At 63.9% G+C, this 52,499-nt stretch carries 51 protein-coding genes and 3 tRNA genes; 19 read left to right on the top strand and 35 right to left on the bottom strand.

The annotated features are described in order from the left end of the window. The 11 genes from nuoH to AS156_RS28740 all read right to left on the bottom strand — a co-directional run. Nucleotides 1–990, bottom strand: a 990-nt coding sequence (gene nuoH, locus AS156_RS28790) for an NADH-quinone oxidoreductase subunit NuoH (RefSeq protein ID WP_245313109.1), incomplete at its 3' end; no start/stop codon positions are given. Between the two features lie 10 nt (nt 991–1,000). Beyond that, complete coding sequence (gene nuoG / locus AS156_RS28785; protein WP_066511810.1) at nt 1,001–3,076, bottom strand: NADH-quinone oxidoreductase subunit NuoG; 2,076 nt, start codon at nt 3,074–3,076, stop codon at nt 1,001–1,003. 30 nt (nt 3,077–3,106) lie between these two features. Then, complete coding sequence (gene nuoF, locus AS156_RS28780; RefSeq protein WP_066511809.1) at nt 3,107–4,432, bottom strand: NADH-quinone oxidoreductase subunit NuoF; 1,326 nt, start codon at nt 4,430–4,432, stop codon at nt 3,107–3,109. Between the two features lie 19 nt (nt 4,433–4,451). Then, complete coding sequence (locus AS156_RS28775; protein WP_066511808.1) at nt 4,452–4,664, bottom strand: hypothetical protein; 213 nt, start codon at nt 4,662–4,664, stop codon at nt 4,452–4,454. Continuing rightward, nucleotides 4,664–5,275, bottom strand: coding sequence for an NADH-quinone oxidoreductase subunit NuoE (nuoE, locus tag AS156_RS28770; protein ID WP_066511806.1), 612 nt, complete (start codon nt 5,273–5,275; stop codon nt 4,664–4,666). Before nuoE ends, AS156_RS28775 begins: the two co-directional genes overlap by 1 nt. An 11-nt stretch (nt 5,276–5,286) precedes the next feature. Beyond that, a complete protein-coding gene (locus AS156_RS28765; RefSeq protein WP_066511804.1) occupies nt 5,287–6,246 on the bottom strand; it encodes an FkbM family methyltransferase in 960 nt (319 codons plus the stop codon). Next, the gene (locus AS156_RS28760) at nt 6,246–7,442 is read right to left on the bottom strand and encodes an NADH-quinone oxidoreductase subunit D (RefSeq protein WP_066511802.1); all 1,197 of its coding nucleotides are present in this window, start codon (nt 7,440–7,442) and stop codon (nt 6,246–6,248) included. Before AS156_RS28760 ends, AS156_RS28765 begins: the two co-directional genes overlap by 1 nt. Next, entirely contained in the window at nt 7,439–8,056 is a 618-nt protein-coding gene (locus AS156_RS28755; RefSeq protein WP_066511800.1) for an NADH-quinone oxidoreductase subunit C, read from the bottom strand. Before AS156_RS28755 ends, AS156_RS28760 begins: the two co-directional genes overlap by 4 nt. A gap of 10 nt (nt 8,057–8,066) precedes the next feature. Continuing rightward, on the bottom strand, nt 8,067–8,657 hold the full coding sequence (locus AS156_RS28750) for a NuoB/complex I 20 kDa subunit family protein (protein ID WP_050423879.1): 591 nt from the start codon (nt 8,655–8,657) through the stop codon (nt 8,067–8,069). Further along, complete coding sequence (locus AS156_RS28745; RefSeq protein ID WP_018271860.1) at nt 8,648–9,013, bottom strand: NADH-quinone oxidoreductase subunit A; 366 nt, start codon at nt 9,011–9,013, stop codon at nt 8,648–8,650. The genes AS156_RS28750 and AS156_RS28745 overlap by 10 nt, the downstream gene beginning before the upstream one ends. Nucleotides 9,014–9,228: 215 nt before the next feature. Beyond that, the gene (locus AS156_RS28740; RefSeq protein WP_066511792.1) at nt 9,229–9,744 is read right to left on the bottom strand and encodes a MarR family winged helix-turn-helix transcriptional regulator; all 516 of its coding nucleotides are present in this window, start codon (nt 9,742–9,744) and stop codon (nt 9,229–9,231) included. Nucleotides 9,745–9,874: 130 nt separating this feature from the next. Between AS156_RS28740 and AS156_RS28735 the strand changes: the two genes are divergently transcribed. Together AS156_RS28735 and AS156_RS28730 are read left to right on the top strand one after the other, a co-directional pair. Continuing rightward, nucleotides 9,875–11,065 (top strand): aromatic ring-hydroxylating dioxygenase subunit alpha, encoded by a 1,191-nt coding sequence (locus tag AS156_RS28735; RefSeq protein ID WP_066511789.1) that lies wholly within the window; start codon nt 9,875–9,877, stop codon nt 11,063–11,065. A gap of 44 nt (nt 11,066–11,109) precedes the next feature. After that, on the top strand, nt 11,110–12,402 hold the full coding sequence (locus AS156_RS28730; RefSeq protein ID WP_066511787.1) for a spinster family MFS transporter: 1,293 nt from the start codon (nt 11,110–11,112) through the stop codon (nt 12,400–12,402). Between the two features lie 5 nt (nt 12,403–12,407). Here AS156_RS28730 and AS156_RS28725 read toward each other — a convergent pair whose 3' ends face one another. Together AS156_RS28725 and AS156_RS28720 are read right to left on the bottom strand one after the other, a co-directional pair. Further along, nucleotides 12,408–13,313 carry an alpha/beta fold hydrolase gene (locus tag AS156_RS28725; protein WP_245313108.1) on the bottom strand — a complete coding sequence of 302 codons (906 nt, stop codon included), beginning with the start codon at nt 13,311–13,313 and terminating at the stop codon, nt 12,408–12,410. A 135-nt stretch (nt 13,314–13,448) separates the two neighbouring features. Next, nucleotides 13,449–14,462, bottom strand: a complete 1,014-nt coding sequence (locus tag AS156_RS28720) for a TRAP transporter substrate-binding protein (protein ID WP_066511785.1) — start codon at nt 14,460–14,462, stop codon at nt 13,449–13,451. Between the two features lie 199 nt (nt 14,463–14,661). On the opposite strand from AS156_RS28720, the gene AS156_RS28715 reads away from it, so the two are divergent. From AS156_RS28715 to AS156_RS28695, 5 genes are all read left to right on the top strand, one after another. After that, the gene (locus tag AS156_RS28715; protein WP_066511784.1) at nt 14,662–14,865 is read left to right on the top strand and encodes a hypothetical protein; all 204 of its coding nucleotides are present in this window, start codon (nt 14,662–14,664) and stop codon (nt 14,863–14,865) included. Between the two features lie 186 nt (nt 14,866–15,051). Further along, nucleotides 15,052–15,252, top strand: coding sequence for a hypothetical protein (locus tag AS156_RS28710; protein ID WP_066511779.1), 201 nt, complete (start codon nt 15,052–15,054; stop codon nt 15,250–15,252). Between the two features lie 14 nt (nt 15,253–15,266). Then, entirely contained in the window at nt 15,267–15,458 is a 192-nt protein-coding gene (locus tag AS156_RS28705; RefSeq protein WP_066511776.1) for a hypothetical protein, read from the top strand. A gap of 343 nt (nt 15,459–15,801) precedes the next feature. After that, the gene (locus tag AS156_RS28700) at nt 15,802–16,479 is read left to right on the top strand and encodes a hypothetical protein (protein WP_066511774.1); all 678 of its coding nucleotides are present in this window, start codon (nt 15,802–15,804) and stop codon (nt 16,477–16,479) included. Continuing rightward, complete coding sequence (locus AS156_RS28695; protein ID WP_066511771.1) at nt 16,392–17,108, top strand: hypothetical protein; 717 nt, start codon at nt 16,392–16,394, stop codon at nt 17,106–17,108. Before AS156_RS28700 ends, AS156_RS28695 begins: the two co-directional genes overlap by 88 nt. Nucleotides 17,109–17,280: 172 nt before the next feature. On the opposite strand, the gene AS156_RS28690 is transcribed toward AS156_RS28695, so the two are convergent. Further along, a tRNA-Asp gene (locus AS156_RS28690) sits at nt 17,281–17,357 on the bottom strand. Nucleotides 17,358–17,647: 290 nt separating this feature from the next. Between AS156_RS28690 and AS156_RS28685 the strand changes: the two genes are divergently transcribed. Both AS156_RS28685 and pepT read left to right on the top strand, forming a co-directional pair. Continuing rightward, nucleotides 17,648–17,971, top strand: a complete 324-nt coding sequence (locus tag AS156_RS28685; protein WP_283807948.1) for an HU family DNA-binding protein — start codon at nt 17,648–17,650, stop codon at nt 17,969–17,971. A gap of 154 nt (nt 17,972–18,125) precedes the next feature. Continuing rightward, the gene (gene pepT, locus AS156_RS28680; RefSeq protein WP_066511765.1) at nt 18,126–19,382 is read left to right on the top strand and encodes a peptidase T; all 1,257 of its coding nucleotides are present in this window, start codon (nt 18,126–18,128) and stop codon (nt 19,380–19,382) included. 4 nt (nt 19,383–19,386) lie between these two features. Here the strand turns inward: pepT and AS156_RS28675 are convergent, their stop codons facing one another. From AS156_RS28675 to AS156_RS28655, 5 genes are all read right to left on the bottom strand, one after another. Continuing rightward, nucleotides 19,387–20,244: a class I SAM-dependent methyltransferase gene (locus tag AS156_RS28675; protein ID WP_066511762.1), complete on the bottom strand. Its 858-nt coding sequence runs from the start codon at nt 20,242–20,244 to the stop codon at nt 19,387–19,389. Beyond that, on the bottom strand, nt 20,244–20,549 hold the full coding sequence (locus AS156_RS28670; protein ID WP_066511759.1) for a YciI family protein: 306 nt from the start codon (nt 20,547–20,549) through the stop codon (nt 20,244–20,246). Before AS156_RS28670 ends, AS156_RS28675 begins: the two co-directional genes overlap by 1 nt. A 21-nt stretch (nt 20,550–20,570) precedes the next feature. Next, complete coding sequence (locus AS156_RS28665; RefSeq protein WP_066511839.1) at nt 20,571–20,894, bottom strand: hypothetical protein; 324 nt, start codon at nt 20,892–20,894, stop codon at nt 20,571–20,573. A 173-nt stretch (nt 20,895–21,067) separates the two neighbouring features. After that, a tRNA-Val gene (locus AS156_RS28660) sits at nt 21,068–21,142 on the bottom strand. 54 nt (nt 21,143–21,196) lie between these two features. Next, complete coding sequence (locus AS156_RS28655) at nt 21,197–21,601, bottom strand: GFA family protein (protein WP_066511757.1); 405 nt, start codon at nt 21,599–21,601, stop codon at nt 21,197–21,199. Nucleotides 21,602–21,785: 184 nt separating this feature from the next. Between AS156_RS28655 and AS156_RS28650 the strand changes: the two genes are divergently transcribed. Beyond that, nucleotides 21,786–22,454: a GntR family transcriptional regulator gene (locus tag AS156_RS28650; protein WP_066511837.1), complete on the top strand. Its 669-nt coding sequence runs from the start codon at nt 21,786–21,788 to the stop codon at nt 22,452–22,454. Between the two features lies 1 nt (nt 22,455). Then, nucleotides 22,456–23,667, top strand: coding sequence for an MFS transporter (locus AS156_RS28645; RefSeq protein ID WP_066511750.1), 1,212 nt, complete (start codon nt 22,456–22,458; stop codon nt 23,665–23,667). Between the two features lie 109 nt (nt 23,668–23,776). Here the strand turns inward: AS156_RS28645 and lon are convergent, their stop codons facing one another. The 5 genes from lon to AS156_RS28620 form a co-directional block, all read right to left on the bottom strand. Continuing rightward, on the bottom strand, nt 23,777–26,203 hold the full coding sequence (gene lon, locus AS156_RS28640; RefSeq protein WP_066511747.1) for an endopeptidase La: 2,427 nt from the start codon (nt 26,201–26,203) through the stop codon (nt 23,777–23,779). Between the two features lie 323 nt (nt 26,204–26,526). Continuing rightward, nucleotides 26,527–27,801, bottom strand: coding sequence for an ATP-dependent Clp protease ATP-binding subunit ClpX (clpX, locus tag AS156_RS28635; RefSeq protein WP_028345767.1), 1,275 nt, complete (start codon nt 27,799–27,801; stop codon nt 26,527–26,529). Nucleotides 27,802–28,244: 443 nt separating this feature from the next. Beyond that, entirely contained in the window at nt 28,245–28,880 is a 636-nt protein-coding gene (locus AS156_RS28630) for an ATP-dependent Clp protease proteolytic subunit (protein ID WP_066511745.1), read from the bottom strand. 217 nt (nt 28,881–29,097) lie between these two features. After that, nucleotides 29,098–30,459: a trigger factor gene (tig, locus tag AS156_RS28625; RefSeq protein ID WP_066511743.1), complete on the bottom strand. Its 1,362-nt coding sequence runs from the start codon at nt 30,457–30,459 to the stop codon at nt 29,098–29,100. 167 nt (nt 30,460–30,626) lie between these two features. After that, nucleotides 30,627–30,711, bottom strand: a tRNA-Leu gene (locus AS156_RS28620). Between the two features lie 25 nt (nt 30,712–30,736). Here AS156_RS28620 and AS156_RS28615 point away from each other — a divergent pair. The 3 genes from AS156_RS28615 to AS156_RS28605 all read left to right on the top strand — a co-directional run bounded on the left by AS156_RS28615 (nt 30,737) and on the right by AS156_RS28605 (nt 34,320). Then, the gene (locus tag AS156_RS28615) at nt 30,737–32,173 is read left to right on the top strand and encodes a multicopper oxidase family protein (protein WP_245313107.1); all 1,437 of its coding nucleotides are present in this window, start codon (nt 30,737–30,739) and stop codon (nt 32,171–32,173) included. 18 nt (nt 32,174–32,191) lie between these two features. Beyond that, the gene (locus tag AS156_RS28610) at nt 32,192–33,277 is read left to right on the top strand and encodes an enolase C-terminal domain-like protein (RefSeq protein WP_066511735.1); all 1,086 of its coding nucleotides are present in this window, start codon (nt 32,192–32,194) and stop codon (nt 33,275–33,277) included. Between the two features lie 107 nt (nt 33,278–33,384). Beyond that, nucleotides 33,385–34,320 carry a hypothetical protein gene (locus AS156_RS28605; RefSeq protein ID WP_347336654.1) on the top strand — a complete coding sequence of 312 codons (936 nt, stop codon included), beginning with the start codon at nt 33,385–33,387 and terminating at the stop codon, nt 34,318–34,320. A 265-nt stretch (nt 34,321–34,585) separates the two neighbouring features. Here the strand turns inward: AS156_RS28605 and AS156_RS28600 are convergent, their stop codons facing one another. The 4 genes from AS156_RS28600 to AS156_RS28585 all read right to left on the bottom strand — a co-directional run bounded on the left by AS156_RS28600 (nt 34,586) and on the right by AS156_RS28585 (nt 39,673). Then, on the bottom strand, nt 34,586–36,004 hold the full coding sequence (locus AS156_RS28600) for an MFS transporter (RefSeq protein ID WP_066511731.1): 1,419 nt from the start codon (nt 36,002–36,004) through the stop codon (nt 34,586–34,588). Between the two features lie 65 nt (nt 36,005–36,069). After that, the gene (locus tag AS156_RS28595; RefSeq protein WP_066511729.1) at nt 36,070–37,443 is read right to left on the bottom strand and encodes an LLM class flavin-dependent oxidoreductase; all 1,374 of its coding nucleotides are present in this window, start codon (nt 37,441–37,443) and stop codon (nt 36,070–36,072) included. A 39-nt stretch (nt 37,444–37,482) separates the two neighbouring features. Then, the gene (locus tag AS156_RS28590) at nt 37,483–38,682 is read right to left on the bottom strand and encodes a CaiB/BaiF CoA transferase family protein (RefSeq protein WP_066511727.1); all 1,200 of its coding nucleotides are present in this window, start codon (nt 38,680–38,682) and stop codon (nt 37,483–37,485) included. Beyond that, entirely contained in the window at nt 38,672–39,673 is a 1,002-nt protein-coding gene (locus AS156_RS28585; protein WP_066511725.1) for an HpcH/HpaI aldolase/citrate lyase family protein, read from the bottom strand. The genes AS156_RS28590 and AS156_RS28585 overlap by 11 nt, the downstream gene beginning before the upstream one ends. Nucleotides 39,674–39,829: 156 nt before the next feature. On the opposite strand from AS156_RS28585, the gene AS156_RS28580 reads away from it, so the two are divergent. Further along, entirely contained in the window at nt 39,830–40,729 is a 900-nt protein-coding gene (locus AS156_RS28580) for a LysR family transcriptional regulator (RefSeq protein WP_066511722.1), read from the top strand. A gap of 20 nt (nt 40,730–40,749) precedes the next feature. On the opposite strand, the gene AS156_RS28575 is transcribed toward AS156_RS28580, so the two are convergent. From AS156_RS28575 to AS156_RS28565, 3 genes are all read right to left on the bottom strand, one after another. Beyond that, nucleotides 40,750–41,307 (bottom strand): flavin reductase family protein, encoded by a 558-nt coding sequence (locus AS156_RS28575; RefSeq protein ID WP_066511719.1) that lies wholly within the window; start codon nt 41,305–41,307, stop codon nt 40,750–40,752. 106 nt (nt 41,308–41,413) lie between these two features. Then, complete coding sequence (locus AS156_RS28570; RefSeq protein WP_066511716.1) at nt 41,414–41,713, bottom strand: DUF1330 domain-containing protein; 300 nt, start codon at nt 41,711–41,713, stop codon at nt 41,414–41,416. A 53-nt stretch (nt 41,714–41,766) separates the two neighbouring features. Beyond that, entirely contained in the window at nt 41,767–42,726 is a 960-nt protein-coding gene (locus AS156_RS28565) for a LysR family transcriptional regulator (protein WP_066511713.1), read from the bottom strand. Nucleotides 42,727–42,827: 101 nt separating this feature from the next. Here AS156_RS28565 and AS156_RS28560 point away from each other — a divergent pair, with 101 nt between their 5' ends. After that, nucleotides 42,828–43,655 (top strand): oxidoreductase, encoded by an 828-nt coding sequence (locus AS156_RS28560; protein WP_066511835.1) that lies wholly within the window; start codon nt 42,828–42,830, stop codon nt 43,653–43,655. A gap of 109 nt (nt 43,656–43,764) precedes the next feature. Here the strand turns inward: AS156_RS28560 and AS156_RS28555 are convergent, their stop codons facing one another. Genes AS156_RS28555 through AS156_RS28545 form a run of 3 tightly spaced genes read right to left on the bottom strand, consistent with a single transcriptional unit; the run spans nt 43,765 to nt 47,527 of the window. After that, entirely contained in the window at nt 43,765–45,378 is a 1,614-nt protein-coding gene (locus AS156_RS28555) for a B12-binding domain-containing radical SAM protein (protein WP_066511710.1), read from the bottom strand. A gap of 33 nt (nt 45,379–45,411) precedes the next feature. Next, nucleotides 45,412–46,002: a GNAT family N-acetyltransferase gene (locus tag AS156_RS28550; RefSeq protein WP_347336653.1), complete on the bottom strand. Its 591-nt coding sequence runs from the start codon at nt 46,000–46,002 to the stop codon at nt 45,412–45,414. Nucleotides 46,003–46,021: 19 nt separating this feature from the next. Then, nucleotides 46,022–47,527 carry a bifunctional ADP-dependent NAD(P)H-hydrate dehydratase/NAD(P)H-hydrate epimerase gene (locus tag AS156_RS28545; RefSeq protein WP_066511708.1) on the bottom strand — a complete coding sequence of 502 codons (1,506 nt, stop codon included), beginning with the start codon at nt 47,525–47,527 and terminating at the stop codon, nt 46,022–46,024. Nucleotides 47,528–47,881: 354 nt separating this feature from the next. Here AS156_RS28545 and AS156_RS28540 point away from each other — a divergent pair, with 354 nt between their 5' ends. Further along, the gene (locus AS156_RS28540) at nt 47,882–48,220 is read left to right on the top strand and encodes a P-II family nitrogen regulator (RefSeq protein WP_011441447.1); all 339 of its coding nucleotides are present in this window, start codon (nt 47,882–47,884) and stop codon (nt 48,218–48,220) included. A gap of 151 nt (nt 48,221–48,371) precedes the next feature. Beyond that, the gene (gene glnA, locus AS156_RS28535) at nt 48,372–49,781 is read left to right on the top strand and encodes a type I glutamate--ammonia ligase (RefSeq protein WP_066511706.1); all 1,410 of its coding nucleotides are present in this window, start codon (nt 48,372–48,374) and stop codon (nt 49,779–49,781) included. A 113-nt stretch (nt 49,782–49,894) separates the two neighbouring features. On the opposite strand, the gene AS156_RS28530 is transcribed toward glnA, so the two are convergent. Next, on the bottom strand, nt 49,895–50,962 hold the full coding sequence (locus tag AS156_RS28530) for an extracellular solute-binding protein (protein ID WP_066511703.1): 1,068 nt from the start codon (nt 50,960–50,962) through the stop codon (nt 49,895–49,897). 434 nt (nt 50,963–51,396) lie between these two features. Here AS156_RS28530 and AS156_RS28525 point away from each other — a divergent pair. Then, a partial coding sequence (locus tag AS156_RS28525) for an IS701 family transposase (RefSeq protein ID WP_066500704.1) occupies nt 51,397–52,499 on the top strand: 1,103 nt, incomplete at its 3' end.

Below are 52,499 nucleotides of genomic sequence, written 5' to 3'. Positions count from 1 at the left end.
CCAGCCGAGCCGCATCAGTTGATCGTAGCGGTAGCGCGGCACGATCGCCTTCGCCATCGCGAACATGAAGAACATGAAGAACACCTTCAGGGCGAACCAGACGATGCCCGGAATCCAGGTGAACGGCGGCAGGTCGACCGGCGGCAGCCAGCCACCCAGGAACAGGATCGTTGCCAGCGCGCACATCGTGGTGATCGCGACATACTCGCCGAGCATGAACAGCAGATACGGCGTCGAGCCGTATTCGGTCATGAAGCCCGCGACCAACTCGGATTCGGCTTCCACCAGATCGAACGGCGGGCGGTTGGTTTCCGCGAGCGACGAGACGTAGAACACCACGAACATCGGGAACAACGGCCACACATACCAGTTCAGGATGGTGAGCTGCGGCAGGCCGATCAGGCTGGCGAGCCCGCGGGTGTTCTGCGCCTCGACCACCGCCGACAGGTTCAGAGAGCCGGCGCAGAGCAGCACCGTGATGATCACGAATCCGATCGAAACCTCGTAGGACACCATCTGCGCCGCCGAGCGCAGCGCGGCCAGGAACGGGTACTTCGAGTTCGACGACCAGCCGGCCATGATGACGCCGTAGATCGACAGTGACGAGATCGCGAAGATGTAGAGGATGCCGACATTGATGTCGGAGATCACCCAGCCGAGATTCATCGGAATCACGGCCCAAGCGGCTAGCGCCAGCACGCACGAGACCAGCGGCGCCAAAAGGAACACGCCCTTGTTGGAGCTGGACGGAATGACCGGCTCCTTCAGCACGAACTTCAGGAGGTCGGCGAAGGATTGCAGCAACCCGAACGGGCCGACCACGTTGGGGCCGCGACGGATCTGCACCGCCGCCCAGATCTTGCGGTCGGCGAGCAGGATGTAAGCGATCGCGATCAGCAGCACGACGAGCAGCAACAGGCTTTCCGCGACCATGATGATCAACGGCCAGAGGAAGCCGGTCCAGAACGAGCTTGCGAAGAATTCAGCCATCAGATCACGCTCACTCCGCTGCCGCCAGCATTCGGCCCGATGCCAGGCGCGAACATTCCGCCATCACGGCCGAAGCGCGCGCGATCGGGTTGGTCAGATAGAAGTCCTCGACGGTCGGCTTGAATGCCGCCTTGTCGACGCTGCCGCCCTTGCTTGCCAGCGCCTTGACGTCGTCAGCCTTGCCGGCCTCGACCTGATCGAGCCGCATCAGATGCGGATAAGCCTTGAACATCGCCTGGCGCAACGCCTGCATGGAGTCGAAGGGCAGCTTCTTGCCCAGAACGTCCGACAGCGCACGGATGATCGCCCAATCCTCGCGGGCCTCGCCCGGCGGGAACGCGGCGCGACCGGCCATCTGCGCCCGGCCTTCCGTGTTGACGTAGATGCCGGACTTCTCGGTATAGGCCGCACCAGGCAGGATGACGTCGGCGCGGTGCGCGCCGCGATCGCCGTGGGTACCGATATAGACGACGAAGGTGCCGTCCGGCACGGTGATCTCGTCCGCGCCGAGCAGGAACAGCACGTCGAGTGTGCCGAAGGTCGTCATCTGCGCCGCGGTCAGGCCGCCCGCAGCCGGCGAGAAGCCGACATCGAGCGCACCGGCGCGCGAGGCGGTATCCTGCAGCACGGCAAAGCCATTCCAGCCGTCCTTGAGCGCGCCGACATCGACGGCGAGCTTCGCCGCCTGCGCCAGCACCGCCGCGCCGTCATGCCTGGTATAGGCGCCGGCGCCGACCAGGATGATCGGGTTCTTGGCGTTCTTCAGCACTTCGGCAAAGGAATGCTTGCCGGCGACGAGATCGGTCAGCGTCTCGGTGCCCGCGCCAAGATATTCGTGGTCATAGGTGAAATCGGCCTTGGCGCCGATCATGCCGACCTTGAGCCCGCCGTGACGCCAACGCTTGCGGATCCGCGCATTCAGCACGGCCGCTTCCTTGCGCGGGTGCGAGCCAATGATCAGGAGTGCGTCGGCCTGATCGATTCCGGCAATCGTCGGATTGAAGATATACGAGCCGCGACCGGCGTTGGCGTCGAACGCGTCGCCACCCTGCACCGAGAGATTGACCGAGCCGAACTTCGCGAGCAGCTCCTTCAGCGCGTACATCTCCTCGACCGCGGCGAGGTCGCCCGCGATGGCGCCGATCCGCTTGCCGTCGCTGCGGCCGGCCTTGGCCGCAATCGCCGCAAAAGCTTCCTGCCATGTTGCCGGCTTGAGCTGGCCGTTCTCGCGCACATAGGGACGATCAAGGCGCTGCGTGCGCAGGCCGTCGACGACGTGGCGGGTCTTGTCGGAGATCCACTCCTCGTTCACGGCCTCGTTGATGCGCGGCAGGATGCGCATCACCTCACGGCCGCGGGTGTCGACGCGGATCGACGAGCCGACGCCGTCCATGACGTCGATCGACTGCGTCTTGCCAAGCTCCCAGGGCCGCGCCGCGAACGCATAGGGCTTCGAGGTCAGCGCGCCGACCGGGCAGATGTCGACGAGGTTGCCCTGCAGCTCCGAGGACAGCGCCTGCTCCAGATAGGTGGTGATCTCCATGTCCTCACCGCGTCCGGTCGCACCCATTTCCGGGGCGCCGCAGATCTCGGCGGAGAAGCGGACACAGCGCGTGCACTGGATGCAGCGGTTCATCGAGGTCTTGACCAGCGCACCGAGATACTTGTCCTCGACCGCGCGCTTGTTCTCGGCGAAACGGCTGGTGTCGACGCCGTAGCCCATCGCCTGGTCCTGCAGGTCGCATTCGCCGCCCTGGTCGCAGATCGGGCAGTCCAGCGGATGGTTGATCAGCAGGAATTCCATCACGCCTTCGCGCGCCTTCTTGACCATCGGCGAACGGGTTGAGACTTCCGGCGGCTCGCCCTTCGGGCCCGGACGGCAGTCGCGCACGGCCCAGGCGCAGCTTGCGACCGGCTTCGGACCGCCCTTCACCTCGACGAGGCACATCCGGCAGTTGCCGGCGATCGACAGCCGCTCGTGATAGCAGAACCGCGGAATTTCGGCGCCCGCCGCCTCACACGCCTGCAGCAGCGTGTAGTCCGGCGAGACATCGATCTCTTTGCCATCGATGATGATCTTGGTCATGTCTTCAAGTCTTTCCCAACTTCGCCGTCATCACTCCGCAGCCACCAAGTGCATGGGGTCGCGGACGCCCTGATCGTCGAGATCGGCTTTGTGCGAATACTGGTCGATGCGCTCTTCAATCTCGTGACGGAAATGCGCGATCAGGCCCTGGATCGGCCAGGCGGCAGCGTCGCCGAGCGCACAGATCGTGTGCCCCTCGACCTGCTTGGTCACCTCTAGCAACATGTCGATCTCGCGCTTGTGGGCGCGGCCCTCGGCCATGCGAGTCAGCACGCGCCACATCCAGCCGGTGCCCTCACGGCACGGCGTGCACTGGCCGCAGCTCTCATGCTTGTAGAAGTAGGAGATGCGGGCGATCGCGCGGATCAGGTCGGTCGACTTGTCCATCACGATCACGGCCGCGGTGCCGAGACCCGAGCGCAGCTTGCTCAGGCTGTCGAAATCCATCGGCGTGTCGATGATCTGTTCGGCCGGCACCATACGCACCGACGAGCCGCCGGGGATGACCGCCTTCAGATTGCCCCAGCCGCCGCGGATGCCGCCGCAATGCTTGTCGATCAGTTCGCGGAACGGGATGCCCATCGCCTCTTCGACGTTGCAGGGTCGCTCCACGTGACCAGAGATGCAGAACAGCTTGGTGCCGACATTGTTGGGACGGCCGATGCCGGCGAACCAGGACGCGCCGCGGCGCAGGATATCGGGCGCCACTGCGATCGACTCGACGTTGTTCACCGTGGTCGGGCAGCCGTAGAGGCCGACATTGGCCGGGAACGGCGGCTTCAGGCGCGGCTGGCCCTTCTTGCCTTCGAGGCTCTCGAGCAGCGCGGTCTCTTCGCCGCAGATATAGGCGCCGGCGCCGTGGGCGACGTAAAGGTCGAACGGCCAACCGTTGACGTTGTCCTTGCCGATCAGCTTGGCGTCGTAGGCCTGGTCGATCGCGGCCTGCAGCCGTTCGCGCTCCCGGATGAATTCACCGCGGACATAGATGTAGCAGGCATGCGCATTCATCGCGAAGCTCGCGAGCAGGCAGCCTTCGACCAGCAGATGCGGATCGTGCCGCATGATCTCGCGGTCCTTGCAGGTGCCGGGCTCGGACTCGTCTGCATTGACGACGAGGTAGCTTGGACGACCGTCCTTGGACTCCTTGGGCATGAACGACCACTTCATGCCGGTCGGGAAGCCCGCCCCGCCGCGGCCGCGCAGGCCGGACGCCTTCATCTCGTTGATGATCCAGTCGCGGCCCTTGTCGATAATGGCCTTGGTGCCGTCCCAGGCGCCGCGACGGCGCGCGCCCTCGAGGCCCCAATCGTGGAGGCCATAGAGGTTCTTGAAGATGCGGTCCTTGTCGTCGAGCATGCTCAAAACTTTCCGAACATCACCGATTGGCTTGCGAATAGGCGAGCCCGGCGGCGCAGCCACCGAACACGAAAGCCCATAACAGGCTGCTCTCCAGCGAGGCGTTCAGCCCGTAGCGCTGCAGCAGGAAGATGAAGCAGGCGGCCGCTGCGGTGTGCAGGGCGATAAGACGCCAATTCTTCATCGCATCACCCCTCCCCATCCCGTTCGCCTGCACCAGAAGACCTCGCATCAGGTCGTTTCCTTCAGCGTGGTCGGTCCGCCCGCGGGCGCCGAGAACTGACGGTCGATCTGCGGACCGGGCTTCGGCGGATTGCCGGCGGCGAAGCCGTCGAGCACCTTGCCGAAGTTCTCCTTGGTCAGGTCCTCATAGGTATCCTTCCAGATCTGCACCATCGGCGCATTCACGCAGGCGCCGAGGCACTCGACCTCCTCCCACGAGAAGTTGCCGTCCTTCGACAGGTGGAAGGGCTCGTGATGGATGCGATGCTGGCAGACCTCGATCAGGTCGCCGGCGCCGCGCAGCCGGCACGGCGTGGTGCCGCAGACCTGCACATGCGCCTTCTTGCCGACCGGCGAGAGTTGGAACATCGTGTAGAAGGTCGCGATCTCGAGCATGCGGATATGCGGCATCTCGAGCAGGTCGGCGACGGCCCGGATCGCGGCTTCCGAAACCCAGCCGTCATGCTGCTCCTGCACGCGCCACAGGATCGCGATCGCCGCCGAAGCCTGGCGGCCCGGTGGATACTTCGTGATCTCCTTCTTGGCCCAGGCAAGATTCTCGTCCGTGAACGTGAAGCTCGCGGGCTGCAATTCCTTCGGGGCAAGGCGGCGGACGGACATCGTTCAGTCTCTCATTGCACGCGGCGTGCGGCCTTCGCGTTCAGCGCATCAATCCGGTCTTGCCAGAAAGCGCTTGCGGTGCCGAACACGTTGTAGCCGATATGGGTGGAAACCTTGATGCGATCGAGAATCGAGAGCTCGGTCACGGTCTCAAGGCGTTGGGTACGGCGGTCGAAGACCGTCAGCTTCAGGGGCGTCTGTTCGAGGATGTAGCGCGACACGGTGTGCTGGCGATCGCTGCCATGCTCCTCGCAGAGCAGCACGCTGTCGGTTTCCATCAGCCGCCTGCCGCCCTTGATCGCGTCGATCTCGACGCCCTCGACGTCGAGCTTCACCAGATACTTGCCCTGGGGCGAGACCTTCTGGTCCTCGATCAGATCGTCGAGCGCGATGACCGGCACTTCCTCGCCGCTGGCGGGATCGCCTGCGATGCTGAAGGCCTCGTGCTTGGTGCCGGACAGACGCGCGGTGCCGCGGCCGGCGCCGATCGCGCACTTCATGGTTTCGAAGCGGTTGCCGTTGACGCGCGCATTATTGGTGAGCTTCGGATAGTTCTGCTTTGACGGCTCGATCGCGATCGCCCTGTGCGAGCCGAACGGCCTGCTCGATGCCAGCACCGACCAGTAGCCGTAATTGGCACCGCAATCGAGCAGCGTGTAGTCGACATCGGCGGAGTCCTCGAGCAACAGCTCGAGCTCGTCCTCATAGGTGTAGTCGCGATCGAGCAGCTTGCTCCAGTAGCCGTCGCCGTACGGAAACGCGAACACCGCATCCTCGTTGAGCGTCACCGCGATGTCCCGTTCCGACAGCGTCTTGCGCAGCAGATTGGCGCACGCGACGTAGCCCATGTGCGAGAAATGCGAGGAGATCTTCGCGCCCGTCGCCAGCGCCAGCGCAGCCGTCCGCTCCCAGGCGTTCGCTCCCTCAAGGGCGCCCGAGGCACGGTCAAACTGGATGGGCGGCTGCGCCATCACCGATCGACCTCTCCGAACACAATGTCGAGCGAGCCAAGAATCGCCGAGACGTCAGCGAGCAGATGGCCATTGCAGATGTGATCCATCGCCTGCAGATGCGCGAAGCCCGGCGCGCGGATCTTGCACTTGTAAGGCTTGTTGCTGCCGTCGGCGACGAGATAGACGCCGAACTCGCCCTTTGGCGCCTCGACCGCGGCATAGACCTCGCCGGCCGGCACGTGCACACCTTCGGTGTAGAGCTTGAAGTGATGGATCAGCGCTTCCATCGAGCGCTTCATCTCGCCACGGCGTGGCGGCGCGATCTTGTTGTCCTCGACCACGACGGGCCCCTGCCCGTCCGGCGCTTTGAGCTTCTGGACGCACTGCTTCATGATGCGCACCGACTGGCGCATCTCTTCCATGCGGATCAGATAGCGGTCGTAGCAATCGCCGTTCTTGCCGATCGGAATGTCGAAATCCATCTCGGCGTAGCACTCATAGGGTTGCGACTTGCGCAGGTCCCAGGCGGCGCCGGAGCCGCGCACCATGACGCCGGAGAAGCCCCACTCCCAGGCTTCCTTCAGCGGCACCACCCCGATATCGACGTTGCGCTGCTTGAAGATGCGGTTGCCGGTGAGCAGCGTATCGAGGTCATCGACGACCTTGAGGAACGGGTCGCACCACGCGTCGATGTCGTCGATCAGCTTCGGCGGCAGGTCCTGGTGCACGCCGCCGACGCGGAAGAACGCCGCGTGCATGCGCGAGCCGGAGGCGCGCTCGTAGAAAACCATCAGCTTCTCGCGCTCTTCGAAGCCCCACAGCGGCGGGGTCAGCGCGCCGACGTCCATCGCCTGCGTGGTGACGTTGAGCAGATGCGAGAGGATGCGGCCGATCTCGCAATAGAGCACGCGGATCAACTGGCCGCGGCGCGGCACGGTGATGCCGAGCAGCTTCTCCGCCGCGAGGCAGAACGCGTGTTCCTGATTCATCGGCGCGACGTAGTCGAGCCGGTCGAAATAGGGAATCGCCTGCAGATAGGTCTTGTGCTCGATCAGTTTCTCGGTGCCGCGATGAAGCAGGCCGATATGCGGATCGACGCGCTCGACGACTTCGCCGTCGAGTTCCAGCACCAGGCGCAGCACGCCGTGCGCCGCAGGATGCTGCGGACCGAAGTTGATCGTGAAGTTGCGGAGGTTTTGCGGCTGTTCATTCATGGCTTCGGCTCCGCCTTCGCCTTTTCGTCACCGGGCAGCGGATAGTCCGCGCCTTCCCACGGCGAGAGGAAATCGAACTTGCGGAATTCCTGGTTGAGCCGGACCGGCTCGTACAGCACCCGCTTCTCCTGGTCGTCGTAGCGAACCTCGACGAAGCCGGTGAGCGGGAAGTCCTTGCGCAAGGGATGACCGTCGAATCCGTAGTCGGTCAACAGCCGGCGCATGTCGGGATGGCCGATGAAGATCACGCCGTAGAGGTCGTAGGTCTCGCGCTCGAACCAGTCGGCGCCCGGGAAGACACCGATGATCGACGGCACCTGCGTGGTCTCGTCGGCCTGGGCGCGCACGCGGATCCGGGTGTTCAGCGTCGGCGACAGCAGATGGTAGACGACGTCGAATCGCTTCTCGCGTCCGGGATAGTCGACCGCCGTTGCATCGGTGAAGTTCACGAAGCGGCAGTTGGGATCGTCACGCAGGAAAGTCACGACCTCCACAATCTTGCCCACCTCGACATCGATAGTGAGTTGATTGAACGCAACCGAGTGCGCGGTGGCGGCGCCCGGAAGCGCGCTCACGATCGTCTGCCCAAGGGCGTCGAGCTTGCCGTCGTCCATACCTAAAACCTTAGCGTTCGATAGTGCCGATGCGGCGGATCTTCTTCTGCAGCAGCAACACGCCGTACAGCAGCGCTTCCGCGGTGGGCGGGCAGCCCGGCACGTAGATGTCGATCGGCACGATGCGGTCGCAGCCACGCACCACCGAGTAGGAATAGTGGTAGTAGCCGCCGCCGTTGGCGCACGAGCCCATCGAGATGACGTAGCGCGGCTCCGGCATCTGGTCGTACACTTTGCGCAGCGCCGGCGCCATCTTGTTGGTTAGGGTGCCCGCGACGATCATCACGTCGGACTGGCGCGGCGAGGCACGCGGAGCAAAGCCGAAACGCTCGACATCGTAGCGCGGCATCGACACCTGCATCATCTCGACCGCGCAGCAGGCGAGACCGAAGGTCATCCACATCAGCGAACCGGTGCGCGCCCAGGTGATCAGGTCGTCGGCGGCGGCGACGAAGAAGCCCTTGTCGGACAGCTCGTGATTGACCTCGAGGAAGAACGGGTCGTTGGCACCGACCGGCTTGCCGGTCGACGGATCAAGAATGCCTTTCGGAGCCTGTGCAATCGCCGGCTGCGAGGATGCGGCGGTGGGGCTCAATCCCATTCGAGCGCGCCTTTCTTCCATTCGTAAGCAAATCCGACCGTCAGCACGGCCAGGAACACCATCATCGACCAGAACCCGGTCGCGCCCAGCTTTCCGAACGCCACAGCCCAGGGGAACAGGAACGCCACTTCGAGATCGAAGATGATGAAGAGGATCGCCACCAGATAGAAGCGGACGTCGAATTTCATGCGGGCGTCGTCAAAAGCGTTGAATCCGCATTCATAGGCGGACAGCTTTTCCGGGTCCGGCGACTGGAACGCGACCAGGAACGGCGCGATCAGGAGCGCCAAACCGATCAGGCTCGCGACCCCAATAAAAACCACAAGTGGGAGGTAATTCTGCAGGATGCCGGTCATCGGCGAGGCCTTCTTGCTGCGGTTTCGGACGTGCCGCAGATTCGTTGATTGGAATTGTTCTTGAGGCTTTAGCGCAGCGCAACAGGGGGCGCAAGACAAGCTATTTTGACGCTTTTACCGCCGTCCCCCGGGGGCTCCGGGCCCAATCCAGCGGCGCACCTGCCTCATGGAGGTAACGCTGCGGCGACGCTGTGGTGCCCTGCACGGCCCCCATATCAGCCCAGCTCTTTCTCGGCAGCGAGCATCTCGGCAGCGGTCCCGATCAGGCGGTCGATATGGCCAAGCAGGAACTCCAGGTCCTGCGGGCTGAGCTGTTCCAGCAGATGGCGATTGCGCTCATGCGCACCGGCGACGATGGCATCATGCGCGGCGAGCCCTGCCTTGGTCAGCGACACCAGCGTCTCCCTGTTGTCGCGCGGGTTGGCTGACTTCGCCACCAGCCTGCGCGCAACCAGTTCCGCGAGCGCCCGGCTGATCTGGCCCTTGTCCATACCCACGGCTTCCGCGAGCCGCACCACGCTCATCGGCGGCCGCCGGCCGAGCGAAGCGACCAGACCGAACTCGACCGACGACAGCCCGGTCAGGCGCTTGTAGCGCAGGATGGCGCCGCGCCTGAGCAGGTTCGCCAGCACCATCAGCCGCGACGACATCATGGCGGTGATCGGCGCGAGTTCCGCGTCCACGACGAACTCGGGCGTGCCAGCCCTTCCAGTCTTCAGTTTCTCGGTCATCGGCCAACCTCTGCCAACAAAGTCGCCCGCTGCCAAGCTAATGGATATCGTTGACATTGTCATCGATCTATCGTTGACTTGGTCAACAGGTTGATCGCGCGCGCCTGAGCCCGCGGCAGGAGGGAACAGCATGACCATCACCCAGCGCGACCGCGACCTCGGCACCGCCTATGCCATGAAGCCGTCCGCCACCCGGACCGAGCTCACCTCGGTCGTCCGCGGCACGCCGATGGGCGAACTGCTGCGCCGCTACTGGCACCCGATAGGCCTCGCGGGCGACGCCACCGATATCCCCAGAAAAGTGCGCGCGCTCGGTGAGGACCTGATCCTCTTTCGCGACAAGCATGGCCGGGTCGGCCTGCTGCATGCGCGCTGCTGCCATCGCGGCACCACGCTCTATTACGGCAAGGTCGAGGAAGACGGCATCCGCTGCTGCTATCACGGCTGGAAGTTCGACGCCGAAGGCCACTGCCTCGAACAGCCCTGCGAGCCCGACGGCGGCCGCTTCAAGGACAAGGTGCGCCAGCCCTGGTATCCGGTGCAGGAGCGCTACGGCCTGATCTTCGCCTATATGGGCCCCGCCGAGAAAAAACCGGTGCTGCCGCACTACGAATGTCTCGAGACCATGGACGATGGCGAGTTCGTCGAGGCTGATGATTCCTCGATCGGCGGCGGCGGACCTGCAATTATCCCCTGCAACTGGCTGCAGCATTTCGAGAACGTGGTCGACCCCTACCACGTGCCGGTGCTGCACGGCTCATTCAGCGGACCGCAGTTCACCAACATGATGGCCTCGATGCCGGAGGTGAAGTTCGAGATGTCGCCGCGCGGCGTCGCGGTGCGCTCGATCCGCAAGCAGGACGACGGCCGCGTGTTCTATCGCGTCACCGAGGCCGCCCTCCCCACGCTGCGCGTGGTGCCCAATCCGCGGGTCGCCCAGTTCGCCCGCGTCGAATCGATCGGCTGGACCCTGCCGATCGACGACACCTCGTTCCGCATCTATGTCGCGGGCCGCGTCAAGAACGCCGGCGACATCGGCCGCATGCGCTCGAAGTTCAACGGCAAATTCTGGTGGGACATGACGGAAGCCGAGCATCAGCAGTTTCCCGGCGATTACGAGGCGCAGGTCGGCCAGGGCCCGATGACGGTTCATTCCGAGGAGCATTTCGGCCAGAGCGACCGCGGCATCCTGATGATCCGCCGCATGCTCTCCGATCAGCTCGAGGCACTGGCGGCGGGCCGCAACCCGATCGGCGTGTCGTTCGACGCCGGCGCCAGGCCGGTCGAATTCGAAGCCGGGAATTATATCCGCGAGGCATAAGGCCCGCGCTCAATCAGACAAAAAACAAGAATTCGAGGGAAGCCATGGTCGATCTCGCGCCGCAGGCCGCCGCGCATTCACAGGATGCTGCACGGCCTGCCGCGCGGCGCTATTACGTGCTCGGGCTGCTCACGATCGTCTACGCCCTGAACTTCCTCGACCGCACGATCTTCAATGTGCTGATCGAGCCGATCAAGAAGGAGTTTGCCCTCAGCGACACCATGATGGGGCTCCTGGCGGGCTTCGGGTTCGTGCTCGCCTACTCGCTGCTCGGCATTCCGATCGCACGGATGGCTGACAGGATGAACCGCCGCAACATCGTCGCCTGCGCCTTCGCACTCTGGAGCGCGATGACCTATCTTTGCGGCACGGCCTCCAGCATCACCACACTGGCGCTCGCCCGCATCGGGGTCGGCGTCGGCGAGTCCGCGGGCACGCCGGCGTCGCAATCCATGATCGCGGACCTCTTCGACAAGGACGAACGTCCGCGCGCGCTCGGCATCTACGCGATCGGCACCTATCTCGGCGTCTTCCTCGGCTATTTCATCGGCGGCTATGTCAACCAGCACTACGGCTGGCGGATGGCGTTCTTCACCGCCGGCCTGCCCGGCGTCGCGCTGTCAGCGGTACTGTGGCTGACCATCGCCGAACCGGCGCGCGGCGCGGTGGCCGAGACGTTCAAGGCCGAACCGATCGGCCCGACGCTGCATTTTCTCGGCTCGCAGCCAAGCTTCATCATCGTGCTGATCGGCTTCTGCCTGACGACGTATACGAACTACGCGACAGCGGTGTGGATTCCTCCGTTCCTGGCGCGCATCCATCACCTCACGAGCGCCGAGATCGGCACCTATGCCGGCACCTTCAAAGGCCTTGCTGGCATGGCCGGCACCTTGGTCGGCGGCATCGTGGTGGCGCGGATCAGCCGCCGCGACGACCGCTGGAAATTATGGGCGCCGGCCATCATGTCCGGCCTCGCCGGCCCCGTCTTCGCACTGTGCATGCTGACGCCGAGCTTCCCGCTGATGGTCGCGACGCTGGCGCTGACCTCGTTCCTGGTCGGCTTCCATCTCGGGCCGATCTTCGCGATCGCCCAGACCGTCGCGAGACCCAGCATGCGCGCGCTGGCCTCGGCAATCGTGCTGCTCACCGCCACCTGCTTCGGCCAGGGCGTCGCCCCGCTCGCCGTCGGCATGATCAACGACGCCCTAAAGGACACTTACGGCGCCGACGCGGTGCGCTACTCGCTGCTGTCGGCAGCGGTCACGACCATGCTCGGCGCCCTGCTCTTCGTGTGGGCGGCGCGCTGGATCCGCGCCGATATCGCGCGAGCGAGCTGACGGTCTCAGCTTGCCATGAAGGCGAGCAGGTCGGACACGAGACGCTCGCTGTGGGTCAGCGGCAGCGCATGCGGTGCGCCCGAATAGATGTTCAGCTTGCTGCCCTCGATCAGCTTCGCCGTTTTGGCGCCGGTCAGCTCCAGCGGCGCGCTGGCGTCCTTGTCGCCCTGCACGATCAACGTCGGACGGTCGATCCCGGCCGCGGCCGCACGAACGTCGGCAAAGGCAATCGTCTTGCGGCAGCCCAGCGCCACCGGCAACGGCACGTTCAACATCATCTCCCTAATCCACGCCCGGGTGACGTCAGGCGTATCGGGCATGAAGAACGGCGCCTCGTTGGCGGCGAGCCAGCCCGGATAGTCCTGCGCAATCTCGGCAAGCTGTGCGTCGATCGCAGCCTTCGGCACGGCGTCGGAATTGTCCTCCGTCTTCATGAGGAATGGCGTCGTCGGCGCCACCAGCGCCAGCCGCGCGATCCGGTCCGAGCCGTGGCGGGCGAGATAATTGACCGCCTCGATCGACCCCATCGAATAGGCAACCAGCGTGACGTCATGCAGGTCGCGCTGTTCGATGACGGCCGCGACATCATCGGTCAGCGTCTCGAGATCGTATCCGGTCGCCGGCATGTCCGACCGGCCGTGCCCGCGCCGGTCCGGCGCGACGCAGCGATAGCCTTTGGCGTTGAGCGCGACGATATGGTGGCCCCAGATGCTGGAGTTGAACGTCCAGGCGGCCAGGAAGAGCACCGGCCGGCCCGAGCCCCAATCCTGCACGAACAATGAGGTGCCGTCCTTCGCGGTCACGCACGATGCGCGCGCGGCCAGCGGCGCGACAGTTTGCGCGGCCGCCGACGCTGCCGCCGCCATTGCCGTGCCGAGCAACGTTGCTTCCAGGACCGTTCGACGATTCATCTCGCGTCTCCCTTGCGGATCGAGCGGCAGCGTTGGCGCCACCGACAAACCGATCATTGCAGAGGGAGATCGTGCGCGCGATTACGCGACAGGTAATCACGCGCACGATGCCAGCGGTGATACGCAACGACGCGCTCAGGTCAGCTTGCCCGTGTATTTCTCCAGCATCGCCCAGGCCTCCGCGCCGTAGGTCTTCTGCCACTGGGTGTAGAAGCCGGCCTTTACCAATGCGGCCCTGAACTGCGCGTGATCGAGCTTGCTGAACGTCATGCCCTTGTCCGACAGCTCGGCCTGCAAAGAGCGATCCATCTCGACGAGATCGGCCCGCTCCTTCACCGCCGCCGCGTCGAACGCAGCATTGATGATCTCGAGCAGATCGGGCGGCAGGCTTGCCATGGCCCGGCGGTTGCCGAGCACCCAGTAGCCGCTCCAGCAATGGTTCGACAGCGCGCAGTACTTCTGCACCTCGTAGAGCTTTCCGGTCGACACCTGCGCCAGCGGATTCTCCTGCCCTTCGACGATGTGGGTCTGCAGCGCAGAATAGAGCTCGCTGTAGCTGATGCTCGACGGCAGCGCGCCGAGGCCGGAGAACAGCGAGGTCAAGAGCGCGGTCACGGGCACGCGGATCTTGAAGCCCTTGAGATCGTCGACGCTGTTGAGCTTTCGGCTCGACGATGAGGTGATCTGGCGGAAGCCGTTGTCCCAGACCTTCTTCAGCGGCACGACGCCGGTCTTGGTGATCGCATCGCGCACGAGGTCGCCGACGCCGCCGTCCATCGCCGCCCAGACCTGATCGTAGGACTGGAACGCAAAACCGATGCTGGGAAGCCCCGACAGGGGCACCAGCGTCGACAGCGTCATGCTGGGCGCGGCCAATAGCTCGATACCGCCGGCCCGGACCTGCGACAGCATTTCGGGATCGCCGCCGAGCTGGCTGTTGGCGAAGACCGTGATGCTGACCCGGCCCGACGACTGCGCGCCAACGGCCTTGGCGGCCTCGACCAGCCGGATTGTCAACGGATGGGTTTCCGGGGTGTTGACGCCGAGCTTGAAGTCGAACTCGGTTGCGGCAAGAGCCGGTTTACCGAGGACTGCCGCGGCGACGACAGCAGAGCCCGTTCCCAAGAGACCCCTGCGGGTCATACTCATTGTTTTCATTATTATTTTTCTCCCAGACGCTCTCTGCGCCTGGCGCCAGTTTCGGGCCTGCGACCGCGCTGCGCAAGGCACGGCGAAACCAATGCACCGGTGGGACGAAACCATTTCGCCAGTCCCACGAAACGATCCGGAAACAGATGGCGCTTACCACTATCGCCAACAGATGGCGCATAGACGCCCGGAGGCGACCATGAACCACTCGATCAATTCAGCGGACCGCGCGACCCACCTCAAGATCGTGGTCGTCGCGCTTGTGGCCGGCATCGCGGTTGCAGCTTTCGGTATTTCGGCCCGCAACAACGCGGACTTCACCCAGACCGCCCAGACCACGCAGATCATCAAGGCCGGCAAGCCGGTCGCGATCACGTCTTCGGGCACATCGACCGTCCGCTAAAGATTTCCCAGGCTTCGCCAGACAAAGCGGCCGCCTTGGGGCGGCCTTTTTGTTGGCGACACCCAACCAGCCGTCAGCGCCTCCATTAACGGCGCCCTAATGCGGTCACTCGATTGCGAACCGCTCCACGATCCCAGTCTTAAAAGTTGTTGTGTAGCGTCGGTATCAACAGGGGCTCAGGCCACAATGAATTTGCAGCAGCAAATCGTTACCACCGGCTTCAAGATCGTCTGCACCGATTGCGGCAGCCTGTCGATCAAGCCGACCGATCCAGTGAACGCCTCCGACGACACCATCATCGAGTGCCGCCAATGCAGCGCTGTCCGCGGCACCGTGGCGGACCTGCACGTCCTCGCGCAGCGCGGCCGCGACCTGTTCGAATTCTAGCCCCGGTCCGACCGATGCTGTCAGATCCGCAACTCGCCGCGCCCAGCCACATCCCGATGGACACGATCTGGTCGATCCTCGAGGCAGCCAACGAATTGGGTGACATCCACACGGTCGACGCCTGCCGACGCGTCATCGACGCCGACCTGCGCGGCAGCACCGCCGGCCAATCCGACGTCGACGTGATCGCCGCATTCTTTGCGTGAGAGCGCGCGCCGCGCGGCTTCCGCCCCCCGGCCCCCAAAGATCGTCTCACCTCGGGCGCACGCATGCCCATCCGATGCGGCCGCCTAATTCGGACAGTCGAATCACTCGTTGCCAACGCGGTTCACGCAGCACCGAAACGACCGAACAGCATCATCCGGCCGAGGCTGGCGCCCTCGGACAATCACGGGCTTGAGCGCGAAATCCGTTCTGCCGTCCATCAAATCTGTGAGCTTGCCGGCCCGGCGTTCAGAAACACAGAAACAAAAGGCTTGAACTAGCTTAACTTGCCTCGCTTGACGTTGCTGGCTAACTGTCACGGGTTCTACGGAACTGGACCGGCGGATGAAACTGACGCGCGATGACTTGGTTCTCGGGGTCACGATCCCCGGGTTCTTCATCGTCAGCATCGTGTCGCTGATCGCCTGCGGGCACGCCTTCCCGGCAATGCATTTCTGGCGCTCCGACAGCATCACCGCGCAGGCCGTGCTCGGCACCGCGGTCATGATTGTCTTTGTCCCGGCATTTGTCGTCGCGAGATTCTGCTTCAGCTATATCGTGGCCTTCTTCCTGCTGTCGGCCGTGTTCGGCTTCATCTGGCTGAGCTTCTTCAGCGAGTTCGACTATCCTCATGCCATCGCGCGCTGGGCCATGATCGCGGCACTCGCCGCGGCGATGCTGCCTCTGCTGTTCACGGATTTCGCGATCTGGCGGCCTGAGCTGTCCGAAGCGGTCATGAACCGCATCGTCGCGGTTCTGCTCGGAACGTCGTGCGTCGTGCTGATGATTGATACGTCCTATGGCACGAGCTTTGGCGATCCATACGGGGCGGCCCGGAGCGCCATCGCGCGGCCGGCGCTGTTAAACTATCTCATCGGGATCATCATCGGAGCCGTTCTGCCCTATCTGTTCGCATACTTTGCGACGCGAAAGCGATGGGCACAGGCGGCCGGCGTGCTGTTGTTCGCCCTCTGCCTCTATCCGGTCGTCAACAACAAGACCGTGCTTCTGCTGCCGATCTGATTCCGTTCCTGTTCTGCCTCTATAGCTACTTCAGCCCACGGCTGGCTACCGTACTCGCGCTCCTGATCCCGATCATCATCGGCCTGGCGGCTTTCGCCATTCTCGTCGCCGACAAGAACTACTTCCTGTTCAGCGCCATCAACCTGCGCTTCATCGCCGTTCCCTCGCTTGCACTCGATCACTACGCCGACTTCTTCGCGCACCGAGAGCTGACCCATTTCTGTCAGATTTCCGTCGTGCGGCATCTGATCGGCTGCTCATATGGCGAACTCGGCCCGGAGCTCGCAGCGGTCTATCGTGACGGCAATTTCAACGCCTCCTTCCTGGCCACGGAAGGCATCGCCTCGGCCGGTGTCGTGTTCGCCCCGGTGGCGGCGTTCGTCTGCGGCCTGATCCTGTCGATCGGATCGACCGTCTCGCACCACCTGCCGCCGCGCTTCATCGCCGTCTCATCCGGTATCGCCGTTCAGACGGTCATGAACGTGCCGCTCACGACCGGGCTGCTCTCGAACGGAATTGCGCTGCTGTTCCTGCTGTGGTGGCTGACGCCCGAATGGCGCCCGGCCCTGGCGTACGAACCGGAGCGGGCGGCTCAGCCGGTCAACGCTGTCGTTGCCGCCGCGTCCTGAGTTCTTGGAGATCGTCGCGTCCCGTCTCAGGCGGGTGCGAACCAGGACAACTGAATCAAGTTGATCGGATTGACGCTCAGGTTGCAGGGGAACCAGGCTGGGAAGACGCACGCAATCAGCGGTGCTCAGGGAGCGCCACGATCGGATCAGGCTGCTAAGTTATTGAAAAAACTGGCGCGAGAGACGGGACTCGAACCCGCGGCCTCCGCCGTGACAGGGCGGCGCTCTAACCAACTGAGCTACTCCCGCGGATGCCGATCACCGGATTGATCCGCGCAGGACCGAGGGCATAAAGGCCCTCCTCCCGTTAGTCAAGGACGTTGCAAACCCGCCTACAACCGCGCCGCTTTTTGCCTCACCGAGGCGAATTGTGGCCTCTTTTGAGGGGACGCGGCGTAGTCAGCGAAGCCCCGAATCAAATAAGGCCTGATACGTCTTGGTTTCCTGACGCCGGCCCAGCTCTGCAGAACCGATGGCTTCAGGATTTTTCCGGACGCGTCTTTCCGACGCGCACTGCGCGCTATCAGCGCGAAACCACAATTCAGCAACGAGGAGGGCCACACATGGCGAAGAAAGCAGCGACCCCGGCGACGATCACGCTGAAGCATCTGGCGGCGGCCATCGCCGAGGAGCAGGAGCTGTCCAAGAAGCAGGCCGAGGCGATCCTGACCGACATGGTCACTCGGATCACCAAGCACCTCAAGAAGGGCGAGCGGATCCGCATCGTCGGCCTCGGCATCCTCCAGGTCCGCAAGCGCGCCGCCCGCATGGGCCGCAACCCCGCCACCGGCGAGCAAATCCACATCAAGGCCAGCAAGAAGGTCGCCTTCCGCGCCGCCAAGGAGCTAAAGGAAGCCATCTAGGCCGCTCAACCTCCGGGCCAGACCCGAAGCGCCATTCCGGTTCGCGACGCGGCCCCGGAGTGGCGCTTTTCTGTTATAGAGCCTGCGTTGAGCCTAGGATTTTGATCGAACCGGAATCCGGGCTCTCGATCTTTCGTTTTGAGGCGTTTTCTTCATGTTGGCACCGGTCCTCGACTTCAAGCACACCGTCACCGAACGCTTCCTGCGCTATGTCGTGATCGATACCCAGTCCGATCCGGACTCACCGACCTGCCCCTCCACCGAGAAGCAGAAGAACCTCGGCCGCCTCCTGGTCTCCGAGCTGCAGGCGATGGGGATCTCGGACGCCCATCTCGACGCGCATGGCTACGTCTACGCGACGATCCGGGCCAACACCGAGAAGACGGTGCCGGTGATCTGCTTCTGCTCGCACATGGACACCTCGCCCGACTGTACCGGCAAGGACGTCAAGCCGCAGATCGTGACGAATTACCGCGGCGGCGACCTCGTGCTTCCGGCCGATCCCTCGCAGGTGATCCGCGCCGCGGAGCATGAGGCGCTGGCCGACCAGATCGGCAACGACATCATCACCACCGACGGCACCACCCTGCTCGGCGCCGACAACAAGGCCGGCCTGGCCGAGATAATGGATGCCGCGCACTTCCTCATCACCAATCCGCAGCTGAAGCACGGCACCATCAAGATCCTGTTCACGCCGGACGAGGAGATCGGCCGTGGCGTCGACAAGGTCGACATCAAGAAGCTCGGTGCCGATTTCGGCTACACCATGGATGGCGAGAGCGCCGGCCATATCGAGGACGAGACCTTCTCCGCCGACGGCGCCAGCATCATGATCGAGGGCGTCGCGACCCATCCCGGCTTCGCCAAAGGCAAGATGGAGCATGCGATCAAGATCGCCGCCGCGATCGTCGATCGCCTGCCGAAGGACGCCTGCTCGCCCGAGACCACCGAGGGCAAGGAAGGCTTCCTGCATCCCGTCGCGATCTCCGGCGCGCTGGAGAAAGCGCGGATCGATTTCATCGTACGCGATTTCGCCGAGGCCGGGTTGAAGCAGAAGGAAGCGCTGCTGGAAGGCATCGTGAAAGATGTCATGAAGGCCTATCCGCGCTCGACCTACCGCTTGGAGGTTCGGGAGCAGTACCGCAACATGAAAGAGGTGATCGACCGTCACCCCGAGGTCGTCGCCTACGCGATCGAGGCCATCAAGCGCGCCGGGCTTTCGCCGGTGAAGACCTCGATCCGCGGCGGCACCGACGGCTCGCGGCTGTCGTTCATGGGGCTGCCCTGCCCCAATATCTTCGCGGGCGAGCACGCCTTTCACTCGCGGCTGGAATGGGTGAGCCGGCAGGACATGGAAAAGGCCGTGCAGACCATCGTGCACCTGGCGATGATCTGGGAAGAGCGGGCCTAACCTCTCAGGCCCGCGCCGTCACGATCCAGATCGCGGCGGGCAGCAGCACGGAATCGCCCTTCGCGAACGGCGTCAACGCCTCGCGGATCGAGGTAACAGCGGCGGCCCGCACGTCATCGGGGTGTCCTTCCAGCGCGCGGCTGGCCGGGCCGATCTCGAGCGCCGCCTGCACCGCAGCGTCCAGGCCGCGCCCGATCGCGACATCGAGCTCGAGCCGGCACGGCTCCATGGCGATAGTGGAAAACCCGGCTTCGCCGAGGATGCGGTTCACCCGCGCTTCGGAGGCGAACGAGAACGGCCCGGGATCCTCGGGACCGAGCTGCGGCAGCTTCGGCACGTGCTTGTAGACGGCCTGCAGCGGCGCCATGAAGAACGGATTCTCGCGCGGCTCCTTCCAGCAGGCGAAGGCGAGCCGGCCCGACGGCTTCAGCGCCGTGCGCAGATTGGCGAACGACACCACGGGCTCGGCAAAGAACATCACGCCGAAACGCGATGTCAGGAGATCGAAGCTTGCGGGATCGAACGGATAGACGGTGGCGTCAGCAAGCGCGTAGTCGACCGGCGCATCCTTTGGCGTGCTCTGCCGCGCCCGCTCCAGCATCGGCCCGGAAACATCGACGCCGAACACATGGCCCGACGGCCCGACCTTCTTCGCAAGCGCATTCGTCGACGCGCCGCTGCCGCAGCCGACATCGAGGACGCGCTCGCCGGCACCCGGCTTCGCGCGGTCGATCAGTACCTCGAGCACCGGCTTAAGTACGATGTCCTGCGCGGCCTGTCGGGCAGCCCAGCGCTGGCCACCCGGCCCGTTCCAGTAGGCGATCTGGTCGGCGTTGCGTTCGTGACCTTGCGAAGTATCCATCAACAGGTCTCTTGCGTTGCGGCCCGTAGCATCGGCATCACCTGATAGGTGAAGCCGGCATTGGCCTTCATGGTGGGATCGTTGGCGACGATGTCCTGCGGATCGGCATCGTCGGGCAGTTGCAGCACGCCGAGGCCCCAGACGCCGGCGGGATCAGCCACAGGCCCGAAGATCAGCGCCTTGCCGGTACGCAGCAGTTCGCCGCAATAAGCGACATGCGCGTGCATGATCTCGGCCTCCCGCGGCGTCATGTCCTGCGGAAAAGTCGGGCGCGGGCCGGTCAACCTGCAAACGTAATACTTCATCGACCTGGCCTGTCTTGCGGATCAGTTGGCGGCAGCACTCGCCGGCTTGGCCTGCTTCGGTGCAGCCCGTTTCGCAGCCGACTTGGCATGCTCCTTGGGAGCAGCTTTCGGTGTGCTGTCGCTGCGGGCGATGCCCCACGGATCGGTCGGCTTCTGGTCCGGCACACTGTTGATTGCGCGCTGATATGCGCGCTGCGCCCGCTTCTCGTTGGCTTCATCCGCCGGCGACTTGTCGATCTCTTCGCGATATCTCTGGACATGGTCCTGCGCCAACGCGGGTCGGGCAATCAAGACAGGTCCGGCAATGAAGGTCGTCAGGAGAAGAGCGGCGGCAATGATGCGCATGAATCGAGTTCCCGGTTGTGCGGCGAACGCGAACATATCATCCCAGCAATGTTGGCGGCAATTTGCCCGGCGGGATTGGACGATAGGCGAAGGATGAACCAGTCCGCCTTCGCCATGCGGCGTCTCCTGGTAACGGTGCTCGTTGAAGATAATTGCCGAGCTAGGAATTGCAGTGGTGGGCGGTGAGAGGATCGAACTCCCGACCAATGGTGTGTAAAACCAGTGCTCTACCGCTGAGCTAACCGCCCCACTTGCGCCGCCTCTTTAGCCTCGCCGCCCCCCGCGGTGCAAGGTCGATGGCCCTATTCCGTCGGGCATCCCGGCAATTCCGCGAGATCGTTGATCCATGGCGCCGCCGAGCGGCACCAGACCTGGCGCTTCGGCATCAGCCGGTCGCGCTGACGGATGCTGCCCCAGCGGATCCCCCAATCGTCGGGCCCGCCATCCTCGCCGCTCGTGAACAAGGGAGAACCGCAATCGCCGCAGAAATGTTGGAAGCGGGTCCGGCCGTTGTCGCCTGTCTTCCCGTAAACCTTTGGCGCCCGCCCGGTCAGCCGCACCTGCTCGGCGTCGCAGATCACCGTGACCCGGTAAGGCGATCCGGTGAGTGTCTGGCAGTCCGTGCAGTGGCAGATCGACACCCGCTCCGGGTCGATCTCGGCCTGATAGGTCACCATCCCGCAGTGGCACCGCCCGTCGATCTGCATGTCTGCCTCCTTCTGCCACCGTAACGAACATAGGGCGCACATCGTTACCTCTCCATCAGATAGTCCCGACGCACCGACGGCATGCCATTTTGGTATCCCAATCTTACCCTACGTGGGATACCGTACCGGGATATTCGGCCGACTCGAAGTCGGCCATCCACCCTCTTTTGCCGAGACCGCCGCCATGTCGCAGATGCTCCAGATCCACGATCAGCTTCGGGAGATGATCCTGTCGCTCGACCTCGGCCCCGGAGAACGGCTGACGGAACGCTGGCTGGAAAGCCGCTTCGAGGGATCGCGAACGCCGATCCGCGCCGCGCTGGTGCGGCTCGAGGGCGAAGAGCTGGTGCAGCGCGACGGCCGCAACTGGATCGTCGCGCCGATTGATCTCGGTGAGCTGGAAGCGCTGGCGGAGTTCCGCGTGCCGCTGGAGACGACGGCGGTCCGCCTCGCCTGCGCGCGGGCAAGCGAGGCCGACATCGCCGGGATCGAAGGCATGCTGGACGCCTGCCAGTCCGGCGCGCCGCGCGAGGAATGGCACCGCATCGGCACCGATTTCCATGTCGAGATCGCGCGCCTCTCCGGCAATTCCTTCATCGTCAAGGCGGTCGCGGGTGCGATGACCCGGCTGTCGCGCGCGCGCTGGCTGGAGGTGTGGACCGAACCCTCGCGCGAGCAGGCCTGGCGCGAGCATCGCCGCATCCTCGGCTTCATCAAGAACAACGATCCGGAGGCCGCCGCGCGCGAAGCCGCCGACCACATCAGCGACACCCGCGATCGCCTGCTCCGCTCGCTGAACGAGGACCGCCGCGGTCTCAAGGCGCGCGGCTTCGCTGTGATCGGATTGCGCTGACATGGACATGGAAATCGATCGCGAGGAGGCCCTCGACGCCGGCCCCTGGAAGCGAAACCTGATCGTCTGCGTGTTCGGCTCCTTCACCACGATCGTGGCGATGACGCTGCTGCTGCCGTTCCTGCCGCTCTATGTCGAGCAGCTCGGCGTGACCGACCATGCCGCCATCGTGCAGTGGTCGGGCGTCGCCTATGGCGCAACCTTCTTCACCGCGGCCTTGACCGCGCCGCTCTGGGGCCGGCTGGCCGACCGCTACGGCCGCAAGCTGATGCTGATCCGCGCCAGCCTCGGCATGGCCGTTGCCATGTCGCTGATCGGCATGGCGCACAATGTCTATGAACTGGTCGGGCTCAGGCTGCTGACCGGTCTGCTCGGCGGCTACGCCTCAGGCTCGACCGTGCTGGTTGCATCGCAAACGCCGAAAGCGCGCTCCGGCTGGGCGATCGGCGTGCTGTCCGCCGGCATCATGGCCGGCAGCCTGGTCGGCCCCTTGATCGGCGGCATCCTGCCGTCCCTGATCGGCATCCGCTCGACCTTCTTCATCGCCGGCGGCGTCATCTTCATCACCTTCCTCGGCACGACCTTCCTGATCCGCGAGGGCGTTCGGCCGTCGGTCGCGCGCGGCAGCAGGTCGCGCGGCGGCTGGGCGCTCGTTCCGGACAAGCGCCCGGTCCTCGCGATGTGGGTGACCGGCCTATTGCTGATGGTCGCCAACATGTCGATCGAGCCGATCATCACGGTCTATGTTGCCCAACTGGTCCAAGCGCCGCAGGTGACGTTCGTCGCCGGGCTCGTGATGTCAGCGGCAGCGTTCGGCAGCCTGTTGTCATCGTCGCATCTCGGCAAGCTCGCCGATCGTGTCGGCCACTGGCGGATCATCATCATCTGCCTCGCGGTCTCGGCCGTGCTGCTGATCCCGCAGGCCTTCGTGATCAGCGGCTGGCAGCTCATCCTGCTGCGCTTCCTGATGGGCCTGGCGCTGGGCGGGCTGCTGCCGTGTATCGCGAGCGTCATCCGGCACAGCGTGCCTGACACCGTCACCGGGAGCATGCTGGGCTACTCGGTGTCGGCGCAATATGCCGGCCAGGTGATCGGCCCCCTCGCCGGTGGCTTCATCGGCGGCCATATCGGCATGCGCGCGGTGTTCCTCGGCACCAGCGTGCTGATGGCGCTCGGCGCGGTCGGCAATTTTCTCGTCGAGAAGAAAAGGTAGTCACACTGTCCGGGCGCGCTCCGTTCCGAGCAGTCGTCGCGCAATACGCAAACCACCAAAACAAAAACGGCGCCCGAAGGCGCCGTTTGATTTTCAGACCGGAGTTCGCTCAGTGCGCCGTCAGGCCGCCGGACGCTTCATCCGTCGTGTCGGGCTTGACGTCGACCTTGGTTTCCTCTTCCCAGACGATCGGCGCGGGCACGCGGACCAATGCCCTCGCGACGACCTCATCCAGCCGCGAAACCGGGATGATGTCCATGCCGCCCTTGATCGCATCGGAAATCTCCGTGAGATCCTTGGCGTTGTCCTCGGGGATCAGCACCGTCTTGATGCCGCCGCGTGCGGCAGCCAACAGCTTCTCCTTCAGACCGCCGATCGGCAGCACGCGACCGCGCAGCGTGATCTCGCCGGTCATCGCGACATCGTGGCGGACCGGGATTCCGGTCATGACCGAGATGATCGCGGTGGCCATCGCCACGCCCGCCGACGGTCCGTCCTTCGGGGTTGCCCCCTCCGGCACGTGAACGTGGATGTCGCGGCGGTCGAACAGCGGCGGCTCGATGCCGTAGTTGATCGCGCGCGAGCGGACGTAGGACGCCGCCGCCGAGATCGATTCCTTCATCACGTCGCGCAGATTGCCCGTGACCGTCATCCTGCCCTTGCCGGGCATCATGACGCCTTCGATCGTGAGCAGCTCGCCGCCGACGTCGGTCCACGCAAGACCGGTGACGATACCGACCTGATCCTCGCTGTCGATCTCGCCGAAGCGGTACTTCGGAACGCCGAGGAACTCTTCGATGTTCGCCTCGGTGACCTTGACCGACTTCTTCTTGGAGATCATCAGCTCCTTCACCGCCTTGCGGGCGAGTGTGGAGAGCTCACGCTCCAGGTTACGCACGCCCGCCTCGCGGGTGTAGCGGCGGATCATCAGCAGCAAGGCATCGTCGTCGATCGACCATTCCTTGGAGTCCAGGCCGTGCTTGGAGAGCGCGCTCGGGATCAGGTGCTTGCGCGCGATCTCGACCTTCTCGTTCTCCGTGTAACCGGCGATCCGGATGATCTCCATGCGGTCCATCAGCGGGCCCGGAATATTCAGCGTATTCGCGGTCGTGATGAACATCACGTTGGACAGGTCGTAGTCGACCTCCAGGTAGTGGTCGTTGAAGGTCGAGTTCTGCTCGGGGTCCAGGACCTCAAGCAGCGCCGACGATGGATCGCCGCGGAAATCGGCGCCCATCTTGTCGATCTCGTCCAGCAGGAACAGCGGATTCGAGGTCTTCGCCTTCCGCATCGACTGGATGATCTTGCCGGGCATCGAGCCGATATAGGTGCGGCGGTGACCGCGGATCTCGGCCTCGTCACGCACGCCGCCGAGCGACACGCGCACGAACTCGCGTCCCGTCGCCTTGGCGATCGACTTGCCGAGCGAGGTCTTGCCGACGCCGGGAGGTCCGACCAGGCACAGGATCGGTCCGGTCAGCTTGTTGGCGCGCGACTGCACCGCGAGATACTCGACGATGCGGTCCTTGACCTTCTCGAGCCCGTAGTGATCGGAGTCCAGCACCGCCTGCGCGGCCTCGAGGTCCTTCTTGACCTTGGACTTCTTGCCCCACGGAATCGACAGCAGCCAATCCAGATAGTTGCGCACGACAGTCGCTTCCGCGGACATCGGCGACATCTGGCGCAGCTTCTTCAGCTCGTGCTGCGCCTTCTCGCGTGCTTCCTTGGAGAGCTTGGTCTTGGAGATCTTCTCCTCCAGATCGGCCAGCTCGTCGCGACCTTCGTCGTCGCCGAGTTCCTTCTGGATCGCCTTCATCTGCTCGTTCAAATAATATTCGCGCTGGGTCTTCTCCATCTGGCGCTTGACGCGCGAGCGGATGCGCTTCTCGACCTGCAGCACCGAGATCTCGCTCTCCATCAGGCCCAGCACCTTCTCCAGGCGCTGCGTGACGGACAACGTCTCCAGGATTGCCTGGCGATCGGCGATCTTCACCGCCAGATGCGAGGCAACAGTATCGCCGAGCTTGGCGAAGTCGGTGATCGCCTGAACCACGCCGACGACTTCGGCGGAGATCTTCTTGTTCAGCTTCACATAGCTTTCGAAGTCGGACACGACCGAACGCGCCAGCGCCTCGGCCTCGACCGAGTTGGCGTCGGTATCGGCGAGCGCGACGGCGGTCGCCTCGTAATATTCGGCCCGGTCGGAATATTTCTCGACGCGCGCGCGCTCCAGGCCTTCGACCAGCACCTTCACGGTACCGTCGGGCAGTTTCAGGAGCTGCAGAACGCTGGCGAGCGTACCGGTTTCGTAAATTGCGTCGGGTGCCGGATCATCGTCGGACGCGTTCTTCTGCGTCGCGAGCATGATCAGCGCGTCGTTCTTCATCACCTCTTCGAGCGCGCGGATCGATTTCTCGCGGCCGACAAACAGCGGCACAATCATGTGCGGGAAGACGACGATATCGCGGAGCGGCAGCACCGGGTAGGAATGGCTTTCGCCGTGAACGATCGTTGGCCGGGGTTTGGAGGTCGTCATGGCCTAATCCTTTTGTTGTGCCCCCTTGCACGCAGCCCGCCTGCTCGCGCAACCGCCACAAGGTGCCTTGATGATCCGGAATAAGTGAGGCTCTCACAGCCGCGTTTATTCCGTCTCGTGAAGCGACGAATCTCACCGCATGAGCGTCGTCACCGATAGCATTAGGTGGCTATCGGGCACAGGGGTGTCAAGTACGAGAAACGCCTGTAAATTCAGGCTAAACAGACATTTGCTGCTATGCCGCAACGGCCGCTGCCGCTATGCGGAAATGGCTGCCGGACGATCCGGCAGCCATGCAATTTTTCGCCCCTGGGCGTTGCGCTTCAGGCGCTCGCGCTGCTCTCGACGGCGCGGTCGGAACGATCCGCGTAGATGTAGAGCGGACGGGCCGTTCCCTCGACGACTTCGCGCGAGATCACGACTTCCTCGACGCCTTCCAGGCCAGGCAGGTCGAACATCGTTTCGAGCAGGATGCTCTCCAGGATCGACCTCAGACCGCGCGCACCAGTCTTGCGCTCGATCGCCTTGCGGGCGACCGCGCCAAGCGCCTCGTCGGCGAAGGTCAGCTCGATGTTCTCCATCTCGAACAGGCGCTGGTACTGTTTCACCAGCGCGTTCTTCGGATCGGTCAGGATCTTCTTCAGCGAGGTCTCGTCGAGGTCTTCCAGCGTCGCAACGACAGGGAGACGGCCGACGAACTCCGGGATCAGGCCGTACTTGAGCAGATCCTCGGGCTCGACGTGGCGGAAGATCTCACCGGTACGGCGATCCTCCGGCGCGAGCACCTGCGCCGCGAAGCCAATCGAGGTCGAACGGCCGCGCGCGGAGATGATCTTCTCGAGCCCTGAGAAGGCGCCGCCGCAGATGAACAGGATGTTGGTGGTATCAACCTGCAGGAACTCCTGCTGCGGATGCTTGCGGCCGCCCTGCGGCGGAACCGAGGCCACCGTTCCTTCCATGATCTTCAGCAGCGCCTGCTGGACGCCCTCGCCCGACACGTCGCGGGTGATCGAGGGGTTGTCCGACTTGCGGCTGATCTTGTCGATTTCGTCGATATAGACGATGCCGCGCTGCGCGCGCTCGACATTGTAGTCGGCCGACTGCAGCAGCTTCAGGATGATGTTCTCGACGTCCTCGCCGACGTAACCGGCTTCGGTCAGCGTCGTGGCGTCCGCCATGGTAAAGGGAACGTCAAGGATGCGCGCCAGCGTCTGCGCGAGCAGCGTCTTGCCCGAGCCGGTCGGACCGATCAGCAGGATGTTCGACTTCGCCAGCTCGACGTCGTTGTGCTTGGTCTGGTGGTTCAGCCGCTTGTAGTGGTTGTGGACGGCAACCGACAGCACCTTCTTGGCATGGCTCTGGCCGATCACATAATCGTCCAGCACCTTGCAGATTTCCTTCGGCGTCGGGATGCCGTCGCGCGACTTCACCAGCGAGGACTTGTTCTCTTCACGGATGATGTCCATGCAGAGTTCAACGCACTCGTCGCATATAAAGACGGTCGGTCCCGCAATCAGTTTGCGGACTTCATGCTGGCTCTTGCCGCAGAACGAGCAATATAGCGTGTTCTTGGAGTCGCTCGTGCCGACCTTACTCATTCATTATCTCCGTCCGCCGTTCGATCTCGTTTGCCAGATCGACCCACTCCGGTACAAATCCGAAGGTTAATGGGTAGATAGAGCAAATTCCGTACCAAAAAAGACCCTACGCAGTCTTGACCGTGCGAATCACGGTGTATTCGAATCTCCCGCGATCATAGCCGATACGTCACAGCCAACCATGCTGGCACCCGACTATCAAGAATTCGCTAATCGGGCGGTCTGCTCAAGACCGTGACAATACCGTGATTTCCAGCGTTCGCACGTGGAATACGCATCGAAATCCACGAAACGTTGCGGGATTACCACTCCGGCGACGAGCACGAAAGCGGAACCTTTTGCCCGTGCCCGTACGCTTGCGGGCCGGTCCTCGCTGGTGTTTGCCGGTTATGTGAGGTGTCAATGTGGAGATCACACCGACGCCTCGGGATAGCTGCCCCGACTTAGGCGGCCTTCGCGGAGGCCGGATCGTCCGGACGCTTGTCGATGACCTTGTCGACGAGACCGAACGACTTGGCGTCCTCGGCGGTGAGGAACTTGTCGCGCTCCAGCGCGTCCTCGATCGCCTTGTAGGTCTGGCCGGTGTGCTTCACGTAAATCTCGTTGAGGCGCTTCTTGAGATTCAGGATCTCCTGCGCGTGCAGCATGATGTCGGTGGCCTGGCCCTGGAAGCCGCCGGAGGGCTGGTGCACCATGATGCGCGAATTCGGCAGCGTGAAGCGCATGTCCTTCTCGCCGGCCGCGAGCAGCAGCGAGCCCATCGAGGCGGCCTGCCCGGTGCACAGCGTCGACACCGGCGGACGGATGAACTGCATCGTGTCGTAGATCGCAAGACCCGATGTCACCACGCCGCCCGGCGAGTTGATGTACATCGAGATTTCCTTCTTCGGGTTCTCGGCCTCGAGGAACAGGAGCTGCGCCACGATCAGCGTCGACATGCCGTCTTCCACCGGACCGGTGACGAAGATGATGCGCTCCTTGAGGAGGCGCGAGAAAATGTCGTAAGCGCGTTCGCCGCGATTGGTCTGCTCGACGACCATCGGCACGAGGTTCATGTAGGTTTCAACGGGATCGCGCATTGGAAGACCCAGGGGTTAGGGGTGATGCAGAACTTTGGCGCAAGCGACTTAGCCAAAGCTTAACCCAGATATAGACCAATTTCCGACCGACAAGACCAGACCGGCACTAGCCACTTGGGCAGGTCGAAGTTCAAGCCGATTCGAACGACCACGCCTAGCGAGGGAGACCCTCGCCAGACGCGCTTTCGCCGTTCATCCTTAACGCGAGGTGCCGCAATCAGGCGGCAGTCTTCTCGGCGTCTTCATCCTTGAACAGCTCTTCCTTGGTGACCTTCTTCTCGGTCACGTTGGCGAGCTCGAGGATGAAGTCGACCACCTTGTCCTCGTAGATCGGGGCGCGAAGCTGGGCCAGCGCCTGCGGGTTGCTGCGATAGTAGTCCCAGACTTCTTTCTCGCGGCCGGGCACCTGTCGGGCACGCTCGATCACGGCGCGCGAGACCTCGTCGTCGGTCACGTTGATCTTGTTCTTCTCGCCGATCTCCGACAGCACGAGGCCGAGGCGGACGCGGCGGTCGGCAATCTTGTGGTACTCCTCCTTGGCCGCCTCCTCGGTGGTGTTCTCGTCGGCAAAGGTCTTGCCGGAGGACTCCATCTCGGACTTGATCGAGTTCCACATCAGGTTGAACTCTTCCTCGACCAGCGACGGCGGCGCCTCGAACTTGTGGCTCTCGTCGAGACGATCGAGCAGCGCGCGCTTCACGCGCTGGCGGGTGGCGCCGGCGAATTCGCCCTTCAGGCGCTCGCGCATCAGCTCCTTCAGCTTGTCCAACGATTCCAGGCCGAGCGTCTTGGCGAACTCGTCGTCGATTGTGGTCTCACCCGGCAGCTCGATCAGCGTCGCACTGGTCTCGAACTCTGCCGGCTGGCCGGCGAGCTTGTCGTTGAGGTAGTTCTTCGGGAAGGAGACCTTCAGCGTGCGGGTCTCGTTCGCGCCGATGCCGATCAGCTGCTCCTCGAAGCCCGGGATGAACTGGCCGGCGCCGATCACAACCTGGATCCCCTCGCCGGTACCGCCCTCGAAGGCCTCGCCGTTGCTGGTGCCCTTGAAGTTGATGGTGACGCGGTCGCCGTTCTCCGCTTTCGCGCCTTCGGCCTTGGCCGTGTACGGACGGTTGCCCTCGGCGATGCGCTTGATAGCGTCGTCAACATCGGCATCGGCGACATCGACCACCGGCCTCTCGACCGAGAAGGTCTTGAAGTCGGCGAGCTGGATCGGCGGCACGACCTCGATCGCGACCGTGTAGGTCAGGTCGGTCTTGCCCGACAGCAGCTCGTCGACTTCCGTCTTCTCGGTCGGCATGGTGATCTTCGGCTCGCCCGCGAGGCGGAAGCCGCGGTCAGTGAAGATCTGCGTGTTGGTGTCGCGGATGGTCTGGTCGATGGTCTCGGCCATGACCGAGCGGCCGTAGAGCTTCTTCAGATGCGCCACCGGCACCTTGCCCGGACGGAAGCCGTTGAGACGGACTTTGTCCTTGAGGTCGACCAGCTTGGCGCCCGCCTTGGCATCGAGATCGGATGCCGGAACGCTGATCTTGAACTCGTGCTTCAATCCCTCGTTGAGGGTCTCGGTGACCTGCATGGTATCAATCTTCTTCCGCTTTCGCCGGCGACCTCACGGTCGTGGCAGTGTTCAATCAAGTCGACGCGCGGCCTTATCAAGCCTGACGCCGGTGGTTCGGTGAACCCGCGGCCCTCAAAAGGGCTCAAGGTTCTCCAAGGAATCGTCATGCAAACGCTGTAAGCGCTTGGTGCGGGCGGAGGGACTCGAACCCCCACAACTTTCGTCACTGGAACCTAAATCCAGCGCGTCTACCAGTTCCGCCACGCCCGCTTGAAAAGCATCCCATCCGACCGCGATGCCGCGGGCGGCCGGGCTTATAGCATGCGCCCGCCAGTTCGCAGCAAAAAAATGGCCGCTTTTGCATAGCCGCCTGCGACTCATCGCGGCTGGACAGACTGAGTTGAAAATGGTCCGCATCGGCCCGATGGCAAGTCCCCAATTCCCCCTCGACCGGCGCCAGCTGGTGACCGCCCTCGGCACCGCAGCGCTCTGCCCGCTCCTGCCCGCGATCGGCGTGGCACAAGGCCGCACGGCCGTGGCCCTGCAGACGAGGACCGATCGCATTTCGCTTCGTCCCGGCGGCCCCGAGACGCCGGTCTGGACCCTTGGCAATGGAGACCTCCGCTTCAAGCGTGGCGAGGTGCTCGACGTCACCTTCAACAACGCGCTGCCGGTCCCGGCGGCGCTGGACTTTCGCGGGCTCGACGGAGTGCCGGCGGCCGAGCCGCTGACCTCACGGGCTCCGGTCCAGGCGGGAGCAAAGGATACCTTCCAGCTTCCGCTTCGACACGCCGGAACCTTCCTCTGCGACGCCGGCCTGCTCGGCGACGGCAGCGCCTCGCCGGCGCGGCCGCGTGCCCTCATCGTCGACAGCACGTCTCCGGTTGCAGTGGATCGCGACCAGGCCCTCGTCATCGAGGAGTGGCGCCTGCGTCAGGATGGGATAGTGACCCCTGCCGGGACAGATCCAAAAGATACGACGTTAATTCATACAGTTAATGGCCAAACCTCATTCGATATCTCGGCCCCTTCCAACGCCCGGCTCAGACTCCGCTTTATCAATGGAAGCCCGCGCAACGTGCTGGCGGTCAAGCTGGAAAACCTTGAGGTCAGGGTGATGGGGATCGACGGCCAGCCGGCCGAACCGTTCGCGGCCCGCAACGGTGCGCTGGTGCTGGCGCCGGGAAGCCGCACGGACGTTTTCGTCGATGCGGTCGGGCCGGCGGGGACGAGTTTCCCGATCCTGCTCCACGACGGCAAGCAGGCCAGGCCGGTCGGCAAATTGACCGTCTCGGCGGAGCCCCCGATCCGCTCAGCGCCGTTCCCGCCCGCCCCGCCGCTTCCGGCCAACGACCTGCCCGCGCAGATCGATCTCAAGAACGCCCAACGCGTCGACCTCGCGCTCGGCACGTCCTCCGATTGGGTCCGGCCGGCCGATTTCAAGCCGACCGCTGCCCCGGCCTTTCAGGCGAAGACCGGCCGTCCGGTCGTGCTGACGATGACCAACCGCGCCGCGACGACCACCGTCTTCCACCTGCACGGTCACCACTTCCGCCTGCTGGATCGGCTCGACGACGGCTGGAAGCCGTTCTGGCTCGACACACTTGCGATCGAGCCCGGCCAGACCCAGCGCATCGCCTTCCTCGCCGAATATCCGGGGCGCTACCTGCTCGAGGCCACCGCGGCTGATTGGGCCGCGCCCCGACTGATCCGATGGTACAGTGTCCAATAAGAACACGAGGAAACGACCATGAGTCAGACAGTTGCAGCGATTCGCGGAGTCCGTGCACGAAGCGTGGTGGTGCCGCTCAAGCGCCCTGTGAAGAACGCCTTCGGCGTGATCGATTCCGGTCCGCTGGTGCTGATCGATGTCGAGACCGATCAGGGCGTTACCGGTCGCACCTACATTTTCGCCTACAGCAAGCTCACGCTGAAACCTCTTTCTTATCTGATCGAGGAGATCGGCCGTGACCTCGCCGGCAAGCCGGTCGCGCCCTTCGACTTGATGAAGGCGATGGACGCCAAGTTTCGCCTGCTCGGCTGGCAAGGCCTGGTCGGCATGGCGGTGTCCGGCCTCGACATGGCCTGCTGGGACGTGCTCGGCCAGCTCGCCGGCCGGCCGCTGGTCGAATTGCTCGGTGGCTCCGCGAAGCCGATCAAGGCCTATGACAGCTACGGCGTGGTCGATCCGGTTGCCGACGAGCGCGCGCTGCGCCGCTCGCTCGACCAGGGCTTCAAGGGCATCAAGATCAAGGGCGGCGACGGCGATGCCGCCAATGACGAGCGCGTGGTCAAGGGCGTGCGCGCCCTGCTCGGCCCCGACATCGCGCTGATGATCGACTTCAACCAGTCGCTCGGTCCGGCGGAGGCAACGCGGCGGATCGCGCGGCTCGCGCCATACGACCTGCACTGGATCGAGGAGCCGGTGCCGCAGGAAAACCTCTCCGGCCACGCCAATGTCCGCGAGACCTCGCCGACGCCGATCCAGGCCGGCGAGAACTGGTGGTTTCCGCGCGGCTTCGCCGAGGCGATCGCGGCGGGCGCGTCCGACTTCATCATGCCCGACGTGATGAAGGTCGGCGGCGTCACCGGCTGGCTGCAGGTCGCAGGCCAGGCCGACGCCGCCTCGATCCCGATGTCGAGCCATCTGTTCGCAGAGGTCAGCGCGCACCTGCTCGCTGTGACGCCGACCGCGCACTGGCTCGAATTCCTCGACTTCGCCGGCGCGATCCTGGCCAATCCAGCGGAGATCGTCGACGGCGCCGTCACCGCGCGCGGTCCCGGCCTCGGCATCGAATGGAACGAGCCGGCGGTCGCGAAATATCTGGTGAGCTAGCCGCGAGCCCGCGGCGGGAGGCGGCCGCTCCGGAAGCAGACGTGCAGTTGCTTTGGTGGGAAGCCTGATAGACTGCCCGTCAGCTTTCAGAGAGGAGCCCCGAGGTCGTGTCAATCTGCCCGCGCATCTCGACCGCCCCATTCGGCGCCTCCGCGCTATTGCCGAGGACCATCCTCGGCTGCCTCATCGGCGCGTGCTTCGCCGGGGCCGCCTTCGGCAAGGATCCCGACGACGACAGCGGCACCTCGACGAATACGACGCCAAACATCTATCTCGATTTGCGAACGACCTACGGAACGGTGCCGGCCGGCACTCTGCCGATCGGCTTCGGCAGCTCGGCCCTGTTCACGGCGCTGCAGTCGTTCGCGCTGGCGAACGGCAGCACGTTTCCGACGAGCGTATCCCTGCCCTCCCGGCAATCCCTCGCCGTCGATCTTCCAATGACGGTTGATGTCACCGACAAGGTCTCGCTCTATGCCGGGATCTCCGGCACGGCGACCTATGGCCCCGCACAGGGTTGGTCGCCCTTCGATGTCACCAGTTGGAACGTCGGGTTTCAGGCGGATCTCTACAGTCAGAATGGCGGCTCGATCCCGACCATCACCTGGCAATCGACGATCACCCAGGCCGTCCCGAATGGGCCGGCTGCGACGACGACCTTCAACAACATTCTCGAGCTTGACTACGCCTTCGATACGGATGAGACGCGCGGCGTGCTGGCGGGCATCCAGGACACCCGCGTCGAGGTGGCGACCACGCTGGCCAGAGTTCATCCGAATATCATCGGCTATGTCGGCGGCTATTATCAGTGGCCGAACAACTGGAAATTCACCGGTCGCGCCGGAGTCCAATATTTTGGCGGTGCGCAGCTGTTGAGCTTCACGCCCATTCGGTCGTTCACCCAGCCCATTCTCCGGCTCGATCTCGATCGGATGGATGACAACGACAACCGCCTCTTTGGAGTCACGGCGGAAATCATGTGGCTGCCGAAGCCCTCCTATCAACTGACGTTGCGAACGCCACTTTATTTCGTGCGCAACTAGAGCAGCTGCCGGGCAATCTCGCTCCCGTTACTCCAGCGAGCCATCCGCGAGAAACATTCGCTTACAATGGGATTGTTCTGTTTGTTGCTCACGAGGCCGCTTCAGCATTGCAAAAGAATGCCGGCCGTTACCGCGCCTCCCGCCCGGCGTCCATCAACAGTCTCGTGAAAATGCGCACACCTCGCGGCACCGCGATGTCCGCATCCAAGCATGACGCAGACATCGCGAGGTTCCGGCATTCGCCGATGTCCGGCTACTTGCTGTTCTACTCCCCGCCGGCCGCGATCCCACCGGGGCTCGGTTGCAGACTGCGCACCTGCGTATGCGACGCCCCGCTGTCCATCAGCTCCGGTCGCAGTTCCTCGAGCGGGCGCTTGCGCGTCTCGATGCCGAGCACCGCAACCGCGATCGCCTGCAGCACCAGCAGCCCGGCCACCACGGATACAACGCCGGTGACGCCGAACCGGGTGAACAGCTCGACCACGATGAACGGCGTCACGATCGACATCAGGCGCCCGGCCGTGTTGCAGATGCCGGATCCGCGCATCCTGAGCTCCGTCGGGAACAGCTCAGGAATGTAGAGACCCCAGGCCAGCGCTAGCATCACCGCAACCGTGAAGACCAGCAGGAAGCCGATCACGACAAAGGCGGTCGGATTGATGAACATCGGATAGATCAGCCCGAGCCCCGCTGCGAGCAGCGACAGCACGATCAGCGACGGCTTGCGATCGATCTTCTCGCCGATCCACATGCCGGCCAGTGTCCCGAACGGACTGCCGAGCGTCATCAGCATCGTGTAACCCAGCGAGGACGACAGGTTGATGCCCTGCTTCACGAAGAAAGTCGGGATCCAAGCGATGAAGCCGTAGACCGCCGTGTTGAGCCCGATCAGGATCAGGCAGCCCACGATGGTCCGCGCGATCAGTGCGCGCGAGAACAGCCGTGTGAAGCGGACGTCGGGGAGCACCGGTGCCGGCTGGTAGGCCGGCGTCGGCAGCATCCCTTCTTTGCCGACCTCCTGCTCGATCGCCGTCAGCACGGTCTCCGCCTCGGCGCCGCGGCCTTGCGTCTCCAGCCAGCGCGGCGATTCCGGCAGCGAGCGCCGCAGGAACCAGACGATCATCGCGCCAATGCCGCACATCGCGAACATCCAGCGCCAGCCGAGATGCGGAATGACGGCCCAGCCCACCAGCGTCGCGACGAACAGCGCGCCATTGGTGCAGGTCGCAAGCGCCGCGCCCCATCGGCCACGCTGCTGCGGCGGGATGAACTCGCTGAGCACGACATAGCCGACCACGATCTCGGCGCCGAGGCCGAGGCCCATCACGAAGCGGGCCGCGATCAGCCAGTTCATCGACGGTGCGAGCGCGGCCGCCAGCGCGCTCAGGCCGAAGATCAACAGATTGGCCTGATAGGCAAACTTGCGGCCGAAGCGGTCGCCGGCGACGCCGGCGAGCCAGGCGCCGATCAGCATTCCGACAAAGGTCGCTGAGATGAAGCGCGCATTATGCTCGAGGTCCGACCAGCCGGACTGCACCAGCGCGCCCAAGATGCTGCCGGCCAGAAAGATCTCGAAGCCGTCGACAAACAGTCCGGCCCCGATCAGCGCGAATATCCGGTAGTGGAATCCAGCGATGGGCAGCCGGTCGAGCCGGCCCCCCGCGTTGACGCCCGTCGTGGTCACTTTAAGCCTCCCCTATTGATGTTTTGTTTTGATCGTTGTTCGCGCCGCCGGTATGTCGGCTGATGTTATCCGGTGGCGGCGCGCGCCTCCGGCCCGGCTTCACGTGACGGCCCGCCCTGCGGCCGCCGCAGGCCGAGATTTTCGCGCAGGGTGTCGCCCGCGTACTCACTCCGGAACAGGTCGCGGCGCTGCAGCTCCGGAACAACCAGGCGCACGAAATCCTCGTAGGTGCCGGGCACGTGCGTCGCGGCGACCACAAAGCCGTCGCAACCGCCTTCGGTGAACCAGCCCTCCATCTGGTCGGCGACCGTCTTCGGCGAACCGACGAAGGTCGGCAACTCGGCGAGCGTGCCCCGGCCGCTGAACTGGACGAAGTCGCGCGGGGTCGGATTGGGCTTGCCGCTGAGATTGACCACGCGGTCGCGGATCGCCTGCAGGCCGCTGATCGACCGCAACTCGTCAACCGTGAATGGCTCGTCCATCGGCTTCGCCGCGAAATCGTAATTGAGCACTTCGGACAGCAAGGTCAGCGCATCGATCGGCTTGGCGAGCCGGTTGATCGCCGCGACCTTGTCCTCGGCTTCGGCCTGGGTTTCGGCGACGACGGGATAGACGGCCGGCGCGATGCTAACATCCCTGCCCGTCTTCGCCAGTGTCCCCTTGAGGTCCGCGTACTGCCTCTTGGCGATGTCGAGATTGGGGTAGATCACGAAGATGAGTTCGCCCCAGCGCGCCGCAAACGTCTTGCCGCGGCCGCTCTGCCCGGCCTGGATGATCACCGGGTGCCCTTGCGGCGAGCGCGGCACTGTAAACGGACCGCGCGACCGGAAGAACCGTCCCTGGTGGTCGAGCCGGTGCACCTTCGCCGGGTCGGCGAACAGGCCGCTCTCGCGGTCGAAAGACACGGCACCATCTTCCCAGCTGTTCCAGTGCCCGAGCACGACTTCCATGAATTCGTCAGCCCGATCGTAACGCAGATCGTGACCGAGATGCTCCTGAGCGCCGAAATTCGCGGCCTCGGAATCGTTCAGCGACGTCACCACGTTCCACGCCGCGCGGCCGTTCAGCAGCAGATCCATCGTCGCGAACACACGCGCGACGTGGAACGGCTCGTAGTAGGTGGTCGAATAGGTTACGCCGATGCCGAGGCGCTCGGTGGCCAGCCCCATCGTCAGCGCCACCGAAACCGGATCGAGCTTTGCCGCGCGCACGCCGTGGCGGATCGTCTCCCTGAAATCATCGCCGAACCGATCCGGAATCGCGAGCCGGTCGTCGAAGAAAGCGAGATGGAATTTGCCCTGCTCCAGCGTGCGGCCGATGCGCTCGTAATAGTCGCGCGAGAACCAGTTCGGCTTCGAGTCCGGATGACGCCAGGAGGCCGGATAGTTCGAGCAATTCTGGGCCTGCAGGAAGCCGATCAGTTTCATCTGCCTGGTCATGGCGTTGTTCTTTCGTGGCAATGGGAGGATCGGGTCGCGTCAGATGACCCCGTCTTTGCGGAGCGAAGCCAGCATCGCCGCGGACGCACCTGCCAGCGAGGTCAGGACCTCGTCGGTGTGCGCGCCGAGCGACACACCGGCGTGCTTGAACTGCGGCGGCGTGCGGGACATGCGCGGGATCGCGCTCGGCACGGCAATGGGGCCGGCGCGCGAGGGCACCTCGGCGATGTTGCCGCGGGCGCGATATTGCGGATCGTCGAAGATGTCGCGGATGCTGTAGATCGGCCCGCACGGCACGTCGTAGCGCTCGCACTCGGCCAGCGTCTGGTCGAGCGGCATGCCGCCGATCCAGTCGGCAACGATGCCGTTGACCTCCGCGCGCCGCGCCAGCCGCGCGGCCATGGTCGCATAGCGCGGGTCGGTCGCAAGATCAGGGCACCGCATCGCCTCCGCCAGCCGCTCGAACATCTTGTCGCTCGAACACGCCAGCGCGACCCATTTGCCGTCGCCGGTCTGATAATGGCTATGCGGCACGACATTGACCGTATCGGCACCGAGGCGTTCCCGGACAAAGCCGGTCTTGGCGAACACTGTCGCCATCTCGTCGAGCAGGCGGAACACGGACTCATAGAGCCCGATATCGACGACCTGCCCATGCCCCGTGGCCTCGGCATGGCGCAGCGCCAGCAGCACGCCCAGCGCACCCCAGAGGCCCGAAATGTAGTCGGCGAGCGAGGTCGAGCCCGGCATCACCGGCTGGCGTCCCGCCTCGCCGGCGAGATAGGCGAGCCCGCTGAAGCCGTGCGCGATCCGCGCAAAGCCCGGCTTGTCGCGCATCGGACCATCCTGCCCGTAGGCGCTAACGCGCAGCATCACGAGCTTCGGATTGATCTCCTTCAACGCCTCGAAGCCGAGCCCCCATTTCTCCAGCGTGCCCGGCCGGAAGTTCTCCAGCACCACGTCCGACTGGCGGACCAGCTCGCGGAACAGCGCGGCGCCGCGCGCGCTGCGCAGGTCGAGCGTCACCGACTTCTTGTTGCGGGCTTCGCTGAGCCAGACATAGGTGTCGCCGCAGTCGCTCGGGGTCCCGAACCGCCGCAGCGGGTCGCCGACACCTGGCTGCTCGATCTTGATCACCTCGGCGCCGAAATCGGACAGCACCGTTCCGCAGAACGGCGCCGCGACGAAGGTCGCGATGTCGAGCACGCGAATTCCGGCCAGCGGCGGCTCATGCGACATCGCGCGCTCCTTCCCTGCCCGCCGCTGCGATAGCCTGCTCGCGGTCGATGATCGCCTGCGCCCGCTTCAGCACCGCGAGATCAATCAGCACGCCGTCCTGCCCGAAGGCGCCGTCACCGCCGGCGCTCGCGGACTGGATCTTTGCGATGATCTCGCGCGCCCACGCCACCTCGCGCGCCGTCGGCGAGAACACCTCGTTGGCAATATCGAGCTGCGACGGATGGATCGCCCACTTGCCCTCGAAGCCGAGCGCCGCCGCCCGCTCGGCGCTGGCGTGGAAGCCGACCGGATCGCCGAAATTCGCATAAGGACCATCGATCGCGCGCAGGCCATGGGCGCGGCACGCATTGGCGATCCGCGCCAGCGCGAAATGCCACTGGTCGTTCCAGTGCATGCGGCGGTCGCCGCGCTCGTCCGCATCGGTGAGAACCGCATAGCGCGGGTCGGAGGCGCCGATGATCTCGCCGCAGGTACGCAGGTCGATCGAATAGTCGCCGACGCCGAAGATGACGGCCTCGAGCCGCTCCGACGCCTGCACGATGTCCTCGACATTGGAGAGGCCGAGCGTGGTCTCGATCAGGATCTCGATGCCGAGCGGCCTCGCGCGGGGATGCTCCCGCTCCAGCCCCGTCAGCAGCGCATCGACGAACCTGACGTCGAATGCGGTCCCGACCTTGGGCACCATGACCAGATCGAGGCGTGGACAGCGGCCGACGATCTCGATGATGTCGCGATGCGCCCATTCGGTATCGAGACCGTTGATCCGCACGGCGAGCGTCTTGGTGCCCCAGTCGATCGTGTTGAGTGCCTCGATCGCGATCTCGCGCGCCTCCGGCTTGCGCGCCGGCGCGACGGCATCTTCCAGATCGAGGAAGATGAAATCGGCGGGGCCGCGCGCGGCGCGCTCGAAGAAGTGCGTCGAGGTTGCGGGCACCGCGAGCTCGGAGCGCTGGACCCGGCGCGTGCGCGGCTTGGGGATTGTGAAGGACATCAGGTGGCACTTTTCTGTATCGCGCCACGGGATCGGCTCCCGCGGCCAACACAATCATGCTAGATGTCCGGCACTGATCTTTCTAACGAGATTATCTTAAGAACTATTCAGTTCTTTCGAACAATGCGAACTCACCGGCCCGGGAGCCCGCAATCGATGTCGCAGATCAATTTCAAGCTGCTGCACATGTTCATCGCCGTCGCGGAGAACAAGAGCTTCCGCCAGGCCTCCGAGCAGCTCAACCGCTCGCAGTCGGCGGTCAGCATGCAGATCAAGCTTCTGGAGGATCAGGTCGGCGCCGCGCTGTTTCACCGCACCACGCGGCGCGTCGAATTGACCGCGGAGGGCCTGCAGCTCCTCACCCATGCGCGGCGCGCGCTCGGCGAGTGGGAGAACGGCTTGCGCGAGATTCGCGAGGTGATCGACATCCAGCGCGGCACCTTGTCGCTGGCCTGCGTTCCGACCATCGCGGCGACCGCGCTGCCGCAGGCGCTGTACGCCTTCCAGGCCAGCTATCCCGGCATCAACATCAACCTGCGGGAGCTTGCGGCAGAAGACATGCTCGACTGCCTCCGTCGCCGGGAGGCCGATTTCGGTATCGGGCCCGAGATGGAAGGCCCGACCGAATTTCAGTTCGCGCCGCTGTTCCGCGACCCGATCTATGCGCTCGCGACGCGCGCCTTTCCGTTCCGCAAACGCAGCGCGGTCGATCTCGCTGAGTTGTCCGCCTATCCGATCCTGCTCAACTCGAAATCGGCCGCGCTGCGGTCAATGCTGGAGCGCGCACTCGCCGTGCGCGGCCTGCAGATGAAGATCAAATTCGAGGTCGAGCACAGCCACACCTTGGGCGCGCTGGCCGGAGCCGGGCTCGGCGTCGGCATCCTGCCGATGATTGCCCTGCCGCGACCGCTGAAGAAGGCCATGCAGGCTTTGCCGATCGTCAACCCTGCGCTGGAACGCACGGTTTGCATCGTCTCGCTGAAGGGACAATCGTTCTCGCCCGCCGCAACCGCGCTGACGGCCACGGTTCAGAAGGTCTTCAAGGCGCGCGCCTGAATCCCTTTCGGGGGCTGATGTCAGTCAGCCTGCGGCGCGAGCGCGCAGAACTGCCCGCCGAAATAGACCAGCGGCGTAACGCCATCGCACTGCTGCACGGCACGAACCTCCCCGATGAAGATCGAGTGAGTGTCGTGCGCGTGCTCGTCGACGAGCTCGCAGTCGAGGCTCGCGAGCGCACTCTTCAGGATCGGCGCCCCTGTGACCAGCGACAGCCATCCGTCCGCGTCCGCGAAGCGATCGTCCCGCTCGATGCCGCGCCGGCCGGCGAACACGTTGGCAAGCTCGGCCTGCTCCGCCCGCAGCAGATTGACGCCGAACGAGGCGGTTCGCCGGATCAACCCATGCGCGCTCGCCGAGCGATTTACGCAGGCAATCAGCCGCGGCGGCGTATCCGACAGCGAGCAGACCGACGTCGCCGTAAGCCCGGTCCTGTCCCCGAACGTACCCGCGGACAGGATCGCCACGGCGCCGGCGTGGTAGCGCATGGCCGTACGGTACGATACGGCATCGACGCCTCCGTTGCGCGCAGCGGCCGTCCGGGAGACGGAGGAAAGCAGGCTGGTGGATCTGATCATCGGCGTGGTCCGCTGGAGGTAACGACGCGAAACGTATAGGCCACGCGCATCGATCGCTTAAACGCAAATATCTAACCGCTTGTTCAGTTCATGCGATCAATCATGCTCACAGCGGCGATGGCAGCCCCTTCACGAGCAGCGACAGCACCGTCGCCCCGGCGATGCGATCCCTGGAGATCTCCGCATAGGCAGGTGAATCAAGAAAGCGCGTCGCTTCAGCTTCGTCAGGAAATTCCATGATCACGACCTTGTCGCGCGTCCACTCGCCGTCGAGAACCTTCGGCCTCTCGTCGGCTGCCAGCAAGCGGCCGTTGAACGCTTTGAAAACCCCGGCAAAGCGGGATTGATAGCGGCGGTAGTATTCTTCCTGCGTGAACTTCACCAGTGCGATCACGTAGACCGTCATTCTTGGTCCTCATGTCTGAAATGGTCCCGTCGGCTCTCACCTCGCGGTGGAATTCAGGCTCGTTTGCGCCGATCTCCCGATCGCTTGGCCGGCCGTGGTATCCTGTCGCCCCTGGCGGCCAACTTCGTCTCCTCCCGCAACATGTTGACGAATGCGCGAAGCCCGGCCGTCATGTGTCGGTGTCCGGGATAATAGAGACGCAGGCCAGGGAATGGCGGCGTCCAGTCTTCAAGCACCGCCTGCATGGTTCCGGCGGCAAGATGCTCCGTGACCCAAAAATCGCTGACGAAGGCCAGTCCCAAGCCTTCGAGGACGGCCTCGACCATCAGACTGTCATTGTCGAGGGTAAGCCTGCCTGGGACATCCACGGCGATCTGCTCGCCGCGCTTTTCGAACTCCCAGCGATAGAGCGAGCCGCCCGGCATCCGCCTGCGAATGCATTCATGTGTGAGCAGATCAAGCGGAGACCGCGGCACCGACGCGCGTGCGAAATAGGCCGGCGCACCGACAACGATGAAGCGCGTATCCGGGCCGCAGGGGATAGCGACCATGTCCTGCGGCACGGCTTCGGCCAGCCGGATACCGGCATCGAAACCTTCCGCGACGATATCGATGGGACGTCCCTCGAGGGTCAATTCAACGTTCATGTCAGGATAGCGCCGCAGATATTTTGCGACGATAGGGCGGAGGATATGGTGCGCGGCGCGCTCCTTCAGATTGATCCGCAGCGTTCCCGCCGGAGTATCGCGAAACGCATTCACATCCTCCACCGCGCCGGCAATCTCGCGCAGCGCGGGACTGACCCTGGCGAGGAAACGCTCTCCCGCTTCCGACAGCGCGACGCTGCGTGTCGTCCGATGGATGAGGCGTACGCCGAGCCGCTTTTCCAGCGCGGCGATGGCATGGCTCAACGCCGAGGGCGAAATGCCGAGCTCGGTCGCGGCCGCGCGGAAACTGCGATGCGCTGAAATCGCGACGACGGCGTTCAACTCGAAAAGGCCAGCATGCTTCATTGTGCGATTTCTTGCATCAGGTCATGCCACTCTATGCCGATTATTGCATGAATCAAGCCGACTATATTCAGCCCGCAATCTGGATCGGAAGGACATCCCCCATGGCAAAGACTTTCCTCATTACAGGCGTCTCGTCGGGCTTCGGCCGCGCGCTCGCCGAGGCTGCATTGAGTGACGGTCATACTGTCGTCGGCACCGTGCGCAGCGAGAACGACAAGCAGAAATTCGAAGCGCTCGGCAAAGGCGTGCACGCGGTGATCCTCGATGTCACCAACACCGAGGCCATCGCGCCCGCGATCGCCGACGTTGAGAACAGGATCGCTCCGATCGACGTTCTGGTGAACAACGCCGGCTATGGCCACGAGGGCATCCTGGAGGAATCATCAATCGACGATCTGCGACGGCAGTTCGAGGTCAATGTCTTCGGCGCGGTGGCGATGATCCAGGCCGTGCTGCCCTTCATGCGCAAGCGACGCGCCGGGCACATCCTCAACATCACGTCGATGGGCGGGATCATGACGTTGCCGGGTCTCAGCTACTATCATGGCAGCAAGTTCGCGCTTGAGGGGATATCCGAGTCCCTTGGCAAGGAAGTCAAAGACCTCGGCATCAAGGTCACCGCGGTCGAGCCAGGCGGCTTCCGCACCGACTGGGCCGGACGATCGATGGTCCGGGCTGGACGATCGATCAGCGACTACGACCCAATCATCGAGCCGATCCGCAAACGCCGCATGGAAATGAGCGGCCGGCAGGTCGGCGACCCCAAGAAGGCCGCGCAGGCGATGCTGAAACTCGCGATGTCGGCTGATCCGCCGGCGCATCTGCTGCTCGGCAGCGATGCCGTGCGGTTAGTCGAGGAAAAAATGAAACTGCTGCAGGCCGAATTCGAGGCTTGGAAGAGCGTTTCGCTCTCCACCGATGTTGCGTGAGCAGCATCAGTCAACACCGGTCCGTCATTGCAAGGCGGGCCGGTGGACGGGCAACTCGGACTGACACGCCTTAAGAATTAGCGCGCGGACGAGCGAACTTCGCCGTCCATCAAACTGCGTCCTCGATGAGCGGCACAGGCCCCGCCGCCCTCACCGGACGGATATCGTCCAGCTCGGCAATCCGGCGGTCGATCGCACCGATCACGTGCTTCGAGAACGGTCCGAAATGCAGGTACAGCGCCATCAGCATCACGATGTAGCGCAGTGCGCCTGGATTGGACTTGGCGACCTCGACAAAGGTCTTCCAGAACGGCTCGCGAACCTCCGGCAGGGCTCGCATGATCTTGTGTACGCCCTCGATGCCGCCAAGCTTCTTGCGCGTGTCGCCATCCGGCAGGTCGCGCCGCCGGTCGGACCGGTCGAGCATGGCGGCAAGCCGCGACAGTCGACCGGCATATGCAGACGGGCTGTACACGTGGCCGAGCACCGCCCTGTAATCCACAAGGATGTCACGAAGCGGACGCTTGGTGTCGAAATTGCAGCCGAGCGTGCATTGGTCGCCCGCCTGCTCGACCTTCATGAGATCATGGCCTTTGTGCAGGCGGCCTTCCTTCGCCAGCCGCCGCGTCAGCTGCGTACCAGGCAGCGCATAGAGCAGTCCAACCATGCAGACTGGAATGCTCGCCTCCTCGATGAAGTCGATCATCGCCTGCGCCATCGAGACTTTCTCGGTATCGAACCCGACGATGAAGCCCGCGGTGACGAACATGCCGTAGTCGTAGATCTTGTGAACGCTCTCGGCGATGTTGCGCCTGGTGTTCTGCTTTTTCTTCATCTCCACGAGAGTCTCCGGATCCGGGCTCTCAATGCCGACGAAAATTCCGAAGAAGTTCGCGTCCTTCATTGCCTGCAGCAGCTCGCTGTCATCAGCGATATTGATCGAGGCTTCGGTCGAGAACTCGAACGGATAGTCTCGCTCTTCCAGCCAGGCCTTGAGCTGCGGCAGCAAGATGCGGAGATTTTTCTTGTTGCCGATGAAATTGTCGTCGACGAAATCGACATGCCCGCGATAACCATGATCATAGAGCGCCTGCAGCTCAGCGAGAATCTGATCGGGGGTCTTGGTCCGCGGCACGCGACCATACAGCTCGATGATATCGCAGAACTCGCAGGTGAACGGGCAGCCGCGCGAATACTGCACCCCAATGAAGAGATAATGATCGAACTTGATCAGATCGTAGCGGGGCATCGGACTTAGCGTGACGTCGATCTTGAATTTCTCGGCAATGAATACGCCCTTGCGCTCGCCGCTTTCCCAGGCGGCGATGAATCGCTCGATGATCTGCTCGGCCTCGCCGATCACCTGGAAGTCCGCGTCCGCGTAGAGATGCGGGCTGGAGGAGACGTCGGGCCCACCGACACATACCGGCTTGCCGTGCAGATGGGCGAGATCGATCAGGTGGAGAAAATCAGGCTGCTGGTTGAGCATGCCGCCGATCATCACGAGATCGGCCCAGTCGAGCTCTGCGTCCCTCAAAGGCTCGGTGTTACGGTTGATGAGACGAATTTCCCAATGCTTCGGCAGCATGGCGGCGACAGTGATCAGTCCAAGCGGCGCTGCCGGATAATTCGCACCGACGAGTTCGCAGGCCTCCGTATAGTTCCAGAACGAGTCCGGTACGAACTTGGGATAGATCATTAGGACACGGCAAGGATGAGTCATGTTGCTCCGGCCTGGACGTTGACGGTCATCATGCTACGCCGCTTGTCGGGGCTCAAGGGTTCGATTTGCCCGTCCATACAGGCACCACAGGTGGTCAAATAGCGTCCGATCGTCGGACGATCGTCCGCCTCGCTGTGAGCCTGGTCCGGTTCGCGGGTTCCGCCTGCGGTCAATATCGTCCCTGCCCGGGCGTGGTGGGCGCACGACGCCGGCCGGCCGCACGCGTCCAGAGATAGCGCACGTCCGGCTCATTCTCCTCATTGCGCTGCCGTCGGTCTGCTCGACCGGGACAAATCCGCCCACCTCATAAAAGCGGCGCGCCGCCGCATTTCGCTGGAAGGTCCACAGTTGCAATCTGTCGGCGCTGTGCATTGCGATATCGACCAGCGCACCGCCGATGCCGCGGCCCTGCGCGGCAGGCAGCACATAGAGCTGCTCGATCCAGTCGTGGTGGAACGCGATCACGCCGCTCATCGCATCGCTGTCGAACGCGCCCCAAAGCGTGCAGACGGCAAGCATCCTTTCGCGATAGAACCAGCGGTCTTCGTCCGGCATATGCAGGCCGGCGAGCCACGGCAGCGCCTGATCGAACGCCGCGCGATGCACGCGCGCGGCCGCGTCCATGTCGGCAAGTTCAAGCCGCCTAATACTCAATCCCGAACTCGTCGTAGAGCCGGCGGAACACGGCCGGCAGCACCTCGGTCAGGTCTTCGGCGATCAGGCCGGGACCGGCTTCGCCCGCGCCCTCGCCGTGCATCCATACGCCGATGCTGGCGGCCTCGAACGCCGTTACGCCCTGCGCCAGGAAGCCTGCGATGATGCCGGACAGCACGTCGCCGGCGCCGGCGGTGGCGAGCCAGGGCGGCGCGTTGGCGGCGATGGTGGCGCGGCCGTCGGGCGACGCAACCACAGTGTCAGCGCCTTTCAGCAGCACCACCGCGCCGGACCGTTCGGCGGCGCCGCGCACCCGCTCGAGCTTCGAGCGGCCGGGATACTTGTTGGAGATGTCGCTGAACAGCCGCGGAAACTCGCCCTCATGTGGCGTCAGCACCACCTGCTGGCCGTCGGAGGCCTTGATCGCCTCGAACAGCCGGTCCGGCGCACTGGCAAAGCTCGTCAGCGCATCGGCATCGAGCACGAGGTGGCGCTGCGCCGACAGCGCGGTGTGGACGAAGTCGCGCGTGCGTGCGCTGACGCCCATACCGGGGCCGATCACGCAGGCATTGAGCCTCTTGTCGCCGAGCAGTTCGGCGAACTGGATCGGGTTGTCGACCGCGCGCACCATCACGGCGGTCAGCGCCGCGGCATTGACCGCCAGCGCATCGCGCGGCGAGGCCACCGTCACGAGGCCGGCGCCGGCGCGCAGTGCCCCGCGCGCGGCGAGCCGAGCCGCGCCGGTCGAGGCGATATCGCCCGACACCACCACCGCATGCCCGCGCGCATATTTGTGGCCGTCGATCCGCGGCACCGGGAACGACCACCGCCAGGCCTCCGGCGCGTTCTCGGCCGTCAGCGGCTTGATCTCATCCAGCACCTGCGGATCGATGCCGATTTCGGCAACCCGCACCTTGCCGCAATGCATCCGGCCCGGCAGCAGCAGATGCCCGGGCTTCTTGCGGAAGAAGGTCACGGTCTCGGTCGCCTGCACCGCAGCGCCCATCACCGCTCCGGTCGAACCGTTGATGCCGCTCGGCAGGTCGACGGCCAGCACCGGTGCGCCGTTGGCATTGATCGCGGCGATCATCTCCAGCGGATCGCCCTTCACGGGCCGGTTGAGCCCGGCACCGAACAACGCGTCGATGATCAGGGCCGGCTTGCCGATGCCCAGCGCCTGCGGGTTGAACGGCAGCACCGGGTATTTCCACCCCTTGGCCGCCAGCGCCGCATCGCCTTGCAGGCTGTCGCGCTCGCAAAGCAGGATGACCGAGACCTCGCGGCCGCGCGCCGCCAGCTCGGCGGCGGCGACAAATCCGTCACCGCCATTGTTGCCGCGGCCGGCGACCACGACGATCGGCCCCTCCTCGACCAGGTCCATCGCCGCCTCGGCAACAGCCTGGCCCGCGCTCATCATCAAGGCGAAGCCGGGCGTTCCGGCTGCGATGGTCAGCCGGTCGGCGCGCTCCATCTCGGTGGTGGTCAGAACGTCCATGCCGAATCCTCAATCTCTTCGCCTTTTCGAGAGGCATTTCCTGTGACGTCCGCGGGGTTTTGACCGCATGATTGCTCACATATTGGTCAATTTGCCTATTCGATAGGCTTGGATATCATGCCCATTGTGGTTCGATATCAACCGACTGCCTGTTAAAAGGCTGATAACGTTCCAAAATCGGGGACCCTGACAAACTGGCATAGACCCTGCTTTTGAGGAAGCCGCTCGCGATGGGCTTCGTGCGACCATTGTGCGAGTTTCCGGTCACGGGCCGGAAGCCATAACACTCGACCAGACTGCGCCCCATGCGCATCGAAGACGACCCTGCAATCTGCAATGCCCGGGAGGCGCTCAGTGAAGAAGATTGAAGCCATCATCAAGCCTTTCAAGCTCGACGAGGTGAAGGAGGCACTCCAGGAGGTCGGACTGCAAGGCATCACCGTCACCGAGGCCAAGGGGTTTGGGCGCCAGAAGGGTCACGCCGAACTCTATCGCGGTGCGGAATACATCGTCGACTTCCTGCCCAAGGTGAAGATCGAGATCGTGATCGGGGACGACCTGGTCGAGAAGGCGATCGACGCGATCCGCCGCGCGGCTCAGACCGGGCGCATTGGCGACGGCAAGATCTTCGTCTCCAACATCGAGGAAGCGATCCGCATCCGGACCGGCGAATCCGGGCTGGACGCTATTTGAGCCCGATGCTATCCGGATTTTGCGACTTCAGAGGAGAAAAAGGGCTGCTTCGGCAGCCTGATTTCGTTTGAGTCGTCACACCAACTCGCCATTCGCGAGAATAAAGTCGCTGAACGCTGGAAACCGACCCGTCAATCCAAAAGGGGTACTCATGAAGACCGCCAAAGACGTCCTGAAATCGATCAAGGACAACGACGTCAAATACGTCGACCTGCGCTTCACCGATCCGCGCGGCAAGTGGCAGCACGTGACCTTCGATGTCAGCATGATCGAAGAGGACACCTTTGCCGAAGGTCAGATGTTCGACGGCTCCTCGATCGCCGGCTGGAAGGCGATCAATGAATCCGACATGTGCCTGATGCCCGACCCGGTCACCGCGACCATCGATCCGTTCTTCGCCGAGACCACCATGGTCATCGTCTGCGACGTACTCGAGCCGACCACCGGCGAGCCCTACAACCGCGACCCGCGCGGCATCGCCAAGAAGGCGGAGGCGATGGTGAAGTCCATGGGCGTGGGCGACACCGTGTTCGTCGGCCCCGAGGCCGAGTTCTTCGTGTTCGACGACGTGCGCTACGCGGCCGACCCCTACAACACCGGTTTCAAGCTCGACTCCTCTGAGCTGCCGATCAATTCCTCCACCGAATATGAGGGCGGCAACCTCGGCCATCGTATCCGCACCAAGGCCGGCTACTTCCCGGTGCCGCCGCAGGACTCCGTGCAGGACATGCGCTCCGAGATGCTCGGCGCTATGGCCAAGATGGGCGTCAAGGTCGAGAAGCATCACCACGAGGTGGCGTCGGCCCAGCACGAGCTCGGCATGAAGTTCGACACGCTGACACTGATGGCCGACCAGATGCAGATCTACAAGTACTGCATCCATCAGGTCGCGCACATCTACGGCAAGACCGCCACCTTCATGCCGAAGCCGGTCTTTGGCGACAACGGCTCGGGCATGCACGTCCACCAGTCGATCTGGAAGGACGGCAAGCCGACCTTCGCCGGCAACAAATATGCCGACCTGTCGGAGACCTGCCTGCACTACATCGGCGGTATCATCAAGCACGCCAAGGCGATCAACGCCTTCACCAACCCGTCGACCAACTCCTACAAGCGTCTGGTCCCAGGCTATGAAGCCCCCGTGCTGCTCGCCTATTCCGCGCGCAACCGCTCGGCGTCCTGCCGCATCCCCTATACGGCGAATCCGAAGGCCAAGCGCGTCGAGGTGCGTTTCCCCGATCCGATGGCCAACCCCTATCTCGGCTTCGCCGCGATGCTGATGGCCGGCCTCGACGGCATCAAGAACAAGATCGATCCGGGTCCGGCGATGGACAAGGACCTTTACGACCTGCCGAAGGAAGAGCTGAAGCAGATCCCGACCGTCTGCGGCTCGCTCCGCGAGGCGCTGGAGAACCTCGACAAGGACCGCGCGTTCCTCAAGAACGGTGGCGTGTTCGACGACGACTTCATCGACGCGTTCATTGAGCTGAAGATGACCGAGGTCGCCCGTTTCGAAATGACCCCGCACCCGGTCGAGTTCGAGATGTACTACTCACTGTAAGCCTGAAAGGCTGCAGAGATGCAAAAGGCGCTTCCGATGGAAGCGCCTTTTGTTTTTGTGAAGGATGGGACCCTGTAGGATGGATCGCTCCGCTCTACCATCCTACGCTGAGGCTACACCCGGAACAGCTTCGCGTACCTGGCCTTGATCTCCTCGCTCTGCGCCTGCACCTGGGCGGGATCGGCCTTGAGCATCTTCAGCTTGGCGAGCGGCACGTGCTCGGCCTTCTCCTTCACCTCTGCGTGGAACGAGCGGTGTGCGAACTCGTCGGCCAGCATCTGCTGGGTCTCGGCGCTGAAGAAGAAACTCTGGAACAGCTTTGCCGCATTCGGGTTCGGCGCGCTCTTGAAGATGCCGCTCGGCACGATGATCAGCGGCGCGCCTTCGGCCGGATGCACTACCTCGACCGGCTTGCCCTGGTCCTTGGCCAGCACGAGATTGTAGTCGTTGCCGTCGGCCATCACGGCGCGCTCGCCGAGCAGGATCTTCTTCGGCGGATCGGCCGCCGACTGCACCTGCATCACGCGCTGCTGCGCGAGCTTCTCCAGATACGGCCAGCCGAGATCGCGCACCAGCACGAAGGTCGCGGTCAGGATCGCGCCGCTGTAGCTCGGGTGACCCTTGACCAGCTTGCCGCGCCATTTCGGATCGAGCAGATCGGCGTAGCTCTTCGGCGCCTCCTCCGGCTTCACCTGCTCGGTGTTGTAGCCGATCACCTCGAACCACGCGCAGGACGTCGCATAGGTCCCATCAGGATCGATCTGATCGGCCGGAAAATGCTTGACGACATCTTCAGGCATGTAGGCCGCGAGCCAGTCGTTCTTCTTCCAATCGAGATAATGCGCGGGGTCCGTGGAGTTGGCGACGTCAACCGCATGGATGCCGCTGCCCTGCTCCTGGGCGATGCGCTGGAAAATGCGCTCGGCGCCGGAACGCTCGACGCGGACGTTGATCCCGGGATATTTCTGCTCGAACGCGCGCGCGAGCCGTTCGGCCGTGTTCAGTTCAAGCGCGCTGTAGTAAGAGACCTTGCCCTCCTTCTGCGCCGCCGCGATCAGCTCCGGCGTCACTACGGATGCCGGCGGCGCGGCCGCCCTCAAGGGTTCGGCGAACAGCACCCCCGCCGCGGTGGCGGCCGATGCCTTGAGCCAGTCGCGTCTCGACCACTTGCGGTTCCGCATCGCACACTCCCTGAATCGGGCCGTTGGCCGGCCGCATCTTTGTCGCGAAAGCATAGCGCGTAGATGGGTGGAGCGAAGCGATACCTATCATCCCGGCCGCTGTGAGAGCGATGGGTTTCGCTTCGCTCTACCCATCCTCATATGGGGATTTGTAAGTCAAGGCTGTGGGCCAGGGTTGCGTGGCGAGAGGGGGGGGCGCGCGGAGCCATGCGTAGCGCAGCGCGCCATGTGGGCTCGTGGCAGGGATTGGCTTCCGAAGATTTCTGCAGCTCACTGCATCACCTCATATCCGGTCGGATTGCTTGATCCGTACCCACCTTCCGCATGCTTGCGGCGAGGAAGCCTGGCGAGGATGAGACCCATCTACGAAGCGGCGGTTGAGGCCCTAGCATTACAGTTGTGTTTTCTGAGAGTTTCTGAATCCATGGGCAACCATGATTCGAAGATTGTGGGCGCAGGCAGCGTCAGTTGAAGAGACGCTTGCGTTGTGGGCTGCGTCGCTTCGGGAGGTTAAGAAGCGGATACGTCCGCTGTTCGGGCAAGAACGTGTTGCGAGGAACGCGGGCCTGTTTCTGGAAGGTCTGCTCGGTGATGAGCAACGCAAGACCGGTTGGATGCGCGCGGAGGCCGCTGGCGATCCTGGTCCTTGGCGGCAACAGGCGATCTTGGGTCGCAGCGATTGGGATGCCGATGCCTTGCGCGATATTGTCCGCGACTATGTGATGGAGCATTTGGCAGACGACGATGCGGTCCTCGTCATCGACGAGACCGGCTTTCTCAAACAGGGGAAGGCGTCGTGCGGCGTGGCGCGGCAATACACCGGTTCGGCAGGCAAGATTACGAACTGCCAGATCGGCGTGTTCGCTACCTACGTTTCGCGTCATGGCCATGCGTTCATCGATCGCGCATTATATCTTCCGAAGGAATGGACCGACGATCCAGATCGCCTGGAAGCCACATACGTGCCTGCCGACGTCGGTTTTGCGACCAAGCCAAAGCTTGCGACGAGAATGATCGCACGGGCGATAGCGGCGTCTGTCCCATTCAACTGGGTTGCCGGCGATACCGTTTACGGTGTTGGCGACCTCGAACAGCAATTGCGTCGGGCCGGCAAGGGCTACGTGCTTGGGGTCAACAGCGCTCATGTATTCCGATCCTGGGGCAAGCGACCGCCGGTCGCCGGGACGGCTGCGGAACTCGCCCGGACGCGACGCCCATCCGACTGGAAGCGCCTGTCGGCCGGTGCCGGAACCAAAGGACCGCGGCTGCACGATTGGTGTTATCTCGAACTAGCCGATCTCGATGCCGAAGAATTCAACAGCGTCGATCAAGGTCTTTGGACACGCGGTCTGCTGATCCGGCGTCGTATCGCTGATGATGACCTCGCCTTCTTCTCGACCTGGTGCCCGGCAGGAACATCAATTGAAACGCTGGTCGCGGTCGAAGGCCATCGATGGGCGATCGAAGACAGCTTTGAAACTGCGAAAAACGAATTCGGGCTCGATCACAACGAGAGCAGATCCTGGCATGGCTGGCA

It is taken from the genome of Bradyrhizobium macuxiense (assembly GCF_001542415.1).
Classification (GTDB): Bacteria; Pseudomonadota; Alphaproteobacteria; order Rhizobiales; family Xanthobacteraceae; genus Bradyrhizobium; species Bradyrhizobium macuxiense.
The sequence above is the reverse complement of the archived record's forward strand: the minus strand, read 5'-3'. Positions and strand labels throughout refer to the sequence as shown.

Bases quoted from the DNA above. Each gene is read 5' to 3' on its own strand.
- nuoG (WP_066511810.1), bottom strand. From the start codon at position 3,076: ATGACCAAGATCATCATCGATGGCAAAGAGATCGATGTCTCGCCGGAC.
- nuoF (WP_066511809.1), bottom strand. From the start codon at position 4,432: ATGCTCGACGACAAGGACCGCATCTTCAAGAACCTCTATGGCCTCCAC.
- AS156_RS28775 (WP_066511808.1), bottom strand. From the start codon at position 4,664: ATGCGAGGTCTTCTGGTGCAGGCGAACGGGATGGGGAGGGGTGATGCG.
- nuoE (WP_066511806.1), bottom strand. From the start codon at position 5,275: ATGTCCGTCCGCCGCCTTGCCCCGAAGGAATTGCAGCCCGCGAGCTTC.
- AS156_RS28765 (WP_066511804.1), bottom strand. From the start codon at position 6,246: ATGGCGCAGCCGCCCATCCAGTTTGACCGTGCCTCGGGCGCCCTTGAG.
- AS156_RS28760 (WP_066511802.1), bottom strand. From the start codon at position 7,442: ATGAATGAACAGCCGCAAAACCTCCGCAACTTCACGATCAACTTCGGT.
- AS156_RS28755 (WP_066511800.1), bottom strand. From the start codon at position 8,056: ATGGACGACGGCAAGCTCGACGCCCTTGGGCAGACGATCGTGAGCGCG.
- AS156_RS28750 (WP_050423879.1), bottom strand. From the start codon at position 8,657: ATGGGATTGAGCCCCACCGCCGCATCCTCGCAGCCGGCGATTGCACAG.
- AS156_RS28745 (WP_018271860.1), bottom strand. From the start codon at position 9,013: ATGACCGGCATCCTGCAGAATTACCTCCCACTTGTGGTTTTTATTGGG.
- AS156_RS28740 (WP_066511792.1), bottom strand. From the start codon at position 9,744: ATGACCGAGAAACTGAAGACTGGAAGGGCTGGCACGCCCGAGTTCGTC.
- AS156_RS28735 (WP_066511789.1), top strand. From the start codon at position 9,875: ATGACCATCACCCAGCGCGACCGCGACCTCGGCACCGCCTATGCCATG.
- AS156_RS28730 (WP_066511787.1), top strand. From the start codon at position 11,110: ATGGTCGATCTCGCGCCGCAGGCCGCCGCGCATTCACAGGATGCTGCA.
- AS156_RS28725 (WP_245313108.1), bottom strand. From the start codon at position 13,313: ATGAATCGTCGAACGGTCCTGGAAGCAACGTTGCTCGGCACGGCAATG.
- AS156_RS28720 (WP_066511785.1), bottom strand. From the start codon at position 14,462: ATGAGTATGACCCGCAGGGGTCTCTTGGGAACGGGCTCTGCTGTCGTC.
- AS156_RS28715 (WP_066511784.1), top strand. From the start codon at position 14,662: ATGAACCACTCGATCAATTCAGCGGACCGCGCGACCCACCTCAAGATC.
- AS156_RS28710 (WP_066511779.1), top strand. From the start codon at position 15,052: ATGAATTTGCAGCAGCAAATCGTTACCACCGGCTTCAAGATCGTCTGC.
- AS156_RS28705 (WP_066511776.1), top strand. From the start codon at position 15,267: ATGCTGTCAGATCCGCAACTCGCCGCGCCCAGCCACATCCCGATGGAC.
- AS156_RS28700 (WP_066511774.1), top strand. From the start codon at position 15,802: ATGAAACTGACGCGCGATGACTTGGTTCTCGGGGTCACGATCCCCGGG.
- AS156_RS28695 (WP_066511771.1), top strand. From the start codon at position 16,392: ATGGGCACAGGCGGCCGGCGTGCTGTTGTTCGCCCTCTGCCTCTATCC.
- pepT (WP_066511765.1), top strand. From the start codon at position 18,126: ATGTTGGCACCGGTCCTCGACTTCAAGCACACCGTCACCGAACGCTTC.
- AS156_RS28675 (WP_066511762.1), bottom strand. From the start codon at position 20,244: ATGGATACTTCGCAAGGTCACGAACGCAACGCCGACCAGATCGCCTAC.
- AS156_RS28670 (WP_066511759.1), bottom strand. From the start codon at position 20,549: ATGAAGTATTACGTTTGCAGGTTGACCGGCCCGCGCCCGACTTTTCCG.
- AS156_RS28665 (WP_066511839.1), bottom strand. From the start codon at position 20,894: ATGCGCATCATTGCCGCCGCTCTTCTCCTGACGACCTTCATTGCCGGA.
- AS156_RS28655 (WP_066511757.1), bottom strand. From the start codon at position 21,601: ATGCAGATCGACGGGCGGTGCCACTGCGGGATGGTGACCTATCAGGCC.
- AS156_RS28650 (WP_066511837.1), top strand. From the start codon at position 21,786: ATGTCGCAGATGCTCCAGATCCACGATCAGCTTCGGGAGATGATCCTG.
- AS156_RS28645 (WP_066511750.1), top strand. From the start codon at position 22,456: ATGGACATGGAAATCGATCGCGAGGAGGCCCTCGACGCCGGCCCCTGG.
- lon (WP_066511747.1), bottom strand. From the start codon at position 26,203: ATGACGACCTCCAAACCCCGGCCAACGATCGTTCACGGCGAAAGCCAT.
- clpX (WP_028345767.1), bottom strand. From the start codon at position 27,801: ATGAGTAAGGTCGGCACGAGCGACTCCAAGAACACGCTATATTGCTCG.
- AS156_RS28630 (WP_066511745.1), bottom strand. From the start codon at position 28,880: ATGCGCGATCCCGTTGAAACCTACATGAACCTCGTGCCGATGGTCGTC.
- tig (WP_066511743.1), bottom strand. From the start codon at position 30,459: ATGCAGGTCACCGAGACCCTCAACGAGGGATTGAAGCACGAGTTCAAG.
- AS156_RS28615 (WP_245313107.1), top strand. From the start codon at position 30,737: ATGCCGCGGGCGGCCGGGCTTATAGCATGCGCCCGCCAGTTCGCAGCA.
- AS156_RS28610 (WP_066511735.1), top strand. From the start codon at position 32,192: ATGAGTCAGACAGTTGCAGCGATTCGCGGAGTCCGTGCACGAAGCGTG.
- AS156_RS28595 (WP_066511729.1), bottom strand. From the start codon at position 37,443: ATGACCAGGCAGATGAAACTGATCGGCTTCCTGCAGGCCCAGAATTGC.
- AS156_RS28590 (WP_066511727.1), bottom strand. From the start codon at position 38,682: ATGTCGCATGAGCCGCCGCTGGCCGGAATTCGCGTGCTCGACATCGCG.
- AS156_RS28585 (WP_066511725.1), bottom strand. From the start codon at position 39,673: ATGTCCTTCACAATCCCCAAGCCGCGCACGCGCCGGGTCCAGCGCTCC.
- AS156_RS28580 (WP_066511722.1), top strand. From the start codon at position 39,830: ATGTCGCAGATCAATTTCAAGCTGCTGCACATGTTCATCGCCGTCGCG.
- AS156_RS28575 (WP_066511719.1), bottom strand. From the start codon at position 41,307: ATGATCAGATCCACCAGCCTGCTTTCCTCCGTCTCCCGGACGGCCGCT.
- AS156_RS28570 (WP_066511716.1), bottom strand. From the start codon at position 41,713: ATGACGGTCTACGTGATCGCACTGGTGAAGTTCACGCAGGAAGAATAC.
- AS156_RS28565 (WP_066511713.1), bottom strand. From the start codon at position 42,726: ATGAAGCATGCTGGCCTTTTCGAGTTGAACGCCGTCGTCGCGATTTCA.
- AS156_RS28560 (WP_066511835.1), top strand. From the start codon at position 42,828: ATGGCAAAGACTTTCCTCATTACAGGCGTCTCGTCGGGCTTCGGCCGC.
- AS156_RS28555 (WP_066511710.1), bottom strand. From the start codon at position 45,378: ATGACTCATCCTTGCCGTGTCCTAATGATCTATCCCAAGTTCGTACCG.
- AS156_RS28550 (WP_347336653.1), bottom strand. From the start codon at position 46,002: ATGGACGCGGCCGCGCGCGTGCATCGCGCGGCGTTCGATCAGGCGCTG.
- AS156_RS28545 (WP_066511708.1), bottom strand. From the start codon at position 47,527: ATGGACGTTCTGACCACCACCGAGATGGAGCGCGCCGACCGGCTGACC.
- glnA (WP_066511706.1), top strand. From the start codon at position 48,372: ATGAAGACCGCCAAAGACGTCCTGAAATCGATCAAGGACAACGACGTC.
- AS156_RS28530 (WP_066511703.1), bottom strand. From the start codon at position 50,962: ATGCGGAACCGCAAGTGGTCGAGACGCGACTGGCTCAAGGCATCGGCC.